54 protein-coding genes (1 of these 54 running past the window's edge) are annotated in these 56,198 nt (G+C 67.5%); 16 read left to right on the forward strand and 38 right to left on the reverse strand.

Going from position 1 to position 56,198, the window contains the following annotated elements; all coding sequences use genetic code 11:
• On the forward strand, positions 1–353 hold a 353-nt coding region (locus QRN07_RS08995), incomplete at its 5' end, for a hypothetical protein (RefSeq protein ID WP_285240906.1).
• Between the two features lie 128 nt (positions 354–481).
• Here the strand turns inward: QRN07_RS08995 and QRN07_RS09000 are convergent.
• The 9 genes from QRN07_RS09000 to truB all read right to left on the reverse strand — a co-directional run bounded on the left by QRN07_RS09000 (position 482) and on the right by truB (position 10,012).
• Positions 482–1,825 carry a M16 family metallopeptidase gene (locus tag QRN07_RS09000; protein WP_056598900.1) on the reverse strand — a complete coding sequence of 448 codons (1,344 nt, stop codon included), beginning with the start codon at positions 1,823–1,825 and terminating at the stop codon, positions 482–484.
• Between the two features lie 113 nt (positions 1,826–1,938).
• The gene (locus QRN07_RS09005) at positions 1,939–4,197 is read right to left on the reverse strand and encodes a polyribonucleotide nucleotidyltransferase (RefSeq protein ID WP_082484225.1); all 2,259 of its coding nucleotides are present in this window, start codon (positions 4,195–4,197) and stop codon (positions 1,939–1,941) included.
• Between the two features lie 247 nt (positions 4,198–4,444).
• A complete protein-coding gene (rpsO, locus tag QRN07_RS09010; RefSeq protein WP_050687636.1) occupies positions 4,445–4,714 on the reverse strand; it encodes a 30S ribosomal protein S15 in 270 nt (89 codons plus the stop codon).
• A 220-nt stretch (positions 4,715–4,934) separates the two neighbouring features.
• Positions 4,935–6,194 carry a kynureninase gene (locus tag QRN07_RS09015; protein ID WP_056598905.1) on the reverse strand — a complete coding sequence of 420 codons (1,260 nt, stop codon included), beginning with the start codon at positions 6,192–6,194 and terminating at the stop codon, positions 4,935–4,937.
• A complete protein-coding gene (gene kynA, locus QRN07_RS09020) occupies positions 6,191–7,045 on the reverse strand; it encodes a tryptophan 2,3-dioxygenase (protein ID WP_050687632.1) in 855 nt (284 codons plus the stop codon). Before kynA ends, QRN07_RS09015 begins: the two co-directional genes overlap by 4 nt.
• Before the next feature lie 94 nt (positions 7,046–7,139).
• Entirely contained in the window at positions 7,140–8,123 is a 984-nt protein-coding gene (locus tag QRN07_RS09025) for a bifunctional riboflavin kinase/FAD synthetase (protein ID WP_050687630.1), read from the reverse strand.
• A 79-nt stretch (positions 8,124–8,202) separates the two neighbouring features.
• The gene (locus QRN07_RS09030) at positions 8,203–8,718 is read right to left on the reverse strand and encodes a hypothetical protein (RefSeq protein ID WP_235504708.1); all 516 of its coding nucleotides are present in this window, start codon (positions 8,716–8,718) and stop codon (positions 8,203–8,205) included.
• 19 nt (positions 8,719–8,737) lie between these two features.
• On the reverse strand, positions 8,738–9,091 hold the full coding sequence (locus QRN07_RS09035; RefSeq protein ID WP_050687628.1) for a hypothetical protein: 354 nt from the start codon (positions 9,089–9,091) through the stop codon (positions 8,738–8,740).
• A gap of 3 nt (positions 9,092–9,094) precedes the next feature.
• Positions 9,095–10,012: a tRNA pseudouridine(55) synthase TruB gene (gene truB, locus QRN07_RS09040; RefSeq protein WP_082484223.1), complete on the reverse strand. Its 918-nt coding sequence runs from the start codon at positions 10,010–10,012 to the stop codon at positions 9,095–9,097.
• Positions 10,013–10,081: 69 nt separating this feature from the next.
• Here truB and QRN07_RS09045 point away from each other — a divergent pair, with 69 nt between their 5' ends.
• Positions 10,082–11,242: a pyridoxal phosphate-dependent aminotransferase gene (locus QRN07_RS09045; protein WP_200933645.1), complete on the forward strand. Its 1,161-nt coding sequence runs from the start codon at positions 10,082–10,084 to the stop codon at positions 11,240–11,242.
• A gap of 10 nt (positions 11,243–11,252) precedes the next feature.
• On the opposite strand, the gene QRN07_RS09050 is transcribed toward QRN07_RS09045, so the two are convergent.
• The 6 genes from QRN07_RS09050 to rimP all read right to left on the reverse strand — a co-directional run bounded on the left by QRN07_RS09050 (position 11,253) and on the right by rimP (position 17,736).
• On the reverse strand, positions 11,253–11,738 hold the full coding sequence (locus tag QRN07_RS09050; RefSeq protein ID WP_056598913.1) for a nucleoside deaminase: 486 nt from the start codon (positions 11,736–11,738) through the stop codon (positions 11,253–11,255).
• Between the two features lie 83 nt (positions 11,739–11,821).
• Positions 11,822–12,331 carry a 30S ribosome-binding factor RbfA gene (gene rbfA / locus QRN07_RS09055; protein ID WP_056598916.1) on the reverse strand — a complete coding sequence of 170 codons (510 nt, stop codon included), beginning with the start codon at positions 12,329–12,331 and terminating at the stop codon, positions 11,822–11,824.
• A gap of 234 nt (positions 12,332–12,565) precedes the next feature.
• Complete coding sequence (gene infB, locus QRN07_RS09060) at positions 12,566–15,463, reverse strand: translation initiation factor IF-2 (protein ID WP_050687618.1); 2,898 nt, start codon at positions 15,461–15,463, stop codon at positions 12,566–12,568.
• Positions 15,464–15,615: 152 nt separating this feature from the next.
• The gene (locus QRN07_RS09065; RefSeq protein WP_157370974.1) at positions 15,616–15,978 is read right to left on the reverse strand and encodes a YlxR family protein; all 363 of its coding nucleotides are present in this window, start codon (positions 15,976–15,978) and stop codon (positions 15,616–15,618) included.
• Between the two features lie 163 nt (positions 15,979–16,141).
• Entirely contained in the window at positions 16,142–17,122 is a 981-nt protein-coding gene (gene nusA / locus QRN07_RS09070) for a transcription termination factor NusA (protein WP_056598919.1), read from the reverse strand.
• On the reverse strand, positions 17,122–17,736 hold the full coding sequence (gene rimP / locus QRN07_RS09075; RefSeq protein WP_050687615.1) for a ribosome maturation factor RimP: 615 nt from the start codon (positions 17,734–17,736) through the stop codon (positions 17,122–17,124). The genes nusA and rimP overlap by 1 nt, the downstream gene beginning before the upstream one ends.
• A 106-nt stretch (positions 17,737–17,842) precedes the next feature.
• Here rimP and QRN07_RS09080 point away from each other — a divergent pair, with 106 nt between their 5' ends.
• Positions 17,843–19,108 (forward strand): DUF4439 domain-containing protein, encoded by a 1,266-nt coding sequence (locus QRN07_RS09080; protein ID WP_285240907.1) that lies wholly within the window; start codon positions 17,843–17,845, stop codon positions 19,106–19,108.
• Between the two features lie 132 nt (positions 19,109–19,240).
• Complete coding sequence (locus tag QRN07_RS09085; RefSeq protein WP_050687611.1) at positions 19,241–20,278, forward strand: aminoglycoside phosphotransferase family protein; 1,038 nt, start codon at positions 19,241–19,243, stop codon at positions 20,276–20,278.
• A gap of 22 nt (positions 20,279–20,300) precedes the next feature.
• Here QRN07_RS09085 and QRN07_RS09090 read toward each other — a convergent pair whose 3' ends face one another.
• The 3 genes from QRN07_RS09090 to QRN07_RS09100 are packed head-to-tail and all read right to left on the reverse strand — an operon-like array spanning position 20,301 to position 24,345.
• Entirely contained in the window at positions 20,301–21,692 is a 1,392-nt protein-coding gene (locus QRN07_RS09090; RefSeq protein WP_056598928.1) for a pyridoxal phosphate-dependent decarboxylase family protein, read from the reverse strand.
• Positions 21,693–21,732: 40 nt separating this feature from the next.
• Positions 21,733–22,521 (reverse strand): sulfite exporter TauE/SafE family protein, encoded by a 789-nt coding sequence (locus QRN07_RS09095; RefSeq protein ID WP_056598933.1) that lies wholly within the window; start codon positions 22,519–22,521, stop codon positions 21,733–21,735.
• A 12-nt stretch (positions 22,522–22,533) separates the two neighbouring features.
• Positions 22,534–24,345, reverse strand: coding sequence for a proline--tRNA ligase (locus QRN07_RS09100; protein ID WP_050687605.1), 1,812 nt, complete (start codon positions 24,343–24,345; stop codon positions 22,534–22,536).
• Between the two features lie 402 nt (positions 24,346–24,747).
• Here QRN07_RS09100 and QRN07_RS09105 point away from each other — a divergent pair, with 402 nt between their 5' ends.
• From QRN07_RS09105 to QRN07_RS09115, 3 genes are read left to right on the forward strand one after another with little or no spacing between them, the layout of a single operon-like run.
• Positions 24,748–25,530 carry an ABC transporter ATP-binding protein gene (locus QRN07_RS09105; RefSeq protein WP_050687603.1) on the forward strand — a complete coding sequence of 261 codons (783 nt, stop codon included), beginning with the start codon at positions 24,748–24,750 and terminating at the stop codon, positions 25,528–25,530.
• An 11-nt stretch (positions 25,531–25,541) separates the two neighbouring features.
• Positions 25,542–26,285, forward strand: coding sequence for an ABC transporter permease (locus QRN07_RS09110; RefSeq protein WP_050687601.1), 744 nt, complete (start codon positions 25,542–25,544; stop codon positions 26,283–26,285).
• Positions 26,282–26,935: a TetR/AcrR family transcriptional regulator gene (locus tag QRN07_RS09115; protein WP_050687599.1), complete on the forward strand. Its 654-nt coding sequence runs from the start codon at positions 26,282–26,284 to the stop codon at positions 26,933–26,935. Before QRN07_RS09110 ends, QRN07_RS09115 begins: the two co-directional genes overlap by 4 nt.
• Positions 26,936–26,946: 11 nt before the next feature.
• On the opposite strand, the gene QRN07_RS09120 is transcribed toward QRN07_RS09115, so the two are convergent.
• From QRN07_RS09120 to dxr, 8 genes are all read right to left on the reverse strand, one after another.
• The gene (locus QRN07_RS09120) at positions 26,947–27,711 is read right to left on the reverse strand and encodes a hypothetical protein (RefSeq protein ID WP_235504710.1); all 765 of its coding nucleotides are present in this window, start codon (positions 27,709–27,711) and stop codon (positions 26,947–26,949) included.
• Between the two features lie 37 nt (positions 27,712–27,748).
• Positions 27,749–28,639, reverse strand: coding sequence for a GNAT family N-acetyltransferase (locus tag QRN07_RS09125; RefSeq protein ID WP_285240954.1), 891 nt, complete (start codon positions 28,637–28,639; stop codon positions 27,749–27,751).
• The gene (gene ispG, locus QRN07_RS09130; RefSeq protein ID WP_028272164.1) at positions 28,602–29,768 is read right to left on the reverse strand and encodes a flavodoxin-dependent (E)-4-hydroxy-3-methylbut-2-enyl-diphosphate synthase; all 1,167 of its coding nucleotides are present in this window, start codon (positions 29,766–29,768) and stop codon (positions 28,602–28,604) included. The genes QRN07_RS09125 and ispG overlap by 38 nt, the downstream gene beginning before the upstream one ends.
• A 34-nt stretch (positions 29,769–29,802) precedes the next feature.
• Positions 29,803–30,096 carry a YciI family protein gene (locus tag QRN07_RS09135; RefSeq protein ID WP_050687595.1) on the reverse strand — a complete coding sequence of 98 codons (294 nt, stop codon included), beginning with the start codon at positions 30,094–30,096 and terminating at the stop codon, positions 29,803–29,805.
• 59 nt (positions 30,097–30,155) lie between these two features.
• Positions 30,156–30,683 carry a hypothetical protein gene (locus QRN07_RS09140; RefSeq protein ID WP_285240908.1) on the reverse strand — a complete coding sequence of 176 codons (528 nt, stop codon included), beginning with the start codon at positions 30,681–30,683 and terminating at the stop codon, positions 30,156–30,158.
• Entirely contained in the window at positions 30,683–31,384 is a 702-nt protein-coding gene (locus tag QRN07_RS09145; RefSeq protein WP_056598941.1) for a MarR family transcriptional regulator, read from the reverse strand. Before QRN07_RS09145 ends, QRN07_RS09140 begins: the two co-directional genes overlap by 1 nt.
• Before the next feature lie 78 nt (positions 31,385–31,462).
• A complete protein-coding gene (locus tag QRN07_RS09150) occupies positions 31,463–32,794 on the reverse strand; it encodes a M50 family metallopeptidase (protein WP_050687589.1) in 1,332 nt (443 codons plus the stop codon).
• An 18-nt stretch (positions 32,795–32,812) separates the two neighbouring features.
• The gene (dxr, locus tag QRN07_RS09155) at positions 32,813–33,997 is read right to left on the reverse strand and encodes a 1-deoxy-D-xylulose-5-phosphate reductoisomerase (RefSeq protein ID WP_285240909.1); all 1,185 of its coding nucleotides are present in this window, start codon (positions 33,995–33,997) and stop codon (positions 32,813–32,815) included.
• A 58-nt stretch (positions 33,998–34,055) separates the two neighbouring features.
• On the opposite strand from dxr, the gene QRN07_RS09160 reads away from it, so the two are divergent.
• Entirely contained in the window at positions 34,056–35,525 is a 1,470-nt protein-coding gene (locus QRN07_RS09160) for a lipase maturation factor family protein (protein WP_285240955.1), read from the forward strand.
• A 68-nt stretch (positions 35,526–35,593) separates the two neighbouring features.
• Here QRN07_RS09160 and QRN07_RS09165 read toward each other — a convergent pair whose 3' ends face one another.
• From QRN07_RS09165 to QRN07_RS09195, 7 genes are read right to left on the reverse strand one after another with little or no spacing between them, the layout of a single operon-like run.
• Complete coding sequence (locus tag QRN07_RS09165) at positions 35,594–36,430, reverse strand: HpcH/HpaI aldolase/citrate lyase family protein (RefSeq protein ID WP_285240910.1); 837 nt, start codon at positions 36,428–36,430, stop codon at positions 35,594–35,596.
• Positions 36,427–37,014 carry a MaoC family dehydratase gene (locus QRN07_RS09170; RefSeq protein ID WP_050687583.1) on the reverse strand — a complete coding sequence of 196 codons (588 nt, stop codon included), beginning with the start codon at positions 37,012–37,014 and terminating at the stop codon, positions 36,427–36,429. The genes QRN07_RS09165 and QRN07_RS09170 overlap by 4 nt, the downstream gene beginning before the upstream one ends.
• Positions 37,011–37,820, reverse strand: coding sequence for a CoA transferase subunit B (locus QRN07_RS09175; RefSeq protein ID WP_050687581.1), 810 nt, complete (start codon positions 37,818–37,820; stop codon positions 37,011–37,013). The genes QRN07_RS09170 and QRN07_RS09175 overlap by 4 nt, the downstream gene beginning before the upstream one ends.
• Before the next feature lie 2 nt (positions 37,821–37,822).
• Positions 37,823–38,614: a CoA transferase subunit A gene (locus QRN07_RS09180; RefSeq protein WP_050687579.1), complete on the reverse strand. Its 792-nt coding sequence runs from the start codon at positions 38,612–38,614 to the stop codon at positions 37,823–37,825.
• Between the two features lie 35 nt (positions 38,615–38,649).
• Entirely contained in the window at positions 38,650–39,813 is a 1,164-nt protein-coding gene (locus QRN07_RS09185; RefSeq protein ID WP_056598952.1) for an acyl-CoA dehydrogenase family protein, read from the reverse strand.
• Positions 39,810–41,999, reverse strand: coding sequence for an ATP-binding protein (locus QRN07_RS09190; protein ID WP_285240911.1), 2,190 nt, complete (start codon positions 41,997–41,999; stop codon positions 39,810–39,812). The genes QRN07_RS09185 and QRN07_RS09190 overlap by 4 nt, the downstream gene beginning before the upstream one ends.
• A gap of 5 nt (positions 42,000–42,004) precedes the next feature.
• The gene (locus QRN07_RS09195) at positions 42,005–43,612 is read right to left on the reverse strand and encodes a carboxyl transferase domain-containing protein (protein ID WP_050687572.1); all 1,608 of its coding nucleotides are present in this window, start codon (positions 43,610–43,612) and stop codon (positions 42,005–42,007) included.
• A gap of 167 nt (positions 43,613–43,779) precedes the next feature.
• On the opposite strand from QRN07_RS09195, the gene QRN07_RS09200 reads away from it, so the two are divergent.
• Positions 43,780–44,436: an SACE_7040 family transcriptional regulator gene (locus QRN07_RS09200; RefSeq protein WP_285240956.1), complete on the forward strand. Its 657-nt coding sequence runs from the start codon at positions 43,780–43,782 to the stop codon at positions 44,434–44,436.
• Positions 44,437–44,558: 122 nt separating this feature from the next.
• Here QRN07_RS09200 and QRN07_RS09205 read toward each other — a convergent pair whose 3' ends face one another.
• From QRN07_RS09205 to pdhA, 3 genes are read right to left on the reverse strand one after another with little or no spacing between them, the layout of a single operon-like run.
• A complete protein-coding gene (locus QRN07_RS09205; protein ID WP_056598960.1) occupies positions 44,559–46,079 on the reverse strand; it encodes a dihydrolipoamide acetyltransferase family protein in 1,521 nt (506 codons plus the stop codon).
• Positions 46,076–47,086, reverse strand: a complete 1,011-nt coding sequence (locus QRN07_RS09210; RefSeq protein WP_056598963.1) for an alpha-ketoacid dehydrogenase subunit beta — start codon at positions 47,084–47,086, stop codon at positions 46,076–46,078. The genes QRN07_RS09205 and QRN07_RS09210 overlap by 4 nt, the downstream gene beginning before the upstream one ends.
• On the reverse strand, positions 47,086–48,255 hold the full coding sequence (gene pdhA / locus QRN07_RS09215; RefSeq protein ID WP_056598966.1) for a pyruvate dehydrogenase (acetyl-transferring) E1 component subunit alpha: 1,170 nt from the start codon (positions 48,253–48,255) through the stop codon (positions 47,086–47,088). The genes QRN07_RS09210 and pdhA overlap by 1 nt, the downstream gene beginning before the upstream one ends.
• Before the next feature lie 194 nt (positions 48,256–48,449).
• On the opposite strand from pdhA, the gene QRN07_RS09220 reads away from it, so the two are divergent.
• Entirely contained in the window at positions 48,450–48,923 is a 474-nt protein-coding gene (locus QRN07_RS09220; protein WP_050687561.1) for an Lrp/AsnC family transcriptional regulator, read from the forward strand.
• 139 nt (positions 48,924–49,062) lie between these two features.
• Positions 49,063–49,761, forward strand: a complete 699-nt coding sequence (locus QRN07_RS09225) for a hypothetical protein (RefSeq protein ID WP_056598969.1) — start codon at positions 49,063–49,065, stop codon at positions 49,759–49,761.
• Positions 49,762–49,845: 84 nt separating this feature from the next.
• Here QRN07_RS09225 and QRN07_RS09230 read toward each other — a convergent pair whose 3' ends face one another.
• On the reverse strand, positions 49,846–51,462 hold the full coding sequence (locus QRN07_RS09230; RefSeq protein ID WP_056598972.1) for a monocarboxylic acid transporter: 1,617 nt from the start codon (positions 51,460–51,462) through the stop codon (positions 49,846–49,848).
• The gene (locus tag QRN07_RS09235; RefSeq protein ID WP_050687555.1) at positions 51,459–51,839 is read right to left on the reverse strand and encodes a DUF485 domain-containing protein; all 381 of its coding nucleotides are present in this window, start codon (positions 51,837–51,839) and stop codon (positions 51,459–51,461) included. Before QRN07_RS09235 ends, QRN07_RS09230 begins: the two co-directional genes overlap by 4 nt.
• A gap of 181 nt (positions 51,840–52,020) precedes the next feature.
• Here QRN07_RS09235 and QRN07_RS09240 point away from each other — a divergent pair, with 181 nt between their 5' ends.
• The 5 genes in view from QRN07_RS09240 to QRN07_RS09260 are tightly spaced (at most 33 nt apart) and all read left to right on the forward strand, a layout consistent with a single transcriptional unit that may run on beyond the window.
• Positions 52,021–53,253: a sensor histidine kinase gene (locus tag QRN07_RS09240; protein WP_056599062.1), complete on the forward strand. Its 1,233-nt coding sequence runs from the start codon at positions 52,021–52,023 to the stop codon at positions 53,251–53,253.
• A 33-nt stretch (positions 53,254–53,286) separates the two neighbouring features.
• A complete protein-coding gene (locus QRN07_RS09245; RefSeq protein WP_050685465.1) occupies positions 53,287–54,003 on the forward strand; it encodes a LytR/AlgR family response regulator transcription factor in 717 nt (238 codons plus the stop codon).
• On the forward strand, positions 54,000–54,356 hold the full coding sequence (locus tag QRN07_RS09250) for a DUF485 domain-containing protein (protein ID WP_050685464.1): 357 nt from the start codon (positions 54,000–54,002) through the stop codon (positions 54,354–54,356). Before QRN07_RS09245 ends, QRN07_RS09250 begins: the two co-directional genes overlap by 4 nt.
• Before the next feature lie 7 nt (positions 54,357–54,363).
• Positions 54,364–55,830, forward strand: coding sequence for a sodium/solute symporter (locus QRN07_RS09255; protein ID WP_056598975.1), 1,467 nt, complete (start codon positions 54,364–54,366; stop codon positions 55,828–55,830).
• A gap of 18 nt (positions 55,831–55,848) precedes the next feature.
• On the forward strand, positions 55,849–56,198 hold the 5' portion of the coding sequence (locus QRN07_RS09260) for a hypothetical protein (protein ID WP_235504711.1). The gene runs 403 nt beyond the window's last position; only the first 350 of its 753 coding nucleotides appear in the window; it begins with the start codon at positions 55,849–55,851; the stop codon falls past the right edge of the window.

Here is a 56,198-nt window from a genome sequence, read left to right on the forward strand (position 1 = left end):
CCGACCACGAACCACCCACCTGGCCGTCCGAGTGGACCCAACAACACCCCACACCGGAACCGGCAGAACCACAACAAATCACAGCAAACCCGGAACCACCCTGGGCACATACCGGACAGGAAAGCGAACGCCTTGCGTCAATGCAAGGCGGGCCGGATTCCATTCACCAACCCATATTCGAGGGTGCCACGTTCGAGCCAATGACCTTCCTGCCGGACTTTCACGAACCGGACTTAGTTGAGCAGGAACTCCTGGACAGGTTCCGCTCAGGTGAAGACATTTACGACTATGAGGTGACTGAAGGCGGCCTCCTGAGCAGCTACCTTGTCAGTCACGGACTTCCCTTGCCCTGAACCTTCGGACTTCCGCACGCTGGACACCCCGAGACTCCAGCAACCAGGTACGGCTCAGGCCGGACAGCGCACCGGACGTGGCGCAGTCCGGCCTGAGCCGTTCCGTTACTACTTGCTGCAGGATGGTGTCAGAGCCCGAACGTCTCGGACTCATCAAAGGGGCCCACCACCGTGACGGTCCGGGGCGCAGCTGCGAGCTCGGCCGCGAGTTCCTGCACCTGCTCAGCAGTCACTGCCTTAATCAGGCGAAGGGTCTCATCGATGTCCTGGTACTCGCCGGAGACCAGTTCGGCCCGGCCCAGCCGGGACATCCTGGACCCGGTGTCTTCAAGGGCCAGCACGATGCCGCCGCACAGCTGGCCAACGGCCTTGCGCAGCTCCTCCTCGGAAATGCCGTGCTCGGCCAGCTTGTCCAATTCAACGCCCAGCAGATCCAGGACTTGGCGGACCTTGGACGGCGTGCAGCCGGCGTACATTCCGAAGTAGCCGGCATCGGCGTAAGAGGACGCGAACGAGTACGTGGAGTACACCAGCCCACGCTTCTCGCGGATCTCCTGGAACAGGCGTGAGGACATGCCGCCGCCCAGGACGGCGTTGAGGACACTCATGACGTAGCGCCGCTGGTCGGTGGCCACGATGGTGGGGCAGCCCATGATGATGTTGGCCTGCTCCACGGCACGCTTGATCACCTGCAGTCCGGCGGTGCCGGTGATGAGGGCGCGTTCCGTTGAGCGCCGGTCAACGGGTGCAGCGTCGGATTCGAGGTTCCAGCCCGCCGACTTCAGCGCGTCAACCACCAGCCCGCACACCACATCATGGTCCAGGCCGCCAGCTGCGGTGATGACCAGCTCGTCGGGCCGGTAGTAGCGCCGGTAGTGCTCCCACACCGAATCGCGGGCAACCGCACGGATGGCGTCCGGGGTTCCGCCGATGGGCCGGCCCAAGGGGTGGCTCCCCAGGACCGCGGCGACGAAATGCTCGTGGGCGACGTCGGTGGGGTCATCGCTGTCCATGGCGATTTCCTCGAGGATGACGTCCCGTTCCTGTTCCATCTCGGCCGGGTCAAGGACAGCGCCGGTGATCATGTCGGCAATGACATCGATGGCCATGGGCAGGTCGGTGTCCAGGACGCGCGCAAAGTAGCAGGTGCTTTCCTTGGCCGTGGCTGCGTTTGATTCGCCGCCCACCTCGTCAAATGCCGAGGCGATCTCCAGCGCGGTGCGCCGCTTGGTGCCCTTGAACAGCAGGTGTTCAAGAAAGTGCGTGGAGCCGTGCTGTCCGGGGGCTTCATCGCGTGACCCCACGCCTACCCAGAAACCGATGGTCGCCGACCTTTGGCCGGGCATCGCTTCGGTCAGAACCCGAACACCGCCGGGCAGCACGGACCGGCGGACTTCGGAGCCGCCTTCGGAGCCATGGACCAGGGTGTCACCGGGATGGTTCTGCTCGAGGGGCAGGGGTACAACAGTCATTGAGGCCTTTCAGGAGGTGCAGCCGGATCTGGCTGCCATCGTAACAGCGGCGGGGCCGGTGGATCATCCACCGGCCCCGCCGTTTTATGCTCGTGTTCCGGTCAGGGAACGTCTCAGACGTCGGCACCTTCAGCGGGCTCCGTGGCGTGGGCGCGTTCGCTGTCGTCTGCGCCTTCTTCCTCGGCTACCACCGGGGAGAGCGAAAGCTTTCCACGGTCGTCAATCTTGGTGATCTCAACCTGGACCTTCTGGCCCACGGAGACGACATCATCAACGTTGTCCACGCGCTTGCCGTTGGCCAGCTTGCGGAGCTCGGAGATGTGCAGGAGGCCGTCCTTGCCCGGGGTCAGCGATACGAAGGCACCGAAGGTGGTGGTCTTGACGACCGTACCCAGGTAACGCTCGCCGATTTCCGGAACCTGCGGGTTCGCGATGGCGTTGATGGCGGAGCGTGCTGCGTCTGCAGACGGCCCGTTCGTGGCGCCAATGTAGACCGTGCCGTCGTCCTCGATGGAGATGTCGGCGCCGGTGTCTTCCTGGATCTGGTTGATCATCTTGCCCTTGGGCCCAATGACCTCGCCGATCTTGTCCACGGGGATCTTCACGGCGATGACGCGCGGTGCGAACTCGGAGAGTTCGTCCGGGGTGTCAATGGCCGAGTTGAGGACCTCAAGGATGTGCAGGCGGGCTTCGCGGGCCTGCTTCAGTGCTGCTGCCAGCACGGAAGCGGGGATGCCGTCGAGCTTGGTGTCCAGCTGGATGGCCGTGACGAACTCGGAAGTACCGGCAACCTTGAAGTCCATGTCGCCGAAGGCATCTTCGGCGCCGAGGATGTCGGTCAGCGCGGCGTAGCGGGTCTGGCCGTCAACCTGGTCGGAAACCAGGCCCATGGCGATACCGGCGACGGCTGCCTTCAGGGGCACACCGGCGTTCAGCATCGACAGGGTGGAGGCGCATACGGAACCCATGGAGGTGGAGCCGTTGGAGCTCAGTGCCTCGGATACCTGGCGGATGGCGTAGGGGAATTCCTCGCGGGACGGCAGGACGGGCACGAGGGCGCGTTCCGCCAGGGCACCATGGCCGATTTCGCGGCGCTTGGGCGAACCCACGCGGCCGGTTTCACCGGTGGAGTACGGCGGGAAGTTGTAGTTGTGCATGTAGCGCTTGCGTGTGACGGGCGACAGCGAATCGATCTGCTGTTCCATCTTGAGCATGTTCAGCGTGGTGACACCCATGATCTGGGTCTCGCCGCGTTCGAAGATGGCCGAACCGTGAACGCGGGGCAGGACCTCTACCTCGGCGGTGAGCTGGCGGATGTCCGTCAGGCCGCGGCCGTCGATGCGGATCTGGTCCTTGAGGATGCGCTGGCGCACAACCTGCTTGGTGACCGAGCGGAATGCTGCGGACAGTTCCTTCTCGCGGCCTTCAAACTGGCCGGCCAGGGACGAAATGGTCTCGTCCTTCAAGGAATCAGTTGCGACGTCGCGCTCCTGCTTGTCGGCGATCTGGAAGACGGCGGCCAGCTTGTCGGCAGCAGCGGCTTCAACAGCGGCGTACACATCGTCCTGGTAGTCCAGGAAGACGGGGAACTCAACGGTGGGCTTGGCGGCCCGGCCGGCAAGGTCGGCCTGGGCGTCGCAGAGTGCCTTGATGAACGGCTTTGCAGCCTCGAGGCCCTCGGAGACAACCTCTTCGGTGGGGGCGGTGGCGCCCTGTTCCTTGATGAGGTTCCAGGAGTTGTCGGTTGCTTCGGCTTCCACCATCATGATGGCGACGTCGTCACCGGCAACGCGGCCGGCAACAACCATGTTGAAGACCGAGTTTTCCAGCTGGGAGTGCTTGGGGAAAGCAACCCACTGTGAACCGTGCTCGTCGGCAACCAGGGCAACGCGGACGCCGCCGATGGGGCCGGAGAACGGCAGGCCCGAAAGCTGCGTGGACATGGAGGAGGCGTTGATGGCCACCACGTCGTAGAGCTCGTCGGGGTTGATGGCCAGGACGGTCACCACGATCTGGACTTCGTTGCGCAGGCCCTTAACGAAAGCGGGGCGCAGCGGGCGGTCCATAAGGCGGCAGGCCAGGATGGCTTCGGTGGAGGGGCGGCCTTCGCGGCGGAAGAACGAGCCCGGGATGCGGCCGGCAGCGTACATACGCTCTTCGACATCCACCGTCAGCGGGAAGAAGTCGAAGCCTTCGCGCGGGTGCTTGCCGGCAGTGGTGGCGGACAGCAGTGCGGTGTCTTCGTCGATGTACACCATGGCTGCGCCGGCTGCCTGCTTGGCGAGGCGGCCGGTTTCAAAGCGGATTACACGCTTGCCGAAGCGGCCATTGTCAATAACGGCTTCTGAGAACTGGATTTCGGGACCCTCCAAGAGAGTCACCTCCGTTTCTGTTTTTACGGAAGTCCAGCCGCATCAACCCAGGCCAGCATTTGTCGACTGGCCCTGCACCCGGTCGTCGATCGAGACCCACGGGCCGGGGCAGCCATACGTTGCTGCCGTTCCCGGGGATCACTACCGAGGACCGCGAATGCCTGATGCGGTTGATCCTCCTGTTTAGTTTTTTTGGTGGAACAGGGCAGCCCGGCCCCAACTGGGGCTGGGCCGCCCGGAAGTCCGACTAGCGGCGCAGGCCGAGACGCTCGATGAGCGCACGGTAGCGGGCGATGTCGGTCTTCTTCAGGTAGCCAAGCATGCGCTTGCGACGACCGACCATGCCCAGCAGACCGCGCTGGGTGTGGTAATCGTGCTTGTGCTCCTTCATGTGCTCAGTCAGATCCTTGATCCGCTGGGTCAGGACTGCAACCTGTACCTCGGGCGAACCAGTGTCGCCTTCGCCGGTTGCGTATTCCTTGATGATGGACTGCTTTACAGCGGCGTCAAGTGCCACAATAACTCCTTGGGAATGTGCCGTGAGGGCCCGGGTCAGTAATTCACTGCCGGGTCTGCCGCGGCGGCCAACCGGAAAAACCGGGTGCGGCCGTACACAACAGGAACCAGCCGCCACGGACTGCAGCCGGATCCATCGTCCAGTTTACCGGCCGCGGCCCAATTATGTCGAAACACGCCTTCCCGGCGGCGCAGGATCCGGCAGCCCGCCCGGAAACGGCCTAGGCGGCGAGCCGGTCCCGGATGGCTGCCATCCCCTGCAGGACCTCGGCGAAGCTGGTGCTCAGCGGCGAAAGGCCCACCCGGATGCCATGTGGCGCCCGGAAATCGGGGATGACGTCCCCGTCCCAGAGGCCAGCAACGTCGGCCTTGGTGAAGCCTGGATGGTCCACGGTGATGTGGCTGCCCCGCTCCCCCGGGTTCCGCGGCGAGGCCAGCTCAGCGCCCAGGGGTGCCAGCCACGCATCGAAGATCTCCACGGCAAACGCCGTGAGGTGTTCCGACTTGTCCCGGATGGCGGCCATGCCGGCCTCTTCGATGAGGTCCAGCGTGCCCTGCATGGCCAGCATCCCGAAAATAGCCGGGGTGCCGCTCAGGAATGCGCGGATCCCCTCGGCCGGTTCGTAGCCGGCCGCCATCGCGAACGCGTCCTTGCGGCCCATCCAACCCCAGATGGGCTGGTTCAGCCCAGCCAGGTGGCGCCGGTTCACGTAGGCAAACGCGGGCGAACCCGGCCCGCCGTTCAGGTATTTGTAGGTGCAGCCCGCCGCAAAGTCCACGTCTGCACTGTCCAGCGCGATCTCCACCGACCCCGCGGAGTGGCACAGGTCCCACACCACCAAGGCGCCGGCGTCGTGGACGGCCGCGGTGATGGCGGGCAGGTCCGCCAGGTGGCCGGACCGGTAGGCAATCTGGCTGAGGAGAACGACGGCGGTCCGCGGCCCGGTCGCGGACCGCACCTGGTCAACGGTCACCCCGGCCGCGGGATCCGTTTCGATCCAGCGCAGCGTCAGGCCCTCTTCCAGGGCGATTCCCTCGACGAGGTACCGGTCCGTGGGGAAGTTCTCCGTGTCCAGGACCAGTTCGTTGCGGTCAGGATCCTGCACCGCGGCCAGGGCGGCGCGGATCAGCTTGTACAGGACCACTGTGGTGGAGTCGGCGATGATGGTCTGCCCCGGGGCAGCCCCGAGCACCGCCCGGCCCAGCTGGTCGCCGATGCGCTGCGGCATTTCCAGCCAGTCCTCGTCCCAGCCGCGGATCAGCCGGCCACCCCAGCCGTCGCTGATGAACGCCGTGATGTCTCCGATGGTGCGCTGCAGCGGCCGGCCCAGCGAGTTGCCGTCCAGGTAGGAAAGTGGCGTTTCGGTGCCTACAAAAAGGCTGCGGTAGCGGGCCAGCGGATCCTGGCCGTCCAGCTGGGCCGCGCGCTGCGACAGGGCCTGGTCTGCGGCTGCGCCGGGCGCCACTTGGTCCGCGCTCATTGACCGATCTCCGTCCTGACAGCGAATAGTTCCGGGAAAAACGTCAGTTCCAGTGCCTTTTGCAGGAACGCGGCCCCGCTGGAGCCGCCGGTCCCCGATTTCATGCCGATGGTCCGCTGGACCGTCCGGAGATGCCGGAAGCGCCACAACTGGAAGTTGTCCTCCAGGTCAACCAGTTCCTCGCAGGCTTCGTAGGCGCCCCAGTTATCCGACGCCTGCTCGTAGATGTGCTTGAACAGCGGCACCAGCGCGGGAGTGAATTCGTGGGCCTTGGTGACGTCGCGCTCGAGGACCGCAGCCGGCACCTCGAAACCCTGCCGCGACAAATAGGCCAGGAACTCGTCGTAGATGCTGGGCGCTTCCAGGACGTCCGTCAGCATGGCGTGCGCCTCGGGGTCGGACTCGAAGACGGGCAGCATCTTGCGGTTTTTGTTGCCCAGGACAAATTCCACGGCACGGTACTGGCTGGATTGGAAGCCCGAAGAGTTCCCCAGGAAGCCACGGAACTGTGAGTACTCGGTGGGAGTCAGCGTGGCCAGGACGGACCACTGCTCCGTGAGGGTCTTCTGGATGTGCTTGACCCGGGCGATACCCTTCAGTGCCGCTCCGAGGTCGTCGGCCCGCAGCCGGGCCGCCGCGCTGCGCAGCTCATGCAGCACCAGCTTCAGCCACAGCTCCGTGGTCTGGTGCTGGATGATGAATAGCAGCTCGTCGTGATGCTCCGGTTCGCTGACCGGCTGCTGCGCGCTGAGCAGCGTGGGCAACTGCAGGTAGGAGGCGTAGCTCATCCGGGAGCTGAAGTCCCTGACAATCCCCTTGTCCAGCTTGCGGGTGTTCTTTTCGACGGACACGTGGTGCCTTTCCTTGCGGACAGTGCAACTTGCTGACACCGCGGGCCGGGTGGCCTGCGGTGGCCGGGTGGCCTGCCCGGAAGGGCGGGGCCTGTCAGTGTTGGGCGAGGATGTCCCGCGCCTGGACAACGTCGAGGCACATCTGCTCAACCAGGGCCTCCGGACCACGGTAGGCCACCATCCCGCGGAGCCGCTCGGTGAATTCCACCACCACTGTCTGGCCGTACAGATCGAAGTCCTCGGCGGCCTCTTTGGGCCTGTCGATAACGTGGGCTTCAACCTGCCGGCTGACGCCGTCGAACGTCGGGTTTGAGCCTACGGAGATGGCCGCGGGCCAACGTTTCCCGGCGGCGTCCACCAGCCAGCCCGCATAAATTCCGTCCGCGGGAACCAGCCCGGTGGCATCGGGGGAAAGGTTGGCGGTGGGGAATCCCAGGGCCCGGCCGCGGGCGGCGCCGTGGACCACTTCGCCGCGCATCCGGTGCGCACGGCCCAGGACTTCGGCCGCCGTCGCCACGTCGCCCTCCTGAAGTGCTTCGCGTACCCAGGTGGAGGAGCAGCGCCGGTCCGTGCCGGCGTCGTTATGCAGCGGGTAGCCCTCGGAGCCGAACTCGCTGATCACCTGGACGTCGAAGCCGAACTTTTCGCCCAGCACCTTCATGGTGTCCAGGTCGCCGGAGTTGCCCCTGCCAAACCGGGCGTCGTGGCCGATCACCACGTGGCTGGCGCCGAGACAGTCCACCAGGAACTGCTCCACAAATTCCTCGGCGGTGAGGCTGGCAAGGTCCAGGGAGTACTTGACCACCAGGACACCGTCCAGGCCCAGCTCCCCCAGGGCTTCCAGCTTGTCCGCCAGGCCCATGATCAGCTCGGGGGCCTCTTCGGGGCGATGGATCAGCGCCGGGTGCGGATCGAAGGTGACCGCAACGGCTTTGGAATGCGTCCGGCGGGCCGAACGGATCAGCTGCGACAGCACCTGCTGGTGCCCGCGGTGAACGCCATCGAAGTTACCAAAGGTGACAACGGATGGGCCGAAGTCTGCCGGGACCTCGGACGGATCGTTCCAGATGTACACCATCACCCTCGCCTTAAACTGCGTGCAAAAACCAAGGCTCCGCCACCACGCCGGCCGCGGAACTCTCCAAGGGTACCCGCAATCACGGCGCTGCCGTTGCCCGCACGGGACGTCGCCGGTACAGCCAAGCCAGGCCAAGGATGGGGAGCAGCAGCGGGATGAAGGCGTAGCCTCTGCCGAACAGAGACCACACGGTTTCGTGGGGGAACTGCACGGAGTCGAACACGCTCAGCGCACCCACCACCAGGACGCCCACCAGCTCCACCAGGACGGCCGCCACGGAAACCTTGAACCAGGTGCTGCCCGCTTTCGCGAGCGACACGGTAGCCACCACATAAACGACGGCGGCAAACGCGGACAGCAGGTAGGCCAGCGGCGCCTCGGAGAACTTTGTCAGGATCTGGTAGCCGGCGCGGGCCGTGGCCGAGAGGGCAAACACCGCGTACACGGCAATAAGGAGCCGTCCCGGGCCTGTGTTGCGGGTGTTCCTGGCCGGAACGTCCGGATTCCCGGGGGCCTCCGAAGAGTTGCCGGCCGGGGTCCCGTGGTGGTCGCCGTCCGGGGTTTTGCCGACGGCGGGCCGCTGGTCGTCATTCACGTTGTGCTCTTCTTCCACTTCAGTACCAGATCTGGTTCATTCGGGCGGCCATGACCAGTGCGGTCACACCCACGGCGGCAAGGACAAAGTTGCTCCAGCGCGTCCGTTCCAGGATGGCCCAGTAGATGGCTGCCGGCGGCAGGAGCATGGCAGTGGCAAGGTAGCCCCAGAACTCCCAGGCTTCTCCGGCGATGGGTTCACCGGCGATCACCCGCACCACGGAGCCCACGAGATACACCACCAGCGCCACTTCAACGGCTGCGACAGACAGGATGGTGGCGTCGTTGGGAGCCTTCCGCAGGATGCCGGCGATCAGGCAGATCGCCGTGGACACCAGGCCCACTGCCAGGATGATAAAAAAATACGCGTCCAAGGCTCAGTTCTCTCCTGCGGCGCCGTTGCCCGGCGCGAAAACCAGGACAGGCTTGGCGTAGCTTCCGGCGTCGGCCAGCAGCGCAACCAGGCTGCCGTCCGGGGCAAAGGCCGCTGCCGGATGGTCTGTGGTGGCGGCATCGCTGCCGGTCCCGCCCGCTGCGATCCGCCGGCCAAACGAAATCTCGGTGGTCTCTTCGGCGGTGAGTTCACGGTTGGGCATCAGGGCACGGGCCGCGCTGGACATTTCCAGGACGTCCAGCTCTTCCGCCAGCTGTTCCAGGGTGCGGGCCTGCGCCAGGGAGTAGGGGCCCACGTGGGTCCGGCGGAGCACCGTCAGGTGGCCGCCCACGCCCAAGCCATTGCCAAGGTCCCGGGCCAGGGCCCTGATGTAGGTTCCGGAGCTGCACTCCACGGTGACTTCCACGTCCACCACGTCCGCGGCGTCGTCCCGGCGGATGCTGTGGACCTCGAACCGGTGGATGGTGACCGGCCGGGCCGCGAGTTTAACGTCTTCGCCGGAACGGACCCTTGCGTAGGCGCGTTCGCCGTTGACCTTGATGGCGCTGACGCTGCTGGGCACCTGCTGGATGAGACCGGTGAGTGCCGCAACGCCTTCGCGGATGGCCTGCTCGGCCACTGCAACGGTAGAGGCCGACGCCGTAACGTCACCTTCGGCGTCGTCCGTCACCGTGGACTGCCCCAGCCTGATGGTGGCGGTATAGGTCTTCGAGGTGCCCACAATGTAGGTGAGCAGCCGGGTGGCTTTGTTGATGCCCACCACCAGCACCCCGGTGGCCATGGGGTCCAGCGTCCCCGCATGCCCCACTTTCCGGGTCCCTGCGAGGCGCCGCATCCGGCCAACCACATCGTGGCTGGTCCATCCCTGCGGCTTGTCCACTATTACCAGTCCAGAAAGCACGCCTCCCAGTATATCGGCGCGGCTGGGCCCTCCCGGACGTGCCCTGGCCCGGCGGCTAGGATGGCTGGCATGCCTGAGCTTGCCGCCCAAGTCCGTGACGTGCCCGTCAACCAGATCCGCGAGATCACCGAGGCGGCCTGGCGGACGCCGAATGCCCTGGTGCTGAGCATCGGCGAGCCCGGCTTCCCGCTCCCCCGGCACATCCTGGACGCCGGGATCGCATGCCTGGACCGCGACGAGACGAACTACACCCCCAACGCGGGCATCCCAGCGCTCCGCGAGGCCTTCGCCGCCAGGTTCCGGGCGGAGCAGGGCATCGATATCGGTGCCGACCGGGTCTACGTGGTGGACGGCGCGCAGCAGGGCCTGCACTTCGCCATGAGCCTGCTCCTGTCCCCCGGCATGGAAGTCCTCATCCCCAATCCCGGCTACCCCACATTCGCCATGACCGCCGGCCTGCTGAACGCCGTGCCGGTGCGGTACCCGCTGTATCCGGACCACGGCTTCCAGCCACGGGTATCCGACATCGAGGCCCTCATCACGGAGCGGACCCGGGTATTGGTGCTGAACTCGCCGTCCAACCCGCTGGGGGCGGTGCTCAGCGCGGACCTGACCCGCGACCTGATGGACCTGGCCCGGCGGCACGATCTGTGGGTCATCTCCGACGAGTGCTACGAGGCCTTCACCTACGACGTCCCGCACGTCAGCCCGGCCCGGTTCGATGGAAATACCCCTGGCAGGGCACGGGTTTTTACATCCCTGACCTTGTCCAAGACCTATGGGCTGACCGGGCTGCGGATCGGGGCCCTGATCTGCCCGCCCGGTCTGGAGCAGCAGATGGACAACGTGATGGAGTCGATCGTCTCCTGCGTGGCGTCACCGTCGCAGTACGCGGCGATCGCCGCGCTGACCGGGCCGCAGGACTACGTGCACCAGGCGCACGCACACTACCGGCAGAACCGTGATGCTGCGTCCGCAGTGCTGGCGGGGAAGGGCATCCCCTACCTCCGGGCGCAGGGCGCGTTTTACCTGTGGGCCGACGTCTCGCACGTCAGCGGCGGGGACGTCCGCAGCTGGGTGCGCCGGTTCCTCGCCGACTCCGGCGTGGCCCTGGCACCGGGCACCGCGTTTGGGTCCATCGGTGAGGGCTGGGTACGGATCGCCTTGTGCGGCAGCAAAGCGGACCTGCTGGCCGGACTTTCCCGGCTGCCGGCCAGGGACCAGCCGTAGGCAGGGCCGTTCAGTAAGCCGTTTTGTGCCGGGCCGCGAGCCAGGCCTGGAACGGGGCGTCCGCCGCCGGGACCTCATCGTGGCTGACCGGCAGAAGTTCCGGCCGGGTTCCGTCGAAGTAGTCGTAAAACACCGCGTCGTCGAAGCCGGCGGCGGCCGCGCCGTGCCGGTCTGCGGCGAAGTGGACCCGGGAAATACGCGCCCAGAGCGCCGCCGCCAGGCACAGGGGGCACGGTTCGCAGCTGGTGTATAAAACCGAGCCGTGCAGGTCGAAGTTGGCGGTGGCTGCTGCCGCCGCACGGATGGCCACCACTTCGGCGTGCGCGGTGGGGTCGTTGTCGCGGGTTACCCGGTTGACCCCCTGGTGCACGGTCCCGTCCGGAGTGACCACCACGGCGCCGAAAGGTCCGCCGCCGTCGGCCACGTTGCGGGTGGCCAGGTCAATGGCCAGTTTCAGGTATCCGGCCGTAAGCGGGTCATCCGTGGGCGTGGTCATAGCTTGATCCTAGCCACAGCGGGCCAGGAACGCCGAAGGCCCGGGCCGCAGCGCGGTCCGGGCCTTCGTGGGCAGGCAGCTGCCTACTTTTTCGTGTCTTCTTCGGGTTCGCCGGCCGGTGCCAGGTCGGTGTCTTCCTCGTCGAAGTCGTCTTCGTCGATGTCCTCATCCTCGGGGTCGTCGGACTTGTACGGGTCCGCTTCGCCGGCGTGGCTGGCCGTGGCAGCCAGGGCGGCCACCTCGGCGTCGCGCTTCTTGGCCTCGCGGAGCAGCTCCTCGAGGTTGGAGGCGTTGACGGGAATCTGGTCGGCCACAAACTCCAGGGTGGGGGTCAGCCGGACGGTCACGTTGCGGCCGACTTCCTGCCGCAGCACGCCCTTGGCCTTCTCCAGCCCCTTGGCAGCATCAGCCTGGACGGCTTCGTCACCGAAAACGGTGTAGTAGATGGTGGCGTGCTGCAGATCGTTGGTCACGCGGGCATCGGTAACCGTGATGCCCTCAAGCCGGGGATCCTTGACCTTCCGGCCCAGGGCCTCGGCAACAACAACCTTGATCCGCTGCGCCAACTTGGCAGCCCGTGCGGGATCAGCCATGAGAACCTCCTGTAAAAATAGATAAGTTTGGGGGCGGCACGGAGGCGACGTTATCACCTGCCGCGCGTAGCGATTGAGGGGGCCCGGGAGTGGCTTCGGGCCTGCCGGAGACGGATGGCCAGCGATCGCAGATCGCTGGCCATCCGTCGTAGGGGCGGGGCCCCCTCAATCGCGGAGTGCGGGGGCGGGGCCGCCGGAAAAATCCCAACGGCCCCGCCAGAGACTCAACGAGCCTTAGGCGCGCGGCTTCTCGCGCATCTCGAAGGTTTCGATGATGTCGCCTTCGTTGATGTCGTTGTACGAGCCCAGGCCGATACCACACTCGAAGTCCGTGCGGACCTCGGTGGCGTCGTCCTTGAACCGCTTGAGCGTCTCGACGGTGAGGTTCTCACCGATGATCTTGCCGTCGCGGCTGATGCGGGCCTTGGTGTTACGGCGGATGATGCCCGAGCGGACGATCGAGCCTGCGATGTTGCCGAACTTGGAGGAACGGAACACTTCGCGGACCTCGGCGGTGCCAAGCTGGAATTCTTCGTATTCCGGCTTGAGCATGCCCTTGAGGGCCAGTTCGATGTCGTCGATGGCGGAGTAGATGACGGAGTAGAACCGCATGTCCACGCCTTCGCGGTCTGCCAGTTCGGCAACCCGCTCGGCCGGCTTGACGTTGAAGCCGATGATAACGGCGCTGTCCACTGTTGCCAGGTTGACGTCGTTCTGGGTGATGGCACCCACGCCGCGGTGGATGACGCGCAGCTGCACGCCTTCGCCGACGTCGATCTTGAGCAGGGCGTCTTCGAGGGCTTCCACGGCACCGGACACGTCACCCTTGAGGATGAGGTTGAGGGTGTCGATCTTGCCATCGGCCACTGCCTGGTCGAAGTCTTCGAGGCTGATGCGCTTGCGGCGCTTGGCCAGGGCGGCGTTGCGGTCGGCAGCTTCACGCTTCTCGGCGATCTGGCGGGCGGTGCGCTCGTCAGCGGTCACGAAGAAGGTGTCGCCGGCGCGCGGCACGTTGGACAGACCCAGCACCTGCACGGGGCGGGACGGGCCGGCCTCGGTCAGGGCGCTGCCGTCGTCGTCGAACATCGCACGGACACGGCCGTGGGCGGTGCCGGCAACGATGGTGTCGCCGACGCGCAGTGAACCGGACTGGACCAGGACGGTGGCCACGGAACCGCGGCCCTTGTCCAGGTTGGCTTCGATCGCGATACCGCGGGCGTCCTTGTTCGGGTTGGCGCGCATGTCCAGGGCGGCGTCTGCGGTGAGCAGGACTGCCTCGAGCAGCTCGTCGATGTTGAGGTTCTGGCGGGCAGAGACCTCCACGAACATGGTGTCGCCACCGTATTCCTCGGGAACCAGGCCGTATTCGGTCAGCTGGCCGCGGACCTTGTCCGGGTTGGCGCCTTCCTTATCGATCTTGTTCACTGCAACCACGATCGGCACGTTGGCTGCCTGCGCGTGGTTGAGGGCTTCAACGGTCTGCGGCATAACGCCGTCGTCCGCTGCAACCACCAGGATGGCGATGTCGGTGACCTTCGCACCACGGGCACGCATGGCGGTGAACGCCTCGTGGCCCGGAGTATCGATGAAGGTGATCTTCCGGTCGATGTCCTCGTGCGTGTGGGTGACCTGGTAGGCACCGATGTGCTGGGTGATGCCACCGTGCTCGCCGGCCATAACGTCCGACTTGCGGATGGCGTCCAGCAGGCGGGTTTTACCGTGGTCAACGTGGCCCATCACGGTGACAACCGGAGGACGTGCCTCGAGGTCGTCGTCGCCTTCGGCTTCAAGTTCGGCTTCGAAGTCGATGTCGAAGGTGGAGAGCAGCTCGCGCTCCTCGTCCTCCGGGGACACAACCTGGAGCTTGTAGCCAAGCTCCTCACCGAGCAGCGCGAAGGTTTCCTCGTCCAGCGACTGCGTGGCCGTAGCCATTTCGCCGAGGTGGAAGAGAACCGTCACCAGTGCTGCGGGGTTCGCCTCGATCTTGTCGGCGAAGTCCGTGATGGACGAGCCGCGGCGCAGGCGCACCACAGTGTTGCCGTCGCCGCGGGGTACGCTCACGCCACCCAGCGACGGGGCACTCATCTGCTCAAGTTCCTGGCGCTTGGCGCGCTTGGACTTGCGCTGCTTGCCACGGCCTGCGCCGCCCTTACCGAAGGCACCCTGGGTGCCACCGCGTCCGCGGCCACCCTTGCCGAAGCCACCGCCGGCCGGAGCACCGCCACCTGCACCGGGACCACCGGTGCCAGGAGCGCCACCCGGGCGTCCGGGACCGCGGCCACCGGCACCGGGACGGCCTGCACCAGCGGGTGCGGGACGCTCGGTACGGTTGGGCATCATGCCCGGGGTAGGACGGTTTCCGCCTGCACCAGCCGGACGCGGGGCGCCCGGACGGGGGCCACCGGCACCGGCTGCGGGGCGGGGTCCGCCTGCGCCGGCGGCGGGACGCGGCCCACCGGGACGGGGTCCGCCTGCACCGGCCGCGGGACGCGGACCGCCGGGACGTTCGCCGTCAGTACGGCCGCCTGCGCGGGGCATGCCCTGAGACGGGGCGAAGGGGTTATTGCCGGGCCGCGGTGCGCGGTCACCGTCGCCGCCACGGCCGCGGGGCATGCCCTGCGAGGTGGCAAACGGGTTGTTGCCCGGGCGGGGACCGCCGGGACGGGGTGCTGATGAGCCCTGGCCGGAGCCGCCCTGGCGGGCAGCGGGGGCCGGAGTTTCGGCCTTGGGGGCCGGCCGTGCGCCCGGCTTGGCGCCGGTTGACGGGGCAGCCGCGGCCGGAGCAGCGGGAGCCTGGGCAGCGGGTGCTGCCGGGGCGGCCTGCGCCGGTGCTGCCGGAGCAGCTGCGGGGGCCGGGGCCTGCGCAGCAGGAGCCTTGGGCGCTGCCGGGCCGGGCGCCGGAGTTGAGGGGCGTGATTCTGCCGCCGGGGCAGGCGCCTTGGGCGCAGCAGCCGCCGGTGCCGCCGTCTTAGCAGCGTCGGGGTAGGCGTTGCGCAGCTTGCGCACCACCGGGGCCTCGATTGTTGACGAGGCGGAGCGAACGAATTCGCCCAGTTCCTGCAGTTTGGTTACTGCATCTTTGGAAGTAATACCGAGCTCTTTAGCGAGCTCATGTACGCGGACCTTGGCCACATTTCTCCTGTCTCGGTCCGCACCGAGCCAGGCACGAACCGTCTACTTCTTACTGCGGGCCCAAGCCGCAAATGCTGCTGAAGGGCCCATTGCAGAGCGCAACAAAGTTGTCATCGTTACGCACTCATCGCTGGGAACTCATCGGGTTTCCATCAGTTTTCTGACCCGCTTTCAGGTTGGACGGTTGGTGTTGCAGGCGGCATGGCGCCTGCAACGGCCGTGCCTTGCGCGATCCGGCGTTCGACGGCGGCGTGTCCGGTTGTGCCCGGAAGGGCACGGCCGAACGCTCTCCGTTTGATCGCCAGAGCAAGGCACGATTCGCTGGGGTGCAGCCATGCACCCCGGCCAGCCATCCGGCGTCGTTCATCCACCAGGACAGTGGGTGAACCACTGCCACCGGCGACGACCCGGAGTAACTCAGACCGCTGGCCCTTCTTCCGGCAACCGATGCAGGTACGTTCAGGTTGATTTCCAGTGGAAAGCACTTCTGCCACGGTCATCGTCCTGACGTTCATATCTGCTGGCCCTGGGCTGGTCCCGTCCGCATTGGCGGAAGGGCACGCCCGGGGCGCACGGCTACCGGCCGTAAGGCGCGGTCTTGTCTATTCTAGCCCCTCAGGGCCGTTCTGCCCGAACCGGGGTGCCTGCCACGGCGTGGCTGGCACCCCGCCGACGGGATCAGCTTTCGCGGGCGGGCGCGGCGTCCGAAACGATGTCGATTCGCCAGCCGGTCAGCTTTGCTGCCAGGCGGGCGTTCTGGCCTTCCTTGCCGATGGCCAGCGAGAGCTGGTAGTCGGGCACCACCACGCGGGCGGACCGGGTCGCTTCGTCGGTAATGGTGACCGAGTTCACGCGGGACGGGGAGAGCGCGCTGGCGATGAAGGTGGCCGGGTTCTCGCTGAAGTCGACAATGTCGATTTTTTCGTCGTTGAGTTCGGTCATCACGGCGCGGACGCGGGAGCCCATTTCGCCGATGCAGGCACCCTTGGCGTTGATGCCGGGCATGTTGGCCTTGACAGCGATCTTGGTCCGGTGTCCGGCTTCGCGGGCCAGTGCCACGATCTCCACCGAGTGGTCGGCGATTTCGGGAACTTCCAGTTCGAACAGTTTCCGGACCAGGCCCGGGTGGGAGCGGGAAAGGGTCACGGACGGGCCCTTGGTGCCGCGGTGCACGTCGATGACCAGGGCGCGGAGCCTGTTGCCGTGCAGGTACTTCTCGCCCGGCACCTGCTCGGGCGGCGGCAGCAGCGCCTCCACGGCGCCCAGGTTGACCTGGATCATGTGCGGGTTGTTGCCCTGCTGGATGGTGCCGGCAATCAGTTCGCCTTCACGGCCCTTGAATTCGCCCAGGACGTTGTCGTCCTCAACGTCGCGCAGGCGCTGCAGGATGATCTGGCGGGCTGTGCTGGCGGCGATGCGGCCAAAGCCGGCGGGGGTGTCCTCGAACTCGCCAACGGGTGCGCCGTCGTCGTCGATTTCCACAGCCCAGATGGTCACGTGGCCGCTCTTGCGGTCCAGCTCGGCGCGGGCGCGCTCAAAGGCGCCCGGCGACTTGTGGTACGCCACCAGGAGGGCCTGCTCGATGGCAGGGATCAGGAGGTCCAGCGGGATTTCACGCTCACGCTCCAGAAGTCTCAGTGCGCTCATGTCAATATCCATCAGGCCTCCTCAGAAGGTCCATTGTGTTGCGGTTCCAGACCATCTTCGGGGAAGTGGCTGAATTCGATCTCGACTTTTCCGTTGCGGATCCTGTCGAAAGGAAGTTTGACGGGCTCGCCCTGCTTGGGCTTCATGCCCTTCTTGACGGCGATCTCGGGGATCAGGGTCACGCCGGAGTCGTCGACGGCGTGGATGCGGCCTGTGACGTTGTCGCCCTGGACCACATTCACCTTGACCATGCGGCCCTTGGCGCGGTGCCAGTGGCGCGCTTCGGTCAGGGGGCGTCCGACGCCGGGTGAGGACACCTCGAGGTCGTACGGACGGCCGTCGTCTGCGGGATCGTTGTCCAGCAGGTCCGAAAGGACCCGGGAGATGTCGGCGATGACGTCAAGGTTGACGCCGCCGGTTTCCTCCTGCGGCAGGTCAACCACCACGTGGACCACGCGGTGGGAGCCGGCGATGATGGCGACGTCCTCGAGGTAAAGCCGGTTGGCCAGCACGGCTGGTTCCAGGAGCGCGCGGAGCCGGGCTGCTTCGGGGTTGTGTTCCGGTGCGGACTCGGCCCCACCCGTTCCGGTGTGGTCTGTTGAAGCCGTGACTTCTGCATTGCTCACGATGCCGGCCGCCTCCCTTTAGATGATGTTGTGTGTACTAGCGTAGCTATTTTACCGGCACCGTGGTGCATGGAGTTCCGCTCCCGCCGTGGCACCATGGTCTGTTGTGGATGGGGATAATCAGCAGGACCGGCGGCGGCCGCCGTACTTCCGGTATGCGGTGCTGGGCTTCGCTGCGCTGCTGGTATTGGCCCTCGGATTTTCGCTGGTTCCCGCGGAACAACAGCCCCCGGACGAACCCACGCCCACCGAAATTTCCCGCGCGTCAGCCCTCGCCGAGGCACTGACGCTGCGCGCCGACGGGCAGCAGCTGGCCGCTTCGAGGACGCCCGACGACGGTGCTGCCGCTGCCGCGGCGGAGGTTGTGACCTTGCTGACCCTCCACGCCCGGGCGTTGCTGGCCCCCGGCGAGGTTTTCCCGGCGCCCGGCACTGCCGCTGCAGCTTCGGGCCCTGCTGCCGGGACGCCCGCCGTCCCGGCTCCGGAACCTTCCGGTTCCCGAACCGTACCTGAGGTGACGGCGGCGGAGCTGGCCGCAGATCTGGCCGGAAGCGGACGGACCAGGCTGCGCGACGCAGGGAAAGTGGACGGCGGCATGGCGCGGCTCCTGGCAGGCGCCGGCATCGCCCAACTGCTGGCAGCTGAAAAGCTTGCCGCCGCGGTCGGCGATCCCGCAGCTGCCGAACCCGGCCCCACGGCCTCGGAGCCTGCCGGAGCAGCGCCTACTGGAACCGGGCCTGCCGGAACACGGAACCCGGACGGGCGGGGTTCCGGCAGCACCGGCTCTGCTGGCCCCCTGGACTCCGCCGATCCGCTGGACCCGGACCGGCGGGGTTCCGGCAGCACCGGCCCCTCCCCTACGCCGGACTCCCCCACTGCGCAGGATCTCCCCTGCCCCGCCATGACATCCGGCGTCCCGGACGCAGGCGCGGCGCTGGCCCGCATGGCCAGGCTTGAAGAGCAGGCCGTCTACGGCTACCAGGCGGCATTGACCCGGCTTCCCCCTGGTGCGGTGGGGCCGGCGTCGGAGTTCCTGGCCCTGCACCGCGAACAGGCTGCCGGCGCCCGGGCCCGTAGCCTTGCGGACTGCGGCCGCCCGGCAGCACCGGACCCCGGGTACAACCTGGACGCGGCGTTCCTGGCCGCGCCCGCCGACGCACTTGGCCGGCTTGAAGCGGACATCCTGCCGGCCTACGGCGACGTGGTGTCGCTGGCCGACTCCCCGGACCGGGCCTGGGCCCTTGCCGGGTTGGAGGCCGCCGCCCGCCGTACCGTGGACTGGGGCGCCGACCCCGGCCCGGTGCCGGGTCTGGTGCTGGACGAATCCCTGCTGCCCGCCGGTCCCGTCGAAAGCCCGCCCGGGGACAAGTAGCCCGGGACAGGTCACCGGGACCAACAAGCCGGGTCCATGAAGCCCCGGCAAAGCAGCCCGGGACAGGTCACCGGGACCCAGGAACCGCGCCCTTTCGCCGCACCGCGCCGCTGCGCGCCTAGGCTGGAAGCCATGACCCCGCCCGTGGCAATACCCATCCCGCCGGACCTCGCTGCCCGCTATGGCCGGAGCAGCGCGGGCCGGGCCTGGCTGGCATCCTTGCCGGACCTCATTGACGGCCGGCTGGACCACTGGCAGCTGACCCCGGACCTTGCCCCGGGCACCCTGCCCTGGAATGGGCACGGCGGCATTGTGATCCCGGTGCTCCGCGCAGACGGATCCCGGGCGGCCCTGAAGATCGCCTTCCCGCATGATGAGGCCAAGGTGGAACGGCTCGCGCTGAAGCTGTGGGACGGCAACGGCGCCGTGGCACTCCTCGAAGCGGACGCCGGCACCTGCGCCATGCTGCTGGACCGGCTCGAGGCCGGCCGGTCGCTGTACACCGCGCCCATGGACCACGCCGTGGAGGTTTGGGGCGGGCTGGTTCCCCGGCTTGGCATCCGGCCGGACGACCGGCCGGAGTGGCATCAACTCGAACACATCGCGGCCCGTGCGGAGCAGTGGAGCGATGACCTGCCGGCCGACTGGGAGCAACTGGGCCGGCCCTTCCCGCGCTGGCTCCTCGAAGCTGCACTGGAGGTGTGCCAGACCCGCGGTGCAGTGGGGCGGCGGACCGCCACCGACGTCCTGGTGCACACGGACCTGCATTTCCTGAACGTCCTGGCCGGAAGCTCCTGCCCGCCCGCCGGTCATCCGTCCGCTGCTGCCGGCTACGCCGCCATCGACCCGCAGCCCATGATCGGGGAGCCGGAGTTTGCGGTGGCGCCGCTGCTTTGGAACCGCCTTTTTGACCTGCCGGCAGCCCAGCAGGCTGCAGGGCTGCGGCAACGCTGCGCTGATTTCAGCCTCGCTGCCGGGCTGGACCCGGACGTCGCCCGGCAGTGGGCGGTGGCCCGGGAAGTGGACAATGCCCTGTGGTATGCCGGGAAAGCCGGACACCAGGGCGACCTCTTGCGTTCACTGTGGGTCGCCAGCACCTTGGCCGGCCGGACCCTTCCGGGCCTGCCGCCGGCCCGGGACCTCCCCGAGCCGGGGGCCGCGGCGGGCTGAGCGGACGGGCGCCCCTGGAACGTCAGCCGGACCGCACCGCGTCCAAGGCTGAGCGGACGGCTTCAACTGCGATGTCCACTTCCGCCGCAGCGGTGTGCCAGTTGCTCACCGATACCCTCAGGATGTCCCGGTCCCGCCACCGCGAGCCCGACATCCACACCCTGCCGTCGCTGATGATGCGGGCGGTCACGGCCCTTGTGGTGGCATCGTCGCCGAACGCGAGGCACACCTGGGTATAGCCGACGTCGTTCAGGACTTCCACGCCGTCCACACCGGCCAGCCCTGCCGCGATATCCGCGGCCGCCGTCGCGAGCCCCTCGATCTGGGCGGCCACGCCGTCCCTGCCCAGGCTCTTCAGCGCGGCCCACACGGGTACACCGCGGGCGCGGCGTGAAAGTTCCGGGACCTTTTCGAACGGATCGCCGGGGCCTTCGGCGTCGTGGATCAGGTAGCTGGCGTGCAGGCCCATGGCTGAGCGGAGCGCCGAGGCGTCCCGGACAATGGCAATCCCGCAGTCGTAGGGCACGTTGAGGGTCTTGTGCGCGTCGGTTCCCCACGAATCGGCGTCCTCGTAGCCGCGGGTCAGGTGCCGGAGCCCCGGCGCTGCCGCCGCCCACAGGCCAAAGGCCCCGTCCACGTGGACCCACGCGCCGTGCCTGCGGGCCACGCTGATGGCCTCGGGGAAGGGGTCGAAGGCGCCCGAGTGCAGGTTTCCCGCCTGCAGGCACACCAACGCCGGGCCGGACCCCGCGGCCAGGGCCGCCTCAAGGGCCGCCGGTTCCAACCGGCCCTGCGCGTCGGCAGCCACCACGTCAGGCCGGCCCAGCCCCAGGTAGCGCAGGCCCAGGTCCACGGTGTCATGCCGTTCCCTGCCCACGAAACACCGCACTTTGGGCGCCCCCGTCAGCCCGTCGCGGTCCACGTCCCACCCGGCATCGGCCAGGAGCCGCCACCTTGCGGCGGCCATCCCGGTGAAGTTGGCCATGGTGGCCCCCGTGGCGAATCCGACGTCGGCACCGGCCGGGAGGCCCAGCAGTTCCAGGATCCATGCCCCGGCGCTCTCTTCAATGGCCGCCATGGCGGGCGTGGCGTAGCGGAGTCCGGCGTTCTGGTCCCAGGCGCTGACCAGCCAGTCAGAGGCCAGGGCGGCGGGAAGGGTGCCGCCCATGACCCAACCAAAGAACCTGCCCGAGGGGATGGCCATCAATCCCGGTTCGGCGGTCCGGGCCAGGAGGTCCACCACATCGCCGGCGGGCATCCCCCGGGCTGGTATTGGTCCGCCGAAAGCTGTTGCGAGGTCGTGGGCGGTGGCGCTGGGACCTACGGGCCGGTCAGGAAGGCTCTGCAGCCAGGCAGCCGCATGGCGGGCTGCCGCATCCAGGGCCGGGGCATACCCGTCGTCGCCGTTTGACATACCAGCATGCTACGCCCGGCGGCAGGCCGCCAGGCAGGCGTCAGGCGAAGTTTTCCTGCCACACGTCCAGGCCGAGTTTGATGATGAGGGCAGCCACCACCACCAGGAACACCACCCGGACAAATTTGCTGCCCTTGCTGACGGCGGTCCTGGCGCCCAGGTACCCGCCGGCCATGTTCGCCGCGCCGAGCAGGAGGCCAAGGCCCCAGAGGATGGATCCGTGCGGCATAAAAAACAGCAGGGCGCCGGCATTGGTGGCCATGTTGACGATTTTGGCCTTGGCGCTGGCCTCGAGGAATGCGTAGCCCATGGCGGAGACCAACGCGATCACCAGGAAGGACCCCGTGCCGGGCCCGATCAGGCCGTCATAAAAACCGATGACGGCACCGATCAGGCACGCCACCACATAATGCTTGTGCCCGTCATGGCGCAGCGCCGTGATCCCGCCGATGTCCGGTTTCAACGCCGTGAACAGGGCCACAGCCACCAGCGCCGTGATGATGATGGGCTTGAACACCCCGGCGGGCAGGGTGGCCGCCAGGATGGCACCGCCGAAGCTGCCCGCCAACGCGATCGCCGCCATGGGCAGGGCCGTCCGGAGATCCGGCCGCACCCGGCGGTAATAGGTGGTGGCGCTGGTGGCCGTTCCGAAAATGGAACCCAACTTGTTGGTGGCCAGCGCCTGCACGGGCGTGATGCCCGGGACCAGCAGCAGGGCCGGCAGCTGGATCAGGCCGCCGCCGCCCACCACCGCATCCACCCAGCCGGCCGCGAATCCGGCCAGCACCAACAACAGGAGCGTTGTCAGCTCCAGGGATTCAAGACCCATCGCGGACCCGGGTCAGTTGCCGCGGACGGCTGCGACGACGTAGTCCACGGCCTTCTCTACCGCCACGTTTTCCGCGTCGCCGCTGCGGCGGTCCTTGATCTCCACCACGCCGTCCGCCAGGCCGCGGCCCACGGCGAGGATGGTGGGCACACCCAGGAGTTCGGCGTCGCCGAACTTCACCCCGGGGGAGACCTTGGGCCGGTCATCGTAAATGACGTCCAGTCCGGCAGCTTCCAGGTCCTGTGCCAGCTGGCCGGCGGTAGCGAAGATTTCCTCACCGCGGCCGACGGCGACCACGTGGACGTCCGCCGGTGCCACCGCGCGGGGCCACACGAGGCCCCGGTCGTCGTGGTTGGCTTCGGCCAGTGCCGCCACGGCCCGGGTGACACCCACGCCGTAGGAGCCCATGGTGACGGTGACCTGCTTGCCGTTCTGGTCCAGGACCTTCAGTTCCAGGGCTTCGGCGTACTTCCGGCCGAGCTGGAAGATGTGGCCCATCTCGATGCCGCGGGCGGTCTCCAGGGGGCCGGAGCCGTCAGGGGCAGGATCGCCGGCGCGGACGTCGGTGCACTCGATGGCGCCGTCCCAGCCGAAGTCCCGGCCGGCCACCAGGCCAAAGACGTGCTTGCCGGCTTCGTTGGCGCCGGTGATCCAGGCGGAGCCACTGACAACCCGGGGATCCACGAGGTACAGCATCCCGGCAGTGCCTTCGGCGCCCAGCAGGGCAGCGTCGAGGCTCATGCCGGGGCCAAGGTAGCCCTTGACGATCAGCGGGTTCTTCTTGAGGTCCACATCGTTGGCGGCTTCCAGGCCGATTTCGCCGCTGATGGGCAGGTACGAGCCGATGTTGGCCTCAACCCGCTTGAGGTCAACGTTCCGGTCGCCGGGCAGGCCGATGGCCACAAGCTGCCGCTCGCCGGTGGGCAGCGTCACGGCGATGACCACGTTCTTCAGCGTGTCCGCGGCAGTCCAGGGACCGCCGTCGGCCTCGCTGCGCGGAGCGAGCTGGTTGGCGGCGTTGACCAGGGTCTCGATGGTGGGGGTGTCCGGCGTATCGAGGACCTCGGCGGCGGGCGCGGCGCTGAAGTCGATGTCCGCGGGCACCACGGTGGTCACGGCTTCGACGTTCGCGGCGTATCCGCCGGCGGAGCGCACAAACGTGTCTTCGCCGATCTCGGTGGGGAACAGGAACTCTTCGCTCCGGGATCCGCCCATGGCACCGGCGGTGGCGGAGACGGGAAGGACTTCAAGGCCGAGGCGCGCGAAGATCTTCAGGTATGCACCGCGGTGGGCAGCGTAGCTGGCGTCCAGGCCGGCGTCGTCCACGTCGAAGGAGTACGAATCCTTCATGATGAACTCGCGGCCGCGCAGCAACCCTGCCCGGGGACGGGCTTCATCGCGGTACTTGTTCTGGATCTGGTAGAGGCTCAGGGGCAGGTCCTTGTACGAGGAGTACAGATCCTTGACCAGCAGCGTGAACATTTCCTCGTGCGTGGGGGCCAGCAGGTAGTCCGCACCCTTGCGGTCCTGGAGCCGGAACAGGCCCTCGCCGTACTCGGTCCAGCGGTTGGTGGCCTCGTAGGGCTCGCGGGGCAGCAGCGCGGGGAAATGCACTTCCTGCGCGCCGATGGCCGACATTTCCTGCCGGATGATTTCCTCGACCTTGCGCAGCACGCTCAGGCCCAGCGGCAGCCAGGTGTAGATGCCGGGCGCTGCCCGCCGGATGTAGCCGGCGCGGACCAGGAGCTTGTGGCTGGCCACCTCGGCGTCGACGGGATCTTCACGCAGGGTGCGCAGGAAAAGCTGGGACATTCTTTGGACCACGGGTGGTATCCGTTTCTGGGGAGGTGCTGGATCAGCAAAGCCGGGCATGTTTTGTCTGGGAACCAATCTACCGGTTCAGCGCGCCCTATCCCGGCGGCGACCTGCCCGCCTCAGTAGAGCCACGCCCGGTACTGCAAAGCCCCTGGCCCCCAAAAGGCTGGTCATCGCATCCGGGCGTGGCTCAACGCCGTGACCGCCGTTGTTCCGGCGTGGACCGCTGAGACCGCCCACGCCACTCCAGCGCAGCTAGGTCGAACCTATGTGATGCCGCCCACATTCACAAGTTTTCTCTTGGCTACCGACCCATTGACCCGGACCTTTCGCGGGCTTAACTTTAATTCATCAGGTGATGAATTAGGTGCGGTGGTACCTGGCAGCCTGCTCCCCCGCATGGAGGCGGACATGACTCATTCGGCAGCAGCCGGAAACGGCATCGGGACGGCCGGCGTGGCGGTCTCGGCCCGAGGCCTGCAGGTAATCCGGGGGAAAATCCCCGTGCTGCGCGGCCTGGATTTCGAGATCCCCTCGGGCCGCATCACCGGCCTGCTGGGTCCCTCAGGTAGCGGCAAAACCACCCTGATGCGGGCCATCGTTGGCGTTCAGGTGGTCTCCGCCGGAACGGTGCAGGTCCTTGGGCTGGCTGCAGGTGACCCAGCCCTGCGGCACCGGGTGGGTTACGTGACCCAGTCAGCCAGCATCTACCCGGACCTGAGCGTTGAGGCGAACGTCCGTTATTTCGGCGCCATGCACAAAAAGAAGAAAGCCGATGTCGCGGAGGCGATTGCCGCCGTCGGACTCGACCAGTTGGCCAGGCGCAAGGCGGCCGATCTCTCAGGCGGGCAGCTCAGCCGGGTGTCGCTGGCCTGCGCGCTGGTGGCGCACCCCCGGCTCCTGGTCCTGGACGAACCCACGGTGGGCCTGGACCCGGTGCTGCGCGCCGAACTTTGGGAACGCTTCCGGGCCATGGCCGATTCCGGCACCACCTTGCTGGTATCAAGCCACGTGATGGAGGAGGCCAGCCACTGCGGGACACTGCTGCTGCTGCGCGAAGGGGAACTGCTGGCCCGGCTGACGCCGGCCGAATTGAGCCTGCGTGGCCGCAGCCAGGACCTGGAGAAAGCATTCCTGGCCATCATCCGCGAATCGGAGCAGAGGGTCGACGCCCTGGACGGGAAGGTGCTGTGATGGATGCTGCAATGCTGATGGCCACCGCCCGGCGGGTCCTGGAGCAACTGCGCCACGACCACCGCAGCGTGGGCCTGATCCTGGTGGTTCCCGCGCTGCTGCTGACCGCCGTCTACTTCCTGTATGAAAACGAGACGCTCCTGCCCGGCCAGCCACGGACCTTCGACAGGGTTGGCCTGATGATGCTGGTGATCTTCCCGTTTGTGGTGATGTTCCTGGTCACCTCCATTACGATGCTCCGGGAACGGACCACCGGGACGCTGGAGCGGCTGCTCACCACGCCGGTCCACAAGGCGGACCTGCTGTTCGGCTACGGCCTGGCGTTCTCCATCATGGCTGCCCTGCAGTCGCTGGTGGCCACGGCCGTGGCGTATTGGATCTTTGGCCTGGCGATCAAGGGCTCCCCCGGCTATGTGGTGCTGATCGCCGTGCTCAACGCCGTCCTGGGGGTGGCGCTGGGGCTGTTGTGTTCGGCGTTTGCCCGGACCGAGTTCCAAGCGGTGCAGTTCATGCCGGTGGTGGTGGTTCCACAGATCCTGCTGTGCGGGCTTTTTGTGGCCAGGGACCGGATGAACGAGGTGTTGGAGGCAATCTCCAATGTGCTGCCGCTGACGTTTTCCGTGGACGCGCTGCAGGAGATCGCCGGAAATGAGGCAGCGACGGAACGGCTCTGGCAGGATGCGGGCATTATGGCGGCCATCGTGCTGGGCGTCCTGGTGCTGGCCGCGATGACGCTGCGCCGGCGCAGCGCGTGAGTCCATCCGCCGGCGGTACCGGCGGCACCCGGCGCGGCCGCCGTGGCGGCGCCGGGGCTTCCCGCGCCCACATCCTCGATGCCGCCCGGCGGTTGTTCGCAGAACACGGGTTCGAGGGGACCAGCCTGCGTCAGGTGGCCAGGCTGGCCGGGGTTGATCCCGCCATGGTCCATCATTTCTTCGAGAGCAAGGAAGAACTTTTTACGCTCAGCGTCGAATTGCCGGCCGATCCCGAACTGGTACTGGCCGGGGTGTCCGGCTCCGACCCGGAGCACCGTGCGGAGCTGATTGTCCAGGCAGTGCTGCGGCTATGGGAAAGCCCTGCCCAGCCGAGCCTGGTGGCGTTCATCCGCGGGACCCTGGGATCCACGGCAAGGACCGCGCTGCTGCGCGACCTGGTCAGCCGCAGGATCATCCGCCGTGTGGTGACCGGCCTGCCCGGGACACCCGCGGAAGTGGCACTCCGCGGGGACCTGGTGGCAACGCAGATGGTTGGCCTGATGATGGTGCGCTACGTTATCCGGCTGGAACCGCTGGCGTCCGCGGCACCGGCGGAGGTGGTCCGCCTGATAGCCCCGAACGTCCAGCGGTACCTGACCGGTGACCTGGGTCCCGCGGCCGGCTTACCGGATGGCGCCGGCCCTAAGTGATGGCGCCGGCGTTACTTGATCAGCGCGGCGGCGGAGTCGAGCAGCGCGCCGGCCCGTTCCGCGGCATCAGCTTCGGTGGCTCCGCCGGTGGCCACAGACGACACCAGGACACCGTTCTTGGCCACCATCGCGGTCACCACGGACTGCACGGTGCCACCCGGAACCGTGGTGTCCGTGCGGTAGGCCACCGTGTCCGGCGAGGTGCCAACGCCGTCGAGGACCTCGATTTTCACCGCGACCGCGGTTCCCTGCACCGTCATGGTCATTTCAGCACAGTTCTTCAGGTCGGCGCCCTGGGACATGGCCTTCTCCAGGAAGGCCTGGTCCTGGCCGGAAACCAGGGACAGCGCAACCACGCCGCCGGTGGCCGCGTCAGTGCTCTGGCCTGCGGCCAAGGCGAGGCCTTCGGCGTCCGGCACCGTCCCGCCGGCGGCCAGCTGCTTGCACTCTGCCGGCTCCACCTCGATGGAGGAAATCAGTTCCTTGGTCTGGGCCAGGGTGGTTTCGACGTCAGTGACGGGCAGGATCTGAAGTTTGTTGCCGGCCGTGTCCTCAAGCTGTTCGAGGATGCCAGCCAGGTCAGCCGCCGTGTATTCCTTGGCCTCTTCGGTCTTGGCCGGTTCGCTGGCGGCCGCTGCGGATGAGCCGCCTGAAGCCGGGCCGCCGGACGCCGAAGCGCCGTCTGCCGGAGCAGCTGCAGGGCTTGAACATCCGGATACAACAAGTGCGAGCAGGGCTGTCGCCCCGAGTGTCAGCGGTGCCGTGAACTTCATCATTTCCCCCAATGGATTTAAAGCAGGACCCGATGGCCCACTAGAAAAGCACTGTAGCGAAAGTTCCCACCTGCCGGAAGCCGACACGTTCATAGGTTGACCGGGCACGGGCGTTGAACCCGTTGACGTACAGGCTGGTTACAGGCGCGAAGGCACGTGCGTGTTCCACCACGGCGGCCATATAGCCGGCACTCAGGCCGCGGCCGCGGTAGTCCGGGTTCATCCAGACGCCCTGCACCTGGGTGGCGTCCTGGGTGACAGCGCCGAGTTCGGCCTTGAACACCACGTCCCCGGCGTAGTTGAGGTGTGCCAGCGAGTGTCCCTGCCGGATGAGGCCCTCCACCCGGCGGCTGTAGAACTCCCTGCCGCCAAGGAACGGCGAGTAGCCTACTTCCTCTTCAAACATGGCGGCGCATGCGGGCAGGATCCGGTCAAAGTCGGCCAGGTTGCCCCGCTGCAGGCCCGGATTGGGTTCCACCTGCGGCGGACCGGCAATGGTCATCAGCGGTTGCTCGTCCCGGACTTCGTGGGCGCGGTGGCCGCGCTGGACCAGTTCGGCGTGGAGGGCCAGCACGGCCGGCGCCGGACCGAAGGCCGAGGCGTAGCGGCGCCCTGAGGTGCTGGCCACCTCAGCCACGGGGCCGGCCAGGGCAGGATCCAGCTGGACCGGGACCAGGTTGGCCCCGGCCCAGCAGGCACCCACCAGGATGCCGTCGTCGAGGACTCCAATGATCCCGGCGCCGCCGGTGGTGGGCGCGGCCGTCCCCGTCGTTTTCAGGTGCGCCAGGATAAACACGTTGGTGACGGGGTCCTGCTCCGCGAGGCGGCGAAGGGCAGCCGTGTCCTGGCTGTCCAGCGTCCGGACCGAAATACCCGGCGGGTCGGTGGCGTCCTTACGAGACGCTAACCACGGGGCTACCCTTGACAGCATCTTCGCCATCGGCCTCCCCCATCTCTTCCGCGATACGCATGGCCTCTTCGATCAGTGTCTCAACAATTTCGCTTTCGGGCACAGTCTTGATGACTTCGCCCTTCACAAAGATCTGGCCCTTGCCGTTGCCTGAGGCCACACCAAGATCCGCCTCGCGGGCCTCGCCGGGACCGTTGACAACGCAGCCCATGACGGCCACCCGCAGCGGGATCTCCATGCCCTCCAGGCCGGCGGTGACCTGCTCGGCGAGCGTGTAAACATCCACCTGCGCGCGCCCGCAGGAGGGGCAGGAAACAATCTCGAGCTTGCGGGGGCGCAGGTTCAACGATTGCAGGATCTGGTTTCCCACCTTGATTTCCTCCACCGGCGGGGCCGAGAGGGAAACCCGGATGGTGTCGCCGATCCCGCGCGAGAGCAGGGCGCCGAACGCGGTGGCTGACTTGATGGTGCCCTGGAAGGCGGGGCCCGCCTCGGTGACGCCGAGGTGCAGCGGCCAGTCACCCTGTTCGGCCAGCATCTCGTAGGCGGCCACCATGATCACGGGATCATTGTGCTTCACGGAAATCTTGAAGTCGTGGAAGCCGTGTTCCTCGAACAGCGAGGCTTCCCAGACCGCGGATTCCACCAGGGCTTCGGGTGTGGCTTTGCCGTACTTCTTCAGGATTCCCGGTTCCAGCGAGCCGGCGTTGACACCGATGCGGATGGAGGTGCCGTGGTCCTTCGCGGCGCGGGCGATTTCCTTGACCTGGTCATCGAACTTGCGGATGTTGCCCGGGTTCACGCGGACTGCCGCGCAACCGGCCTCGATGGCGGCGAACACGTACTTGGGCTGGAAGTGGATGTCCGCGATGACCGGGATCTGCGACTTCCGCGCGATGATGGGCAGCGCCTCGGCATCGTCCGCGGACGGGCAGGCCACGCGCACAATGTCGCAGCCGGACGCCGTCAGTTCAGCAATCTGCTGCAGCGTGGCGTTGATGTCGGTGGTGGGGGTGGTGGTCATCGACTGCACGCTGATGGGCGAGTCCGAGCCCACCCCGACAGAGCCGACCTTGATCTGGCGCGTCTTGCGGCGGGGGGCAAGGACGGGCGGCGGTGCTGACGGCATTCCCAGGCTGACCGAGGTCACGAGAGGCTCCTTGAGTTTGAGGGGTGGAGAGGGGCTACGCGCTGTGTCCGGCCAGCTGGCCGGTCACGGGTGACCATTCGGTGATCCGGGTGCCGGCAATCACGCCGGCGGCGGCGAAGGGATCCTGCTTGAGGATCGAATTCAGCGCTGCCTCATCGGCTGCCTTGAAGATGAGCAGCGCGCCTGCGCCGTCACCGTAGGGGCCACTGGCCAGGATGGCGCCGTCGTCCGCGAGACCTGCGGTCCATTCCCGGTGGGCCGGCCGGGCCTGGTTCCGGTCTTCGGTGGAGTTGGCGGTGTACACGTACTCAACGGCAAAAACTGTCATACCGATACCCTATCTCCACTCCGGCCCGCACCCATCCGCCCGCCAGGCTTGTGGGCCGTTCAGGAGAGGAAGAGGACCTTGACCACGGCGCCGGTTCCGGCGGCCCAGAGCATCGACGTCAGGGTTCCGATGATGAACCGCTCCGCCGCGACAGGAGTTTCCTTCAGCTCGGCGAACCGGCCCAGGCCCTTGATGGCCACGATGTAGGCGATGGCCACCGGCTGGCCGGTGAGGATCGCCAGGCACACGCCGAGCCGCTCCAGCACACCAATGATCGCCCCGCCGCGCAGGATGCGCTGGCCGCTCCCCTGCGGGCCGGGAGCGGACGACGCCGGCTGGTCCCGCGGGGCGGTCAGTTCACCGTCCACGTTCTGGGGACCCCGGTCCGGGGCAGGGCGCGCCGGCCGCACCGGGTCCACGGTGACGTCAGCGGCAGGGTCCTCGGCTTTCCGCCGGGAATCCTCCGCAGCCTTGGCCGCATCCGCCCTTTCGTCGATGGTCCTGGCCAGCCTGAAGACCAGCGCCGTGACCGGCCAGCCGGCGAAACCGGCAACGGCCAGCGCGCTGACAACCCAGAAGGCATCCATCAGATCCCCTCCCCTGACGCGCCGGTTCCGGCAGGATTCCCGCCAACCCGCAGGCGGGCGAAGTCCAACAGCATTTCCGCGGCCGGCCTGGCCGCCCATTCCTCCTGCCAGCCGGACCTCAGCACGGTCCGGCTCACGGATTGCTCGGTGATTCCCAGTTCCGCCGCAACCTGCTTCTGGGTGCCATGCCGGCCGGGTCCGTGGCGGTGCAGGGCGTCCACCACCCGCCACTGGGCCTCGGTCCGCTCCTGGACGATCCTGCCCAGGAGCCGCAGCACGGCCTCGGCATTGGCGCATTCACGTGTTCCCATGCCGGCACCTCCGTCCTTGTCCGCCCGGTTCCTTGCTTCCCTGCCCATGGTCCCGGGGACCACTGACAATGGCACCTGCGAGCCGGCGGCCTTGGCCTGTTCCACGGCTTTCCGGGCCGCCACGAATCCTGTTCCGGCCCCCTCCCGGGGGCTCGCGCCGGCGTCGAGCTCCACCGTTCCCACGCCGATGCCCACGTACCAGTGCCCGGTGCGGAGGGCGAACAGGGCGATGTCCACCACGTGCGCGGCGTCCGGCACCACCCCCTGGACCTCGTCGCCCACGGACCGTTCAAAGCCGGTGGGGCCAAGGCGCGCCAACGCCGCAATGAAGTCCGGGACACGGTCCCGGTCACCGGTACTGCCGCGCTGGTCGATGGTCATCACGAACATGCCACAACCATATGCGTCTTACTATTGGGAATCAATCATTTATGACTGATTACCTGAAATCAGCTGTATGGTGCTTTGTCAGCCGAACAGGTTGACGGGTTTGACAATGTCCGCGTAAATCAACAGCGCGCTCATCCCCATCAACAGGACGGCCACCACATAGGTCACGGGCAACAGCTTGGCGATGTCGAAGGCTCCCGGGTCCGGCCGGCCGAACAGCTTGGCCAGCCGGCGCCTCGCACCTTCGTACAGCGCACCGGCCACGTGCCCGCCGTCGAGCGGCAGCAGCGGCACCAGGTTGAAAACGCCCAAGGCAAAGTTCAGGCCGGCCAGGAGCCCGATCAGGGTGGCAATCCTCGCATCCGCCGGAACCTCCTCCATGGCCGCCACCTCGCCGGCGACGCGTCCCACGCCCACCACGGAGATGGGCCCGTTGGGATCGCGTGGTTCCTCGCTGAAGGCGGCTTTCGCCACCCCCACCACGCGGGCGGGGAGGTTCAGGATGACCCCTGCCACCTGCCGGATGTTTTCCCCGGCCATGGGCAGGACGGACGACGCCGGCTGGGGCACCAGCGCGGTCTGCGCACCGATGCCAAGGAAGCCGACGTCCTGGTAGCGGAGGGTGCCGGCGTCGTCGGTTGCCTGGCGGCCGTCAGCGCCCACGATGGGACGCGCGGACAGGACCGGCGTCACGGTGGTGGCCACTTCGGCGCCGTTCCGCTCAACGGTGATGGGAACTTCCCGGCCCGCCGAAGCGCGGATCCTTTCGGTGAGCTGGTCCCAGCCGGTGACGGTCCAGCCGTCGAACGAGGTCACCGTGTCATTGGGCTGGAGGCCGGCCGCCGCAGCGGGCGTCAGCTGGCAGTCTGCCGAATCCGGATCCACGGTTTCGCCGGCAGCGACCTGGCATTTGGAGACATCGGAGATGGTGGTGGTTGCTGTGGGCGAACCGAATCCCATCAAAAGGACGGCCGTCAACAGGATGCCCAGCACGAAGTTCATGGCGGGCCCGCCCAGCATGATGGTGATTTTTTTCCAGACCGGCAACCGGTAAAACACCCTGTTGCCGTCCTCCGGACCAACTTCCTCATGGGCCATTGACCGGGCTTCGGTGGCCAGGGTCTGGAACATGCCGGTGCTGGAGGGCCGGACCGTTCCGTCGTCCTTGTTTGGCGGATACATCCCGATCATGGACACGTAGCCGCCCAGCGGGATGGCTTTGACGCCGTACTCGGTCTCGCCCTTCCGCCGGGACCACAGGGTGGGCCCGAAGCCGATCATGTACTTGGTCACGCGGACCTTAAAGAGCTTGGCAGGCAGGAGGTGGCCCACCTCGTGCAGCGCGATGGAGGCGGCGATGCCGAGTGCCACGACGAGGACGCCGAGGATAAAAAGGAGAACGGTGGTCATGGCGGTGCTGCTGCTTCCTTAGAGACTGCGAAGTGCTAAACGATCCTGGGCGCGGGCGCGTGCCCAGCCTTCAGCATCCAACACGGATTCCACCGTCAGCCCGGAGGAACCTGAATGTTCGCTGAGGACGGCCTCAACGGTGTCCACAATGTCAGTGAACCGGATCCGGCCGGCGTGGAAAGCCGTGACGGCTTCCTCGTTGGCGGCGTTGAAGACCGCAGGGAACGTGCTGCCCTGTTTGGCGGCGTCCTTGGCGAGGTCAACGGCGGGGAAGGCCGCCACGTCCAGCGGTTCGAAAGTCCAACTGGCGGCCTTGGTCCAGTCGCAGGCCGACGCGGCCTGGGGTACCCGGTCCGGCCAGCCAAGGCCCAGGGCGATGGGCAGGCGCATGTCCGGCGGAGAGGCCTGGGCGATCACCGAGCCGTCAACGAACTGGACCATGGAGTGCACCACCGACTGCGGATGGACCACAACGTCGATCCGGTCCAACGGAACGTCGAAGAGGAGGTGCGCCTCGATGACTTCCAGCCCCTTGTTCACCAGGGTGGCCGAGTTGGTAGTGACCATTACGCCCATGTCCCAGGTGGGGTGCGCCAGGGCCTCACTGGGCGTGACACCGTGCAGGCTGTCCCGGGTGCGGCCCCGGAACGGCCCGCCCGAGGCCGTAAGGATGAGTTTTTCCACTTCCCCGGCGGACCCCGCGCGCAGGCACTGCGCGATAGCCGAGTGTTCGGAGTCGACCGGCACGATCTGGCCCGACCGGGCGGCGGCCTTCACCAGGGCGCCGCCTACGATCAGTGACTCCTTGTTCGCCAGGGCCAGGGTTGCGCCGGACTTCAGCGCTGCCAGCGTGGGCGCCAGTCCGATTGATCCGGTGATGCCGTTCAGGACCACGTCCGCGTCCAGGCCTGCGATGTCAGCGGCGGCGTCCGGGCCGGAGAGGATCCGGGGCCGGTAGCCGGGGCGGCCCGCGGCGGCGGCTGCTTCCGCGATCAGCCGGGCCAGGACGCCGGGATCCCCGGCAGCGATGCCTATGGTGGCGGCGCCCGTGTGGACGGCCTGCCTGGCCAGGAGGTCCAGGTTGGCCCCGCCGGCACTGAGGGCCACAACCTCGAAAAGGTGCGGGGCGCCGTCGACGACGTCAATCGCCTGGGTGCCGATGGAACCGGTGGATCCGAGGATGACGATTCTGCGTGGCTGCATGGGTTAAGTATCCCGCACCAACCTTGACCTCCGGACGGGGCGGCGTAGCGTGGACCGTGTGGACTGGCTGGGCTGGTTTGATGCGCCGGAATACGGGTTCGCCCGGCAGGTGCTGCAACGGGGTGTGGCGGGCCTGTACTTTGTGGCGTTCCTGTCCTCCCTGAACCAGTTCCCCGCGTTGGTTGGGACGCATGGACTCTTACCCGTCCCCGACTACCTGGCCCGCGGCAGGCTGCGGCGGCCAACACTGTTCAGCCTGCATTACTCGGACGGGTTGCTGCGGGGTGTGTGCGCCGCGGGCCTGGGGATTTCGGCGCTGCTGGTGGCCGGCGTCCCCCAGTGGGGCCCGCCCTGGGTTCCACTGCTGGCGTTCCTTGCCTTGTGGGCGCTCTACATGTCGATCGTCAATGTTGGCCGTACGTTTTACGGCTTTGGCTGGGAGATGCTGCTGCTGGAGGCAGGCTTTACGGTGGCGTTCCTCGGTTCGGACCAGACCGACCCGCCGCGGACCATCCTGCTCCTCCTCGCGTGGCTGGTGTTCCGGCTGGAGTTCGGGGCCGGCATGATCAAGATCCGGGGCGGGCGCGAATGGCACGATTTAACAGCCCTGTACTACCACCATGAGACCCAGCCGATGCCCGGGCCGCTGAGCCGCCAGGCGCACCTGCTGCCCAAGCAGCTGCACAGGATCGAGGTGCTGGGCAACCATTTCGCGCAACTGGTGGTTCCGTTTTTCCTTTTTGCGCCCCAGCCCCTGGCCTCGGCGGCCGCCGCCGTTGTGATCCTGACCCAGCTGTGGCTGGTGGCCACCGGGAACTTCGCGTGGCTGAACTGGATGGCCATGGTGCTCGCGTTCGCGGCGGTCAGCGACCCTGTGGTGCACGCCCTGATACCGGCCATCCCCGTGGGCGGGCAGGGTCCTGGCCTGGGCCCGGTGGGCCCCGCGCCGGCGACTCCGCTGTGGTGGCTGGCCATCACCCTGGCCGCCACGGTGCTGCTGCTGGTCCTCAGCTACCGGCCGCTGCGCAACCTGCTCTCCCGGCGGCAGCTGATGAACGCCAGCTTCAACCGCTGGCAGCTGGTCAACGTCTACGGGGCGTTCGGCACCGTTACCCGCCGGCGCGTGGAAATTGTTGTGGAAGGAACCCTGGACAGCAGCCCCGGTGCCGGCTCGCAGTGGCTCGAGTATGCCTTTAAGGGAAAGCCCGGGGACGTCAACCGGATTCCCCGGCAGTGGGCGCCGTACCACCTGCGGCTGGACTGGCTGATGTGGTTCCTGCCGTTGCGGACGGTGCACGAGGACTGGTTTTACGCGTTCCTTACCCGGCTGCTGGAGGCGGACCGGGCCACCCTGCGGCTCCTCCGCCACGACCCGTTCGACGGCGTCCCGCCACAATGGGTGCGGGTGCACAGCTACCACTACCGTTTCGCCAGCCGGGAGGAGTACCGGGCCACCGGCGCGCGGTGGGTCCGCACGTTCCTGCATGAATCGGTGCCGCCCACGTCCCTGCGGCGGGCCGGCCGGTGAGGGCAGGCCGGGTCAACTCCGCGAAAGCAGGCCAGGCCGGCGAAGGCAGGCAGGTCGGCGTTACTGCATCAGCCGTTTTGGGCGGCGCGGCGCAGGGTGGCCTCGGCATGTTTGAGGATGGGCCCGTCGATCATTTTTCCTTCAAACGCGAAGACGCCGGAGTTGGCCGCCGCCGCAGCCGACAGCAGGGCCTGCGCCGCTTCGATGTCCGCCGCCGATGGGGCGTAGGCTGCCCGGACGGCAGCCACCTGTGCCGGATGGATACAGGCTTTGGACCCGAACCCGGATGCCACGGCGTCCGCTGATTCCACTGCCAGCCCAGCCACGTCCGGAATGTCCACGTAGACGGAATCCACTGCCTCCTTGCCGAAGGCCCGGGCGGCCAGCAGCACGGCTGAACGCGCGTGCAGTGCCACAGCACGGTAGCCGCCGTCGGCCATCCTGCTGGAGGTGCCGCCCAAGGTCGCCAGCAGGTCCTCGGCACCCCACATCAGTGCCACAACGTTGGGAGCCGCCGCTATGGCCGGGGCATTAAGGATCCCCAGTGCCGTTTCGCACAGGGCGATGACCTGGTAGCCCTCAAGGGCCTCGAGCTGCGCGGCGCTTTCCGCCTTGGCCAGCATGACTGTCCGGTACGGCGTGTGGGCCAGGCAGTGCAGGTCCTTGGCGAACTCTTCCGTGCCGGCGGGGTTGATGCGGACGATGGTCCTGCTCGGGTCCAGCTCCGGGCCCTCCCCGGCTCCGAGCTGGGCCAGGATAGCGCCGCGGGCACGCTGTTTCTCCGCCGGGGCCACGGCATCCTCGAGGTCCAGGATGACGGCGTCCGCTCGGTCAGCAGCCTTCTGGTACCGCTCCGGCCGGTCCGCAGGGCAGAAGAGCAGGGCGGGTCCCATCAAAAAAGTCATACCGGTATTGTGCCTTGTCCGCCAGCCGCTGTGGTGGCTTCCCGGGCGTTGCCCTGCTGGCCGGCGTGCGCCTCCCGGGTCCACATCAGGCAACTGCGGGTGGCCAGGGCCACCACGGTACCGTCCTGGTTGCGGCCGGTGTGCGCCATGGTGGCGATGCCCTGCCCCGGCCGCGAACCGGACAGGCGCTTCCCCGTGATGACCGTCTCCGTGTAGAGCGTGTCGCCGTGGTACAGCGGGTGCGGGAAGGAGACGTCCGTGAGGCCCAGCTGGGCCACGATGGTGCCCTGGGTCAGCTGCGTGACGGATTGGCCCACCACCGTGGCCAACGTGAACATGGAGTTGACCAGCCGCTGGCCGAAGGGCTGGCCGGCGCTCCAGGCGGCATCGAGGTGCAGGGCCTGGGTGTTCATGGTGAGGGTGGTGAACAGGACGTTGTCCGCCTCGGTGACGGTGCGGCCCGGCCGGTGGGCGTACAGCACGCCTTCTTCGAGTTCGTCGAAGTAGAGGCCCCGCTGTTCAATGACGCGCCGCTCCTGCTGGCCTTCCGGGGGCCGGTGCGTGCCGCTGGTTCCGGTGCTCATACCGTCAGTTCCTGGTCTTCCTCGAAAAGTTCGGCGCCGGTGGCCGCTGCCACGTCGGCCAGCGAGACGTCCGGTGCCAGTTCGCGGAGTACCAGCCGGGACCCGGAAGGATCACGGACCACGTCAATCACGGCGAGGTCGGTGATGATCCGGTCCACGCAGCCCTTGCCGGTGAGCGGCAGCGAGCACTCCTGGACGATTTTGGGGTTACCGCTGCGGTCCACGTGCTCCATCATCACAATCACTTTTTTGGCGCCAAACACCAGGTCCATGGCGCCGCCCATGCCTTTGACCATCCGGCCGGGGATCATCCAGTTGGCCAGGTCGCCGTTGGCGGCGACTTCCATGGCGCCGAGGACGGCGACGTCCACATGGCCACCCCGGATCATGCCGAAGGAGGCTGCGGAGTCGAAGAACGCCGCTCCCCTGTTGACGGTGACGGTCTCCTTGCCGGCGTTGATCAGGTCCGGGTCCACCGCGTCCTCGGCCGGGTACGGGCCCACCCCCAGGATGCCGTTTTCGGAGTGGAGGACCACTTCGACGCCAACCGGAATGTAGTTGGGAATCAGGGTGGGCATGCCGATCCCCAGGTTCACGTACTGCCCGTTGCGCAGCTCCCGGGCCACCCGGGCAGCGAGCTCGTTCCGGCTCCAGCCCTTGGCGGCGCCCTGTTGCCCTGGTTCCCCGGCGGCCGCCCCTTGGCCGCCGGCTGCCCCTGAACCCGGGCCGCCCTGGTGGGTTGCCCGCCGGTAACCGGGCCGGATGGCCTCGGGCCGGGGCGCGTCAATGCTGTTGGGGTCCGCCATGGTTATGCTCCTGCCTGCGCGCTGCTGCCGGGTGCCGGGGTGGCAGCCAGGGCCACTGTCCGCTTCTCGATCCGTTTCTCGCCGTCCGGCGCCAGGACCACACGCTGGACGAAGATCCCGGGTACATGGACGTGTTCGGGGTCCAGGTCACCCGGTTCAACCAGCTCTTCGACCTCGGCGATGGTGATGCGGCCGGCCATGGCGCACAGCGGGTTGAAGTTCATCGCGGCTGCGTGGAACACCAGGTTGCCGTGCCGGTCTCCCTTCCAGGCGTGGACCAGGCCAAAGTCCGGCGTCAGCGATTCCTCCAGGACGTAGTCGACGCCGCCGAAGGAGCGGACTTCCTTGGCTGCGGAGGCCACCGCGATCCCGCCGGCGGAGTCGTATTTCTGCGGCAGGCCGCCGTCGGACACCTGGGTGCCCACCCCCGCCTTGGTGTAGAACGCAGGGATCCCGGCGCCGCCGGCCCGCAGCTTCTCCGCGAGTGTTCCCTGCGGTGTGAGGACCACTTCGAGTTCGCCGGCGAGGTACTGGCGGGCAAATTCCTTGTTTTCACCAACGTAGGAGCTGATGGTGCGCCGGATCCGGCCGTCACGGAGCAGCAGCCCCAGGCCCCAGCTGTCCACACCGCAGTTGTTGCTGACCGTTTCCAGGTCTGAGGTTCCGGCCCGGTGCAGGGCGTCGATCAACGCGACCGGGATGCCGCAGAGCCCAAACCCGCCCACTGCCAGGGAGGCGCCGTGGGGGATGTCCGCGACTGCCTCATCGGCGCTGGCGACTACTTTGTCAATCATCGGGGGATCCTTTCAGACCGGCGCCTGCGGGGGGACTACAGTCCCAGTTCGCGGGCGATGAGCATCAGCTGGACTTCGGTGGTGCCCTCCCCCACTTCCAGGATCTTGGAGTCGCGGTAATGGCGTGCCACGGTGAACTCGTTGATGAAGCCATAGCCGCCGAATACCTGGGTGGCATCCCGCGCGTTGTCCATGGCCGCCTCGCCTGCGACCATCTTAGCGATGGCCGCCTGCGTCTTGAACGGCTTGCCGGCGAGCATCCTGGCTGCGGCGTCGTAGTAGGCCAGCCGGGCGGTGTGGGCCCGGGCTTCCATGCGGGCGATCTTGAAGGAGATGGCCTGGTATTTACCGATCGTGTGCCCGAACGCGCTGCGCTCCCGGGCGTATTTCACGGACAGGTCAACGCACCCCTGGGCGGCGCCGGTGGCCAGGGCTGCAATGGCGATCCGGCCCTCGTCCAGGATGGAGAGGAAGTTGGCGTAGCCGCGGCCCTCCTCCCCCAGCAGGTTGGCCTCGGGGACGCGGACGTCCTTCAGCGTCAGGGGGTGGGTGTCCGAGGCATTCCAACCCACCTTGTTGTAGGCCTTCTCTGCCCGGAAGCCCGGCGTTGAGGTGGGCACCAGGAGGGTGGAGATGTCCTTCCGGACGCTGCCGTCAGCGCGCTCGCTTTCGCCGGTCACGGCCGTGACGGTGACCAGTTTGGTGATGTCGGTCCCAGAGTTGGTGATGAACTCCTTGTTGCCGTTGATCACCCAGTTTCCGCCGTCACGGTGGGCGTGGGTTTTGGTGCCGCCCGCGTCCGATCCGGCTTCGGGTTCGGTGAGCCCGAAGCCCGCCAGGGCCTCCCCGGACGCCAGCATGGGCAGCCATTCCTGCTTCTGTGCGTCCGTTCCGAACCGGTACACGGGCATGGCGCCGAGGGAGACGCCGGCTTCGAGGGTGATGGCCACTGACTGGTCCACCCGGCCCAGCTGCTCCAGCGCGAGGGCCAGGGCAAAGTAGTCCCCGCCCATGCCGCCAAATTCCTCCGGGAACGGCAGGCCGAACAGGCCCATCTCCGCCATCTGCTTGACCACGCCGTACGGGAAGCTGTGCTCTTCGTCGTGCTTGGCGGACACCGGTGCCACCACGTTGTCGGCGAAGTCCCGGACCGTGTCGCTCAGGTCCTGGTACTCCTCGGTAAGTTCAAAACCGGTCATGGCCGGGCTCCTTCTGCTGTGGGATGTGTGGTGGACGGTGTTTCCGGGGTGTCAGGAGCGGATGCGCTGCCTGGGTGCGGGTGGATGGTGGCCAGGACCTGGTCCGCTTTGACCAGGTCGCCGGGTTGTGCGGCCAGCTTCACGATCCCCGCCAGGGGCGCCACCAGTTGGTGCTCCATCTTCATGGCCTCCACGGACAGCAGCACCTGCCCCGCGTCCACGGTGTCGCCGTTTTCTACAGGAACGGACACCACGGTGCCGGGCATCGGCGAGCGCACTTCCGGATCCGTGGCGCCTTCCTCGCGCTGGATGCCTGCGCGGAGGCGTTCCAGCCGGGCTTCCCGGGTGAGGACCTCCAGCCGGCAGGACCAGCCGCCGTTACCCAGGAAAACCTGCAGGGGAACGTCCGACGCCGGCTGGCCGGGTTGGGGCATTCCGTTTCCGGGGAAAACGGGGGCAACGTTGTATCGGGTGGGTACGCCGTCGAGCGTCACCTCTGCCTGGTGCGGCCCGGCGGGACGGAGCGCGGCACGATGCGGTGCGCCGCCGTCGACGGTCACTGTCACCGGACCCGCCTGCAGGTTCCCGGCCACCGTGACGGTGGCCGCACCGCCGTCCGGCAGCGCAAACGTGATGTGGCGTGGCGGCCTGCCGCCCAGCCGCCAGCTGTCCCGGCGTTGCCAAGGGCCGGCGGGGCCTTGTTCCTCCGTCCCCAGCGCATAGAGGGCCGCAGCCGCCAGTTCGGTGCTGCTGACGCCGCGGAAAGCGAGCTCCGGCAGCCTCCGCTCGATCAGCCCGGTGTCCAGACGGCCGGCCTGGACGTCCGGGTCGTTGAGCAGCAGGCGCAGGTACTCCACGTTGGTGTCCACGCCCAGCGCGACGTAACCGGCGAGCGCCGTATCCAGGGCTGCCAGGGCAGCCGGGCGGTCGTCGCCCCAGGCGATGATCTTGGCCAGCATCGGATCGTAGTCGGCGGAGAGCTCCAGCCCCGGCACCAGCGCGGAATCCACGCGGACGTTGCCGCCCTGGCCCGGGGCGTGCTCTGCCAGCACATGGACTGTCCCGGTGGCGGGCAGGAAGTTCTTCGCCGGCACTTCGGCGTAGACCCGCGCTTCCACGGCGTGGCCGGACAGCACGACGTCGGCCTGCCGGACAGTGAGCGCTGCGCCGGCAGCGATCCGCACCTGCCACTCCACCAGGTCGATGCCGGTGACCATCTCGGTGACCGGGTGCTCCACCTGCAGGCGGGTGTTCATTTCCATGAAGTAAAACTGGTCCGGGGCGTCGTCCGAGACCAGGAACTCCACCGTTCCGGCACCGCTGTACGCCACGCTGCGGGCGGCGTTGCAGGCGGCCTCCCCCAGCCTGGCGCGGATGGCGGCCCCGTCCGGGAGTCCCTCGAGCAGGGGTGAGGGTGCTTCCTCGATGACTTTCTGGTGCCGGCGCTGGAGGGAGCATTCGCGTTCGCCCAGGTGGATCACGTTGCCGTGGTTGTCCGCCAGGACCTGGACCTCGATGTGGCGGGGCGTACCGACCAGGCGTTCCAGGAAGAGGGTGTCGTCGCCGAAGGCGCTGGCTGCCACGCGCCGGGCGGTGGCCAGCACCCCCGGTAGCTCCGCCGGGGACTCCACGGCATGCATTCCTTTACCACCCCCGCCGGCCGACGGCTTGATAAGCAGGGGGAATCCGACGGCGGCCGCAGCGTCAAGGAGGTCCTGATCGGTCATGCCCGGCCTGGCAACACCGGGGACCACGGGGACGCCGTACCCGGCCACGTGGTTCTTGGACCGGATCTTGTCCCCCATGATGTTCAGTGCTTCCACCCCCGGCCCGATGAAGGCGACGCCGGACTTGGCCAGCGCGCGGGCGAAATCGGCGTTTTCGCTCAGGAAGCCGTAGCCCGGGTGGACGGCGTCCGCGCCGGTGCGGCGGCAGGCGTCCACAACGGCGTCAATGTTCAGGTAGCTCTCCGCCGCTGCGGCGGGGCCGATCCGGACGGCGGTGTCGGCTTCGCGCACGTGCCGGGCGCCGGCGTCGGCATCGCTGTAGACGGCGACGGAGCGGATGCCCAGCGTTTTGAGCGTCCGGATGACGCGGCAGGCGATTTCGCCGCGGTTCGCCACCAGGACGGTGCCGAAAAGGGCACCCGTTTCCTTGGCGGGGCGGGTGGTTGCTGGCGTGGTCATAGGGCTCACATCCGGAAGAGGCCGAAAGAGGTATCCGGCAACGGGGTTCGGGAGACAACGTCGAGGGCGAGGCCCAGCACGGTGCGGGTATCTGCAGGGTCGATCACGCCGTCGTCCCACAGCCGGGCAGTGGAGTAATACGGGCTGCCCTGATCCTCGTACTGCTCCTTGATGGGGGCTTTGAAGGCTTCCTCATCGGCCGCCGGCCAGTCTTCCCCTGCGGCCTCATACTGGTCCCGTTTGACGGTGGCCAGCACGCTGGCCGCCTGGTTGCCGCCCATCACGGAAATCCGGGCCGCGGGCCACATCCAGAGGAACCGGGGCGAGTAGGCCCGGCCGCACATGGAGTAGTTTCCGGCTCCGAAAGAACCGCCGATCACCACCGTCAGCTTGGGCACCCGTGCCGTGGCTACCGCGGTGACCATCTTGGCGCCGTTCCTGGCGATGCCGCCGTGCTCGGCGTCCTTGCCCACCATAAAACCGGAGATGTTCTGCAGGAAGACCAGCGGGATCCCGCGCTGGTCGCAGAGTTCAATGAAATGGGCGCCCTTGAGCGAGGACTCGCTGAACAGGACACCATTGTTGGCCACGATGCCTACCGGGTGGCCATGCAGCCTGGCGAAGCCCGTCACCAGGGTGGTGCCATATTCCCGCTTGAACTCGTGGAACGTGCTGCCGTCCACCAGCCGGGCGATGACTTCGTGGACGTCGTAGGCGGCGTTCACGTCCGTGGGGACCGCTCCATAGAGTTCGTCCTCGTCCACCACGGGCGGCACGGGCGGTTCCACCTGCCAAGCCGGTGCGGCCGGCTGCGGGAGGGTGGCGACGATGTCCCGAAGGATCTGCAGGGCGTGCCGGTCGTTGTCCGCCAGGTGGTCGGTGACGCCGGAAATCCGTGAGTGCACGTCGCCGCCGCCCAGTTCCTCTGCCGTTACCACCTCGCCGATGGCGGCCTTCACCAGCGGCGGACCGCCCAGGAAAATGGTGCCCTGGTTGCGGACGATGACCGTTTCATCGCTCATGGCCGGGACGTAGGCTCCGCCCGCGGTGCAGGAGCCCAGCACCGCAGCGAGCTGCGGGATTTTGGCTGCGGACAGCCGGGCCTGGTTGTAGAAGATCCGGCCGAAGTGGTCCCGGTCCGGGAAGACCTCGTCCTGCATGGGCAGGAACGCCCCGCCCGAATCAACGAGGTAGATGCAGGGCAGCCTGTTTTCGAAGGCGATTTCCTGGGCCCGGAGGTGTTTTTTGACTGTCAGCGGGTAATACGTTCCGCCCTTGACGGTGGCGTCGTTGGAGATGACCAGCACCTGGCGGCCGTGGACCGTTCCGATGCCCGCGATGACCCCGGCGCCGGGCGCGTCGCCACCATACATGCCGTCCGCTGCCAGCGGGGCGATCTCCAGGAAGGGACTGCCGTCATCCAGGAGGCCGTCGATGCGTTCCCGGGGCAGCAGCTTGCCGCGGGCCACATGGCGCTGGCGGGACTTTTCCGGGCCACCCAGGGCGGCGGTCTGCAGCCGTTCCTTCAGCTCAGCCACCAGTTGGAGCTGCGCCTCCCGGTTGGCGGTGAACGCTTCGCTGCCTGGTTGCAGGCGGCTGGCAAGGGTCTCCATCGACGCGTCCATTCCCATGTTTTCCGACCGGCAAAAGCCAACTCGGTTAGTGACTAATAACTGAAATTCAGGTTAGTCTCTATTAACTGTGATGTCCAACACAGGTGCTGCCTTGCTAGAATCTGCGGGTCCAAGGAGGAAAAGTGCCAAGCAATGACACCACGCACATGGGCGGGAACAGCGGTCCACTGCCCGGTGGTGCCGGCACCACGGCAGGAACCACCCAGCGGAGCCAGGCCAAGGAGAACCGCCGGCAGGCGCTGCTGGCCGCTGCCGCTTCCCTGTTCGCCCGCGACGGGTTCACCCGGGTATCGCTGGAGGACCTCGGCGCCGCGGCAGGCATCAGCGGACCCGCTGTGTACCGGCATTTTCCGGGCAAGCAGGCGGTGCTGGCAGCGCTGCTGGTGACTGTGAGCGAGGACCTGCTGGCGGGCGGCCGACAGGTAGTGGACCGGCACCCCGATCCCCTCACCGCCGTGCGCCGGCTGGTGGCGTTCCAGGTGGAGTTCGCCTTGGGCAAACCGGACGTTATCCGGGTGCAGGACCGTGACTTCAGCGCCCTGGCCGGGCCCGACCAGGCGGCGGTGCGCCTGCTCCAGCGCAGCTACGTGGAGGTGTGGGTGGATGTCCTGGTGCAGCTCCATCCGGGCACTGACCCTGCAGAGCTCCGCATGCGTGCCCAGGCCACCTTCGGCCTGATCAACTCCACGCCGCATTCCGTATCCGGGCACGGCCGGCGGGTTGCTTCGAAGACCGCCCGCCCGCTGCTAGAGGCCATGGCCGTGGCTGCCCTCACGGTTGGGACGCCGGAACCTGTTTCCTGACCGCGGCTTGCTGACCACGGCTTGCTGGTCAGGCCCACTGATCAGGGTTCCTGGTCAGGGTTGCTGATCAGCCCGGCCGAGGCCTGGCCGGGGTCCCGACCAGGCCCGGCCCGACAAAGCCCTCAGACCATGGTGAGGGCCATGCCGGGTTCGGCCAGGATGGCGCCGACATCGGCAAGGAAACGGGAGCCCTGCTCACCGTCCACCAGACGGTGGTCGAAGGACAGGCTGAGCGTGATGACTTGCCGGAGGGCCACTTCCCCGCGGTACTCCCACGGCGCAGTCCGGACAGCCCCCAGCGCCAGGATCGCCGCCTCACCGGGATTCAGGATGGGCGTGCCGGCATCAATGCCGAACACACCGATGTTGGTGATGGAGAGCGTCCCACCGGACAGCTCGGCGGGCGCGGTCCGGCCGGCCCTCGCCGTGTCGGTCAGTGCTGCCAGCGCTTCCGCGAGCCCAGCCAGGGACAACCGGTCCGCGTCCTTGATATTCGGAACGGTAAGGCCCCTTGGAGTAGCGGCGGCTATCCCCAGGTTCACGTAGTTATAAGTGACGATCTCCTGGGCGGCACCGTCCCAGCGCGAATTCAGTGACGGGTTGCGCCGCAGGGCGATGAGCACCGCTTTCGCCGCGAGTGTGAGCGGCGTCAGCCGGAGTGCACCGAACTCCCTGCTTGCCTTCAGCCGGCCCAGCAGCTCCATGGTGGGAGTGACATCGACCGTGAGGAACTCCGTGACGTGCGGGGCCGTGAAGGCACTTTCCACCATGGCCGCTGCAGTGTATTTCCGCACTCCCTTGATGGGCGTGCGGAATTCACGTTCACCGGCCCCCTGCACCACAGGCTGCTTCCCGGGCTGCTCACCTGACTGCTGCTCCGCCGCCCGATGCTCCGCGGGGGTTCCCGTCTCCCCGGGCGCACCGTGGACAAAAGCCTGGACGTCTTCCCTGGTGATCAGGCCCTGCGGTCCGGTGCCAGCAACCTGCGCGAGGTCCACCTGGAGGTCGCGGGCCAGCTTGCGGACCGGTGGGGTGGACCGCGGCCGCTCCACGGTGCTTTCCACCGGTTTGGCTGCGGCGGGACCTGCTTGGCCCGGCGTGACCGGGGATGGATCGGCGGCGCTCGAACCAGCGGGCGCGAAAATCCTGGGCCGCCGGGCCGGCCTGCCGGAGCTTTCGACGACGGCCCCGTACCCGACGAGGTTGGGCTCCCGCTTGGGCGGGGCCGGCACAGCGTCCACTGCCGACTGCCCGCGCGCGGCACTTGCTGCCACGGCATCTTCCGTCGCGCCCTCTTCTGGCACAGCGGTGACGGTCCCAGCGGCGCCTTCGGTTGCGGCTGCACCGTTGGCCGGACCTTTGGCTGCAGCGGCCGGCGGGAGGGCGGCGTCGTCCGGCACCTCAAAGGAAACGATGGGGTTCCCTACCGCCACCACGGAGCCTGGCTGCTCATGCAGTTCCCTGATGACACCCGCAAACGGCGACGGCAGTTCCACCACGGCCTTTGCCGTCTCGACTTCGGCGATCACCTGGTTGAGGGTGACAGTGTCCCCCACCGCCACCTTCCAGCTGAGGATTTCTGATTCGGTAAGGCCCTCGCCCAGGTCCGGGAGCCGGAATTCCTTGATCATGGTGGCGCTCATCCTTCCAGCCCGCTCAGGGAGTTGGGCCGGCCCAGGGCACGGTCAACGCCGTCCAGGATGCGGTCCAGGCCGGGCAGGTGGTGCATCTCCAGCTTGGAATAGGGGTAGGGGATGTCAAAGCCGGTGATCCGGACGGGTGCCGCCTCCAGATGGTTGAAGCACCGTTCGGTGATGCTGGCTGCGACTTCGGCGCCGAGGCCACCGGATTGCCCTGCTTCGTGTGTGACCACCAGGCGGCCGGTCCTGCGGACCGAGGCCACCACGGTGTCGTAGTCCACAGGGGCCAGCGAGCGCAGGTCAATGACCTCCAGGGAGATCCCTTCGTCCGCGGCCGCCGCGGCGGCGTCCAGGGCGGTTTTGACCAGCGGCCCGTACGCCACCAGGGTCACGTCGGTGCCTTGCGTCAGGACCCTGGCCTGTCCCATGGGCAGCGCTGCGGCAGGGTCAACCCCTTCATCCACCTCGCCCTTGTCGTGGTACCTGCGCTTCGGTTCGAAGTAGAGGACGGGATCATCACAGGAGATGGCCTGCTGGATCACTGTGTAGGCGTCCTGCGGGTTGGAGACGCTGACCACGCGCAGGCCGGAGGTGTGCGTGAAGTAAGCCTCCGGGGATTCGGAGTGGTGTTCCGGGGAGCCGATGCCGCCGCCGAACGGGACCCTGATGGTGATGGGCATCCTGACGGCGCCCTGGGTGCGGTAGTGGAGCTTGGCCACCTGGCTGACGATCTGGTCGAAGGCGGGGTAGATGAAGCCGTCGAACTGGATCTCCACCACGGGGCGGTAGCCGCGGTAGGCCAGGCCAACCGCGGTTCCGAGGATGGCTGACTCCGCCAGCGGCGTGTCCACCACGCGGTGTGTGCCGAAGTCCTTCTGCAGGCCGTCCGTGATCCGGAAGACGCCGCCGAGGGCGCCGATGTCCTCCCCCATCAGGATCACCTTGGGATCGTTTTCCAGCGATTTGCGCAGGCCCGCGTTGATGGCGCGGGCGAAGGTCATGCGGGTCATCAGCGTGCACCTTCCTGGGTTGCGGCTCCGGCGGGTTCCCCGAAGGAGGCCAGATATCGGGCGTAATGCTCCTGCTGCCGGTCCAGCCACGAGTTGGGAGTGCTGTAGACATGCCGGAAAACGTCCATGGGCTCAGGGTCCGGCATGGTGGTGCAGCCCTTACGCATCCGGTGGGCAACGGCGTCGGCCTGGTCCCTGACGTGCTGCTGGAAGTCCGCCGTCAGCAGGCCCTTCCGTTCCAGGAGCGCCGCCACCCGGCTGATGGGATCCTTCGCCGCCCAGTCTTCAAGTTCGTTGGCGTCCCGGTACCGGGTGGGGTCATCGGCTGTGGTGTGCGGACCCATCCGGTAGCTGACGGCTTCGATGAACGTGGGGCCGCCGCCACGCCGCGCCCGGTCCAGTGCGAGCCGGGTGACGGCCATAACGGCCAGGACGTCGTTCCCGTCCACCCGCAGGCTGGGGATGCCGAAGCCGGCAGCACGGTCGGCAAGCTGGATATGGGACTGCAGCCGCACCGGTTCGGAAATGGCCCAGTGGTTGTTGGTGCAGAAGAAAACAACCGGCACCTGGAAGCTCGCCGCGAAGACCATTGCCTCATTAACGTCGCCCTCACTGGTGGCGCCGTCACCGAAGTACGCCACGGAAACGGCGTCCGCGCCGTCGTACTGGATGCCCATGGCATACCCCGTGGCGTGGAGGGTCTGGGCGCCGATGATGATCTGCGGCGTGGCCATGTTGATGGCGTAGGGATTCCAGCCAGATGAAGCGTTGCCCCGCCACACCCGGACCAGGTCCGTGAGGTCCACGCCCCGGCAGTACGCCACGCCGTTTTCCCGGTAGCTGGAAAACACAAAATCGTCCTGGCGGAGCGAACGGCCGGAACCGATCTGTGCCGCTTCCTGGCCCAGCAGTGGCGGCCAAAGGGCGAGTTCGCCCTGGCGCTGCAGGGCGGTGGCCTCCACGTCGATGCGCCGGATGACCGTCATGTCCTCGAACAGGGAGCAGAGCTGTTCGTCGCTGACATCCTTGACCCAGAAGTCGAATTCCGGATGGCTGACCCGCTCCCCCGCGGGAGTGATCAGCTGGATCAGGCGGTGTGCCACCGCAGGGCTGGTTTCCGCCATTTCCGGGGCTGCTGCCGCGCCCTGGCCCGTTTCGTCTGTAGACACGATAGCCCGCACCTTCTTACGTCGTTTGACCTGCGGTTGCGGGGCTTTTGGCCCTGCCCACCGCGGGCCGCCCGGGCGCCGTTGCCCCGGATATTGTGACCCTACTCACAACCACCACAAGGTACAACCACTGCACGGATCATTGAGCAAAGTGCCCTGTCCGGAGTATCTGCACCGTGCTAGCGTTGCGCATTATGCAAGCTCTGGATGGCACTGACACCCGCCTCTTATCCGCCCTGGCGCAGGATCCCCGCCGGACCGTGGTGGCCCTGGCCCAGAAGCTTGGCCTGTCCCGGAACACCGTGCAGGCCCGGATGGCCCAGCTTGAGAAGAAGCACGCCTTCCTGTCGTTTGAGCGGCGGATCAATCCTGCCGCGCTGGGCTATCCGTTGATGGCCTTCATTTCGGTGCATGTGCAGCAGCAGAAACTCGCCGGCCTGGCCGGCGAACTTGCGGGCATCCCGGAAATCCTGGAAGGGTACGGGCTCACCGGCTCCGCCGACCTCCTGTTGCGCGTGGTGGCGCTCGACGCCGAGGACCTGTTCCGGATCAACGGGAAGATCCTGGGCTGTGACGGCGTGGACCGGACCGACACTGCCCTCGCCATGGGGGAACTGATTCCGTTCCGGGTCCAGCCACTGCTGGACCGTGGGTCCGCGGCCGGCTAGCCCCGGCACGCGTTCTGTGCCGCACGCCCGCCGGCCACGCCCGGGACAGCGGGGGGTTATAGGCTTGGTGGCAGATATTGGCGGCCCGGCAGCGGGCCCCTCAGACGGTGCAGCGCACCACGTCCGGAAAGGCTCTACCTTGAGCAGTCCCCAGGAACCGAACCAGTCCGGCCCGTCAGGCTCCGAACCCCGGCAGCCGGACGTTCCCGGGCAGCCCCCCGTTCCGCCACCACCACCGGCGTTCGGGCCCGGACCATATCCGGCACAGCCAGGCCAGGAACAACCCTTCGGCACCGGGGTCCCCGGCCAGCAACAACCCGGCCAGCATGCCCAGAACCAGTACGCGCAGAACCCCTACGCCCAGGCGGGTCCCACCCCGTTTGGCCTCCCCGGGGAGGCACCCCGGCCGAAGCGGCGCAGGACGCTGTGGATCATCCTTGCAGCCGTGGGCGGTTTCCTGGTGCTTGTTGCCATCGGCGTGATTGTCCTGATCAATGTTGTGGGCGGAGCCACCAACCAGGCAAAGGGACTCGCGGATGGGTTCACGGACCTGGTCATCGCCGGCGACACCTCGACGGCCTACGACGATTACCTGGACCCTGCCCTGCAGAAGCAGATCTCCAAGGAATCGTTCATTGCCGGCATCGAAAGCCTCGATATGGACGCCAGCTGCAAGCCGGACTACAACAGCGTCAACGTGGCCACGGAGAATGGCAGCAAGTCGGCGGACATCGCCGGTGTCATCGCCTGCGACGGCGGGAACGTTGACCTGGCCTACCACTTTGAAGGCACTGACCAGCTGAAGATGACCAACATCAAGCTGCGGCCCGCCGGGTAGCGGAACCCTGCACACCACCAACCCGCCACACCACAAAGCCTCCGTGCACTGTCCAGTGCACGGAGGCTTTGTGTCCGGGCGGGGTTAGTGGTTGGTGGCCTTTTCCGCCCCGACGCCGGTCAGGGAACGGACCTCCATTTCGGCCTGCTTGGCGCTGTCTTCCTTGTTCCGGTCCAGGATGGTGCCCAACCAGCCCAGGATGAACGCCAGCGGGATGGACACTATGCCCGGGTTGCTGAGCGGGAAGATCGCGAAGTTGGCGTCCTTGACCATGGACGTGGCCGCACCGGACACCACCGGGGAGAAGATGATCAGGATGATCGCCGACCCGAGGCCGCCGTACATGCTCCAGACGGCGCCCCGCGTGGTGAAGCGGCGCCAGAACAGCGAGTAGATGATGGTGGGCAGGTTGGCGGAGGCGGCCACGGCGAACGCAAGCGCCACCAGGAACGCCACGTTCTGGCCGTTGGCGAAGATGCCGCCCAGGATGGCCAGGACGCCGATGACCACCACCGTGCGGCGGGCCACCTTAACTTCCGTGGCGGCGTCGGCCTTCCCCTTGGCGATGACGCTGGCATAGATGTCATGGGCGAAGGACGCCGCGGCGGTGATGGTCAGGCCGGCCACCACGGCCAGGATGGTGGCGAACGCGACGGCCGAGATGAAGCCCAGCAGGAGCGGCCCGCCCAGGTGGAACGCGAGCAGCGGTGCTGCGGAGTTCACGCCGCCGGGGGCCGACTTGATGGTTTCCGCCCCGACCAGTGCCGCTGCGCCGTAGCCCAGGACCAGGGTGAAGAGGTAGAACAGGCCGATCAGCCAGATGGACCAGACCACGGACTTGCGGGCTTCCTTGGCGGTGGGGACCGTGTAGAACCGCATCAGCACGTGGGGCAGCGCTGCCGTACCCAGGACCAAAGCCAGGCCAAGCGACATAAAGTCCAGCTTGGAGGTGTTCGTTTTGCCGTACTGCAGGCCCGGGTTGAGGACCGCGGGGTTGTTGGCGGTCTCCACGGCCGCTCCCAGCAGGGTGGAGAGGTTGAAGCCGTAAATGGCGAGGACCCACAGGGTCATCACAGCGGCCCCGGCAATCAGCAGGATGGCCTTGATGATCTGCACCCAGGTGGTGCCCTTCATGCCGCCGATCAGGACGTACATGATCATCAGGGCGCCGACGACGATGATCACCAGTGCCTGCCCGCCCCAGTCGCTGATGCCCAGCAGCAGGGAGATCAGGCTTCCGGCGCCGGCCATCTGCGCCAGCAGGTAGAAGAAGCACACGGCCAGCGTGGAGATGGCCGCCGCGATGCGTACCGGGCGCTGCTTCAGGCGGAAGGACAGCACATCGGCCATGGTGAACTTGCCGGTATTGCGCAGCAGTTCCGCCACGAGGAGCAGCGCCACCAGCCAGGCCACCAGGAAGCCGATGGAGTACATAAACCCGTCGTAGCCGTTGATGGCGATCGCACCGGTGATGCCGAGGAAGGACGCTGCCGACAGGTAGTCGCCGGCAATCGCGGTGCCGTTCTGGGATCCGGTGAAGGACCGGCCGGCCGCGTAGTAGTCGGCGGCCGTTTTGTTGTTTTTGCTGGCCCGGAACACGATGACCATGGTCACTGCCACAAAGAGGCCAAAGATTCCCATATTCAGCAGGGTGGTGTCCTTGAGGGCTGCAACATCGACAGCGAGGGGGACGGTGATCATTTGTTCGCTCCGCTCACTCGGTTGCCGTCTTTATCGAACTCGTGGCCTTCGATTTCGTTCCTGATGTCCGCTGCGATGGGATCGAGCCGGCGGTTGGAGTAGCTGACGTACCAGCCGGTGATGGCGAAGGTGGACACAAACTGGAGCAGGCCCAGGATCAGGCCCACGTTGATGTTGCCCCACACCTTGGTGGACATAAAGTCCACGGCGTAGTCCGCCAGCAATACGTAGGCGAAGTACCAGAGCAGGAAGGCCACGGCCATGGGAAACACAAAGCTGCGGTGGCGTTTGCGGAGCTCCTGGAACTGTTCTGTCTTCTGGACCTGTTCAAAGTCCACGGACGCGGTGGCGTCCGGAGTGTGGGCGTCGTTACCCATCGTTCCTCCTCATTGAGACGTAAGGTTCACACGCGGCGGCGGGCCGGGGTAGAGGCCTGCGCAGATGTGACTGCAATCACTCTGCGGTGCGGCGCCGCCCACAATCCAGTGCCTGCCCCCGGGTGGTCGCTCAACGGCGGGAATGCTGCGGCGAGCGGCACCCGCCGCTACGCTGGGCACCATGCCCGACTCCCCGCTCCTGACCGCCGCGGCAGTGGCAGTGATCGCCCTGGCCATTGCCGTCGTTGTGGGTGTTGGCCTCAAGGTGCTCCGTTCCTTCCGCGACCTGGGCACGGACGCCGAACGCGCCACCTACAAAACCCTCCACGCCGCCTCCGAGGCGGGACAGCACCTGCGCCGTGGCCTCAACCCGGCCGGAGCGGCGAAGGCCAGCCGCCAGTTGCGCACCCTGTTGGGGTGTGAGGCGCTGGCCATCACGGACACCACGGGTGTGCTGGCCTGGGACGGCGCGGCGGAGGACCTCAAACCCCGGCTGATGGAACTTGCCGCCGGGGTCCTGGCTGGCGGCCGGACGGCCGTGCTGCCCGCCGGCGCCGGGCAGGCTCCAGCCGGGCAGGCTCCAGCCGGGCAGGCTGCAACCGGGCCTGACGGCACGGGCAGCAGGCTGGCCGCCGTGATAGCCCCCGTCCGGGCCGGCACCCGCGTGGTGGGTGTGGTGGCGGCGTTTGCCCCGTCGGCCGGCGCCGGGCTGGTCCGGGCCACCGGCGAAGTGGCGGACTGGGTGGCCGTCCAGGTGGAACTGGCCGAACTCGATGCCTCCCGCTCCCTGCTGATGGAGGCAGAGGTCCGCGCGCTCAGGGCGCAGATCAGCCCGCACTTCATCTACAACTCGCTCAACGCCATCGCATCCTTCATCAATACGGACCCCGCCCGGGCCCGTGACCTGGTGGTGGAGTTTGCGGACTTCACCCGGTACTCCTTCAGGCGGCACGGTGACTTCACCACCCTCGCGGAGGAACTGCGCTGCATTGACCGCTACCTGCTGCTGGAGCGGGCCAGGTTCGGAGAGCGGGTGCAGGTCAGCCTCCGGGTGGCACCGGAGGTGCTCAGCACCGTCATCCCGTTCCTGAGCCTGCAGCCGCTCGTGGAAAACGCCGTCCGCCACGGCCTGGAGGCCAAGGAAGGGCCTGGCCACATCACCATCACCGCCGACGACGCCGGCGCGTTCGCCCAGGTGACCATCGAGGACGACGGCGTGGGTATGGACCCGGCGCAACTCCGGGCCGTGCTGGCAGGCCACGCCGACGGCGACCATGTGGGGCTGCGGAACGTTGATGCCCGCCTGCGCCAGGTCTACGGGAACGAGCATGGCCTGGTGATCGACACCGCGCCCGGCGAAGGCACCCTCATCACCATGCGCGTGCCCAAGTCCCAGCCCGGCCACGACGCGTGAGCCGGCGGCCCCGGCGGAAAGTACCCTTGGAGCATGATTAACGTCCTCGTCGTTGATGATGAGCTACCCGCCGTTGAGGAACTGGCGTTCCTGCTGGGCCGGGACGAACGGATCGGCAGGGTTTTCCGGGCCACCTCAGGCAGCGAAGCCCTGCTGGCGCTGGCCACGGCGCCCGTGGACGCCGTGTTCCTGGACATCCACATGCCTGCAGTCTCCGGCCTGGACATTGCCCGGGCCATCGCCGCGAGCAGCAACCCGCCCGCGGTGGTTTTTGTGACGGCGGATGAGGACCACGCGCTGGCCGCCTTCGAACTGGCCGCCGTCGACTACCTGCTCAAACCCGTCCGCTCCGAACGGCTGGCCCGTTCGGTGGGCCGGATCAGTGAACTCCGCGACGGCGGCGCGGCGCCTGAGATGATCACCGTGGACCTGGGCGGCAGCACCAAAATGATCAGGCGCGACGACGTCACGTACGTCCAGGCGCAGGGCGACTACGCGCGCCTCCACACCGCCGAGGCGAGTTACCTGATCCGGGTGCCGTTGGCCGACCTGGAACAGCAGTGGGCGGAGGCCGGCTTCATCCGGACCCACCGCTCCTACCTGGTTGCCCTGAAGCATGTGACGTCAATGAAGCTGGCCGCTGACGGACCCAGCGTCACGGTTGCCGGCGCGGGGCTGCCCATCAGCCGCCGCCACCTGCCCACAGTGCGGGAGAAACTCGAAGCCACCCGGATCAGGCCGCACGCATGACCCGGATCCGGGTCACCACGCCGCTGACCGCCCCCGCTTCCGGCCCCGGCCCCGAAAGCCGTGAAGCTGCCCAGGACTCAGACGTGGGCCAGGTCTTTGTCCGGTCCCTGATCCGTTCGCAGCTGCGGCTGGCGCTGGTGGTAGCCGGCGGGTTCCTGGTGATCCTGGCGGCGTTTCCGCTGACCCTGGCCGCCGTGCCGGGCCTGGCTGAATCCCGGCTGGCCGGGATCCCCTTCGGCTGGCTGCTCCTGGGTGCGGGCATCTACCCGGTCATCGGGTTGAGCGCCTGGTTGTTCGTCCGCTCCGCGGCCCGGAACGAAGCCCGCTACCGGGACCTGGCCGGAGACAGGTGAGGCGGCTGTGAACCCCGGCGTGGCGCTGGCAGCCGTGGCCGTGGTGTCGCTGGCCACGGCCGCGATCGGCTTCTATGGCCTGCGGATCTCCCGCACCACCGGCGACTTCTACGTTGCCTCCCGGACGGTCCGGCCATGGTGGAACGCCTCGGCGATCGGCGGCGAGTATCTGTCCGCCGCGAGCTTCCTGGGGGTGGCCGGGCTCATCCTGCTCTCCGGGACCGATGCCCTGTGGTTCCCCGTGGGCTACACGGCCGGCTACCTGATGCTGCTGTTGTTTGTGGCTGCGCCGCTGCGCCGCTCGGGCGCCTACACGATCCCCGACTTCACCGAGGCTCGCCTCGATTCGAAGGCCGTCCGGAAGGTCACCAGCCTGGTGGTGGTACTGGTGGGCTGGCTCTACATCGTGCCGCAGCTGCACGGCGCCGCACTGACCATCCGGATCACCACCGGCTTGCCGTCCTGGGCCGGCTCCGTGGCGGTGGTGGTGGTGGTCTGCCTGACGGTGGTCTCCGGCGGGATGCGGTCCATCACCTTTGTCCAGGCGTTCCAGTACTGGCTCAAGCTCACGGCCCTGGCGCTGCCCATCCTGTTCATCATCTTTTACCTGGCTGGAACAGGAACCCCAGCACTGGCGCCGCCCGCGGCCAACCCCACCGGCGCTGCCCCCACCGGGCTGTACCAGAACGTGTCGCTGCTCGTGGCACTCCTGTTCGGCACGCTCGGGCTGCCGCACGTGCTGGTCCGGTTCTACACCAACCCGGACGGGCAGTCAGCGCGCCGGACCACGCTGATTGTCCTTGGCCTGCTGTCCGTGTTTTACCTCTTCCCCACCGCGTATGGGCTGGTGGGCCGGGTCTTCGCACCGGGCCTGGCCCGGGCCGGGCAGGCGGATGCCATGGTGCTGCTGCTCCCTGGCGAACTTGTGGGTGGGGTGGCAGGTGACCTGCTCTCGGCCCTTGTAGTGGCCGGCGCGTTTGCCGCGTTCCTGTCCACCACATCGGGGCTGGTGGTGTCGCTGGCCGGCGTCATCAGCCAGGACGTCCTGGGCGGCGGCGTCGGCGGGTTCCGGCTCGCGGCGGTGCTGTCCGCCGTCGTGCCCCTGGGTTTTGCCTTCATGACGGACTCCCTGGCCCTGGCCGGCAGCGTGGGCCTGGTGTTTGCGTTTACCGCCTCCACGGTGTGCCCGGTGCTGCTGCTGGGCATCTGGTGGCGGGGACTAACGGACGTCGGGGCCATCGCCGGTATGGCCACCGGCGGGCTCCTTTGCGGCGGCGCGATGATCGCCGGCGCGGTTTCCGGCGCCGCGAACATCCCGGTGTGGCTGGCGCAGCCCGCCGCCTGGACCGTCCCGGCCGCGTTCGCCGTGATGGTGCTGGTCTCCCGTGCCACAGCCCGGCGGGTGCCCGGGACGATGCCACGGGTGATGACCCGCTTGCACACGCCGGAACGGCCGCTGGCAACCGAACGCTGATCGGTGCACAATTACGGCATGTCCACCGACGCCGGAAGCACTCCACGGCAGCAGGACGGGGCGCCGCCCGTCCAGCTGCCCGATACCGGTGCGGGGCCTGCCGCGGCGCCGGCCGGTGCAGTCCCGGCCGCTGTGCGGGCCCAGCTGCTGGCCACGGAGCACTGGGGACTGCTGGCATCCCGCAGCACCGCCCAAAGTGAGGTCCTGACCAGGATCAGCATGTTCCTCACATTCACCTCCGCCAGTGTGGTGAGCGTGGCCCTGGTGGGGCAGGCCACAAAATTCTCCGAGCCGTTTTTCCTGCTTGCCGCGACCGTGCTCTGCATCGACGTTGCCATGGGTCTGCTCACGCAGGTGCGGGTCATCAA

Source organism: Pseudarthrobacter sp. MEB009 (genome assembly GCF_030208875.1).
Lineage (GTDB): Bacteria > Actinomycetota > Actinomycetes > Actinomycetales > Micrococcaceae > Arthrobacter.

What these genes read in the sequence shown, in the direction of transcription:
- QRN07_RS09000 (WP_056598900.1), bottom strand. Translation starts at nt 1,825, where the DNA reads ATGACTGTTGTACCCCTGCCCCTCGAGCAGAACCATCCCGGTGACACC.
- QRN07_RS09015 (WP_056598905.1), bottom strand. Translation starts at nt 6,194, where the DNA reads ATGAGCGCGGACCAAGTGGCGCCCGGCGCAGCCGCAGACCAGGCCCTG.
- QRN07_RS09025 (WP_050687630.1), bottom strand. Translation starts at nt 8,123, where the DNA reads ATGGTGTACATCTGGAACGATCCGTCCGAGGTCCCGGCAGACTTCGGC.
- QRN07_RS09045 (WP_200933645.1), top strand. Translation starts at nt 10,082, where the DNA reads ATGCCTGAGCTTGCCGCCCAAGTCCGTGACGTGCCCGTCAACCAGATC.
- QRN07_RS09050 (WP_056598913.1), bottom strand. Translation starts at nt 11,738, where the DNA reads ATGACCACGCCCACGGATGACCCGCTTACGGCCGGATACCTGAAACTG.
- rbfA (WP_056598916.1), bottom strand. Translation starts at nt 12,331, where the DNA reads ATGGCTGATCCCGCACGGGCTGCCAAGTTGGCGCAGCGGATCAAGGTT.
- QRN07_RS09065 (WP_157370974.1), bottom strand. Translation starts at nt 15,978, where the DNA reads ATGAACGTCAGGACGATGACCGTGGCAGAAGTGCTTTCCACTGGAAAT.
- nusA (WP_056598919.1), bottom strand. Translation starts at nt 17,122, where the DNA reads ATGGATATTGACATGAGCGCACTGAGACTTCTGGAGCGTGAGCGTGAA.
- QRN07_RS09085 (WP_050687611.1), top strand. Translation starts at nt 19,241, where the DNA reads ATGACCCCGCCCGTGGCAATACCCATCCCGCCGGACCTCGCTGCCCGC.
- QRN07_RS09090 (WP_056598928.1), bottom strand. Translation starts at nt 21,692, where the DNA reads ATGTCAAACGGCGACGACGGGTATGCCCCGGCCCTGGATGCGGCAGCC.
- QRN07_RS09095 (WP_056598933.1), bottom strand. Translation starts at nt 22,521, where the DNA reads ATGGGTCTTGAATCCCTGGAGCTGACAACGCTCCTGTTGTTGGTGCTG.
- QRN07_RS09105 (WP_050687603.1), top strand. Translation starts at nt 24,748, where the DNA reads ATGACTCATTCGGCAGCAGCCGGAAACGGCATCGGGACGGCCGGCGTG.
- QRN07_RS09110 (WP_050687601.1), top strand. Translation starts at nt 25,542, where the DNA reads ATGCTGATGGCCACCGCCCGGCGGGTCCTGGAGCAACTGCGCCACGAC.
- QRN07_RS09120 (WP_235504710.1), bottom strand. Translation starts at nt 27,711, where the DNA reads ATGATGAAGTTCACGGCACCGCTGACACTCGGGGCGACAGCCCTGCTC.
- QRN07_RS09125 (WP_285240954.1), bottom strand. Translation starts at nt 28,639, where the DNA reads ATGCTGTCAAGGGTAGCCCCGTGGTTAGCGTCTCGTAAGGACGCCACC.
- QRN07_RS09135 (WP_050687595.1), bottom strand. Translation starts at nt 30,096, where the DNA reads ATGACAGTTTTTGCCGTTGAGTACGTGTACACCGCCAACTCCACCGAA.
- QRN07_RS09140 (WP_285240908.1), bottom strand. Translation starts at nt 30,683, where the DNA reads ATGGATGCCTTCTGGGTTGTCAGCGCGCTGGCCGTTGCCGGTTTCGCC.
- QRN07_RS09145 (WP_056598941.1), bottom strand. Translation starts at nt 31,384, where the DNA reads ATGTTCGTGATGACCATCGACCAGCGCGGCAGTACCGGTGACCGGGAC.
- QRN07_RS09150 (WP_050687589.1), bottom strand. Translation starts at nt 32,794, where the DNA reads ATGACCACCGTTCTCCTTTTTATCCTCGGCGTCCTCGTCGTGGCACTC.
- dxr (WP_285240909.1), bottom strand. Translation starts at nt 33,997, where the DNA reads ATGCAGCCACGCAGAATCGTCATCCTCGGATCCACCGGTTCCATCGGC.
- QRN07_RS09165 (WP_285240910.1), bottom strand. Translation starts at nt 36,430, where the DNA reads ATGACTTTTTTGATGGGACCCGCCCTGCTCTTCTGCCCTGCGGACCGG.
- QRN07_RS09170 (WP_050687583.1), bottom strand. Translation starts at nt 37,014, where the DNA reads ATGAGCACCGGAACCAGCGGCACGCACCGGCCCCCGGAAGGCCAGCAG.
- QRN07_RS09175 (WP_050687581.1), bottom strand. Translation starts at nt 37,820, where the DNA reads ATGGCGGACCCCAACAGCATTGACGCGCCCCGGCCCGAGGCCATCCGG.
- QRN07_RS09180 (WP_050687579.1), bottom strand. Translation starts at nt 38,614, where the DNA reads ATGATTGACAAAGTAGTCGCCAGCGCCGATGAGGCAGTCGCGGACATC.
- QRN07_RS09185 (WP_056598952.1), bottom strand. Translation starts at nt 39,813, where the DNA reads ATGACCGGTTTTGAACTTACCGAGGAGTACCAGGACCTGAGCGACACG.
- QRN07_RS09190 (WP_285240911.1), bottom strand. Translation starts at nt 41,999, where the DNA reads ATGACCACGCCAGCAACCACCCGCCCCGCCAAGGAAACGGGTGCCCTT.
- QRN07_RS09195 (WP_050687572.1), bottom strand. Translation starts at nt 43,612, where the DNA reads ATGGAGACCCTTGCCAGCCGCCTGCAACCAGGCAGCGAAGCGTTCACC.
- QRN07_RS09200 (WP_285240956.1), top strand. Translation starts at nt 43,780, where the DNA reads ATGGGCGGGAACAGCGGTCCACTGCCCGGTGGTGCCGGCACCACGGCA.
- QRN07_RS09205 (WP_056598960.1), bottom strand. Translation starts at nt 46,079, where the DNA reads ATGAGCGCCACCATGATCAAGGAATTCCGGCTCCCGGACCTGGGCGAG.
- QRN07_RS09210 (WP_056598963.1), bottom strand. Translation starts at nt 47,086, where the DNA reads ATGACCCGCATGACCTTCGCCCGCGCCATCAACGCGGGCCTGCGCAAA.
- QRN07_RS09220 (WP_050687561.1), top strand. Translation starts at nt 48,450, where the DNA reads ATGCAAGCTCTGGATGGCACTGACACCCGCCTCTTATCCGCCCTGGCG.
- QRN07_RS09230 (WP_056598972.1), bottom strand. Translation starts at nt 51,462, where the DNA reads ATGATCACCGTCCCCCTCGCTGTCGATGTTGCAGCCCTCAAGGACACC.
- QRN07_RS09235 (WP_050687555.1), bottom strand. Translation starts at nt 51,839, where the DNA reads ATGGGTAACGACGCCCACACTCCGGACGCCACCGCGTCCGTGGACTTT.
- QRN07_RS09240 (WP_056599062.1), top strand. Translation starts at nt 52,021, where the DNA reads ATGCCCGACTCCCCGCTCCTGACCGCCGCGGCAGTGGCAGTGATCGCC.
- QRN07_RS09245 (WP_050685465.1), top strand. Translation starts at nt 53,287, where the DNA reads ATGATTAACGTCCTCGTCGTTGATGATGAGCTACCCGCCGTTGAGGAA.
- QRN07_RS09250 (WP_050685464.1), top strand. Translation starts at nt 54,000, where the DNA reads ATGACCCGGATCCGGGTCACCACGCCGCTGACCGCCCCCGCTTCCGGC.